The 56460-nt window shown below is 63.0% G+C and carries 55 protein-coding genes (1 of these 55 only partly in view); 29 read left to right on the forward strand and 26 right to left on the reverse strand.

Annotated features, from left to right (window positions below; translation table 11 throughout):
• The first annotated feature begins 213 nt into the window (after window positions 1–213).
• Window positions 214–1074 carry a branched-chain amino acid aminotransferase gene (locus ARC39_RS19495; protein ID WP_068116753.1) on the forward strand — a complete coding sequence of 287 codons (861 nt, stop codon included), beginning with the start codon at window positions 214–216 and terminating at the stop codon, window positions 1072–1074.
• On the opposite strand, the gene ARC39_RS19500 is transcribed toward ARC39_RS19495, so the two are convergent.
• A complete protein-coding gene (locus ARC39_RS19500; RefSeq protein WP_149866495.1) occupies window positions 1071–1652 on the reverse strand; it encodes a hypothetical protein in 582 nt (193 codons plus the stop codon). The two genes, ARC39_RS19495 and ARC39_RS19500, sit on opposite strands and share 4 nt — an antisense overlap.
• Before the next feature lie 394 nt (window positions 1653–2046).
• Between ARC39_RS19500 and ARC39_RS19505 the strand changes: the two genes are divergently transcribed.
• The 10 genes from ARC39_RS19505 (at window position 2047) to ARC39_RS19550 (ending at window position 11052) form a co-directional block, all read left to right on the forward strand.
• A complete protein-coding gene (locus tag ARC39_RS19505) occupies window positions 2047–2502 on the forward strand; it encodes a universal stress protein (protein ID WP_068116756.1) in 456 nt (151 codons plus the stop codon).
• A 166-nt stretch (window positions 2503–2668) separates the two neighbouring features.
• Window positions 2669–3235: a NifU family protein gene (locus ARC39_RS19510; RefSeq protein ID WP_068116759.1), complete on the forward strand. Its 567-nt coding sequence runs from the start codon at window positions 2669–2671 to the stop codon at window positions 3233–3235.
• Window positions 3225–3884 (forward strand): tRNA (adenosine(37)-N6)-threonylcarbamoyltransferase complex dimerization subunit type 1 TsaB, encoded by a 660-nt coding sequence (gene tsaB, locus ARC39_RS19515; protein WP_068116761.1) that lies wholly within the window; start codon window positions 3225–3227, stop codon window positions 3882–3884. The genes ARC39_RS19510 and tsaB overlap by 11 nt, the downstream gene beginning before the upstream one ends.
• The gene (gene rimI / locus ARC39_RS19520; protein WP_068116763.1) at window positions 3881–4300 is read left to right on the forward strand and encodes a ribosomal protein S18-alanine N-acetyltransferase; all 420 of its coding nucleotides are present in this window, start codon (window positions 3881–3883) and stop codon (window positions 4298–4300) included. The genes tsaB and rimI overlap by 4 nt, the downstream gene beginning before the upstream one ends.
• A gap of 165 nt (window positions 4301–4465) precedes the next feature.
• Window positions 4466–5464 (forward strand): BMP family lipoprotein, encoded by a 999-nt coding sequence (locus ARC39_RS19525; protein WP_068116767.1) that lies wholly within the window; start codon window positions 4466–4468, stop codon window positions 5462–5464.
• 125 nt (window positions 5465–5589) lie between these two features.
• The gene (locus ARC39_RS19530) at window positions 5590–7131 is read left to right on the forward strand and encodes an ABC transporter ATP-binding protein (RefSeq protein ID WP_068117165.1); all 1542 of its coding nucleotides are present in this window, start codon (window positions 5590–5592) and stop codon (window positions 7129–7131) included.
• A complete protein-coding gene (locus ARC39_RS19535) occupies window positions 7131–8234 on the forward strand; it encodes an ABC transporter permease (RefSeq protein ID WP_068116769.1) in 1104 nt (367 codons plus the stop codon). The genes ARC39_RS19530 and ARC39_RS19535 overlap by 1 nt, the downstream gene beginning before the upstream one ends.
• A gap of 2 nt (window positions 8235–8236) precedes the next feature.
• Window positions 8237–9205 carry an ABC transporter permease gene (locus ARC39_RS19540; protein ID WP_068116771.1) on the forward strand — a complete coding sequence of 323 codons (969 nt, stop codon included), beginning with the start codon at window positions 8237–8239 and terminating at the stop codon, window positions 9203–9205.
• A 159-nt stretch (window positions 9206–9364) separates the two neighbouring features.
• A complete protein-coding gene (locus tag ARC39_RS19545) occupies window positions 9365–10291 on the forward strand; it encodes a sulfite exporter TauE/SafE family protein (protein WP_068116772.1) in 927 nt (308 codons plus the stop codon).
• Window positions 10288–11052, forward strand: a complete 765-nt coding sequence (locus tag ARC39_RS19550) for a TIGR02186 family protein (RefSeq protein ID WP_068116773.1) — start codon at window positions 10288–10290, stop codon at window positions 11050–11052. Before ARC39_RS19545 ends, ARC39_RS19550 begins: the two co-directional genes overlap by 4 nt.
• A gap of 229 nt (window positions 11053–11281) precedes the next feature.
• Here the strand turns inward: ARC39_RS19550 and ARC39_RS19555 are convergent, their stop codons facing one another.
• Window positions 11282–11782: an Lrp/AsnC family transcriptional regulator gene (locus tag ARC39_RS19555; protein ID WP_068116774.1), complete on the reverse strand. Its 501-nt coding sequence runs from the start codon at window positions 11780–11782 to the stop codon at window positions 11282–11284.
• A 195-nt stretch (window positions 11783–11977) separates the two neighbouring features.
• Between ARC39_RS19555 and trxB the strand changes: the two genes are divergently transcribed.
• Window positions 11978–12919: a thioredoxin-disulfide reductase gene (gene trxB / locus ARC39_RS19560; RefSeq protein ID WP_068116776.1), complete on the forward strand. Its 942-nt coding sequence runs from the start codon at window positions 11978–11980 to the stop codon at window positions 12917–12919.
• A gap of 133 nt (window positions 12920–13052) precedes the next feature.
• On the opposite strand, the gene ARC39_RS19565 is transcribed toward trxB, so the two are convergent.
• Together ARC39_RS19565 and hemA are read right to left on the reverse strand one after the other, a co-directional pair.
• A complete protein-coding gene (locus ARC39_RS19565) occupies window positions 13053–13436 on the reverse strand; it encodes a c-type cytochrome (protein WP_068116778.1) in 384 nt (127 codons plus the stop codon).
• 92 nt (window positions 13437–13528) lie between these two features.
• A complete protein-coding gene (gene hemA, locus ARC39_RS19570; RefSeq protein WP_068116780.1) occupies window positions 13529–14752 on the reverse strand; it encodes a 5-aminolevulinate synthase in 1224 nt (407 codons plus the stop codon).
• Window positions 14753–14954: 202 nt separating this feature from the next.
• On the opposite strand from hemA, the gene ARC39_RS19575 reads away from it, so the two are divergent.
• The gene (locus ARC39_RS19575; RefSeq protein WP_068116782.1) at window positions 14955–15662 is read left to right on the forward strand and encodes a Crp/Fnr family transcriptional regulator; all 708 of its coding nucleotides are present in this window, start codon (window positions 14955–14957) and stop codon (window positions 15660–15662) included.
• A 194-nt stretch (window positions 15663–15856) separates the two neighbouring features.
• Here ARC39_RS19575 and ARC39_RS19580 read toward each other — a convergent pair whose 3' ends face one another.
• The 9 genes from ARC39_RS19580 to ARC39_RS19620 form a co-directional block, all read right to left on the reverse strand.
• On the reverse strand, window positions 15857–16129 hold the full coding sequence (locus tag ARC39_RS19580; RefSeq protein WP_068116794.1) for a hypothetical protein: 273 nt from the start codon (window positions 16127–16129) through the stop codon (window positions 15857–15859).
• A gap of 4 nt (window positions 16130–16133) precedes the next feature.
• Window positions 16134–16694 carry a cytochrome c oxidase subunit 3 gene (locus tag ARC39_RS19585; RefSeq protein ID WP_236545315.1) on the reverse strand — a complete coding sequence of 187 codons (561 nt, stop codon included), beginning with the start codon at window positions 16692–16694 and terminating at the stop codon, window positions 16134–16136.
• 2 nt (window positions 16695–16696) lie between these two features.
• A complete protein-coding gene (locus tag ARC39_RS19590; protein ID WP_068116796.1) occupies window positions 16697–18634 on the reverse strand; it encodes a nitric oxide reductase activation protein NorD in 1938 nt (645 codons plus the stop codon).
• Window positions 18635–18643: 9 nt separating this feature from the next.
• The gene (locus ARC39_RS19595; protein WP_068116798.1) at window positions 18644–19456 is read right to left on the reverse strand and encodes a CbbQ/NirQ/NorQ/GpvN family protein; all 813 of its coding nucleotides are present in this window, start codon (window positions 19454–19456) and stop codon (window positions 18644–18646) included.
• 5 nt (window positions 19457–19461) lie between these two features.
• Window positions 19462–20826 (reverse strand): cbb3-type cytochrome c oxidase subunit I, encoded by a 1365-nt coding sequence (locus tag ARC39_RS19600; protein ID WP_068116800.1) that lies wholly within the window; start codon window positions 20824–20826, stop codon window positions 19462–19464.
• Between the two features lie 22 nt (window positions 20827–20848).
• Window positions 20849–21301 (reverse strand): c-type cytochrome, encoded by a 453-nt coding sequence (locus tag ARC39_RS19605; protein ID WP_068116802.1) that lies wholly within the window; start codon window positions 21299–21301, stop codon window positions 20849–20851.
• A gap of 147 nt (window positions 21302–21448) precedes the next feature.
• The gene (locus ARC39_RS19610; protein ID WP_068116804.1) at window positions 21449–21928 is read right to left on the reverse strand and encodes a hypothetical protein; all 480 of its coding nucleotides are present in this window, start codon (window positions 21926–21928) and stop codon (window positions 21449–21451) included.
• Window positions 21929–21963: 35 nt separating this feature from the next.
• A complete protein-coding gene (locus ARC39_RS19615) occupies window positions 21964–23166 on the reverse strand; it encodes an NnrS family protein (RefSeq protein ID WP_068116806.1) in 1203 nt (400 codons plus the stop codon).
• Window positions 23163–25286: a NosR/NirI family protein gene (locus ARC39_RS19620; protein ID WP_078059368.1), complete on the reverse strand. Its 2124-nt coding sequence runs from the start codon at window positions 25284–25286 to the stop codon at window positions 23163–23165. The genes ARC39_RS19615 and ARC39_RS19620 overlap by 4 nt, the downstream gene beginning before the upstream one ends.
• 110 nt (window positions 25287–25396) lie before the next feature.
• On the opposite strand from ARC39_RS19620, the gene ARC39_RS19625 reads away from it, so the two are divergent.
• From ARC39_RS19625 to ARC39_RS19675, 11 genes are all read left to right on the forward strand, one after another.
• Window positions 25397–27151: a nitrite reductase gene (locus tag ARC39_RS19625; RefSeq protein ID WP_068116808.1), complete on the forward strand. Its 1755-nt coding sequence runs from the start codon at window positions 25397–25399 to the stop codon at window positions 27149–27151.
• Between the two features lie 76 nt (window positions 27152–27227).
• Window positions 27228–28031: a uroporphyrinogen-III C-methyltransferase gene (gene cobA, locus ARC39_RS19630; protein ID WP_068116810.1), complete on the forward strand. Its 804-nt coding sequence runs from the start codon at window positions 27228–27230 to the stop codon at window positions 28029–28031.
• The gene (locus ARC39_RS19635) at window positions 28024–28326 is read left to right on the forward strand and encodes a c-type cytochrome (RefSeq protein WP_068116811.1); all 303 of its coding nucleotides are present in this window, start codon (window positions 28024–28026) and stop codon (window positions 28324–28326) included. The genes cobA and ARC39_RS19635 overlap by 8 nt, the downstream gene beginning before the upstream one ends.
• Window positions 28323–29471: a cytochrome D1 domain-containing protein gene (locus ARC39_RS19640; RefSeq protein WP_068116812.1), complete on the forward strand. Its 1149-nt coding sequence runs from the start codon at window positions 28323–28325 to the stop codon at window positions 29469–29471. Before ARC39_RS19635 ends, ARC39_RS19640 begins: the two co-directional genes overlap by 4 nt.
• Before the next feature lie 3 nt (window positions 29472–29474).
• Complete coding sequence (gene ahbB / locus ARC39_RS19645) at window positions 29475–30473, forward strand: siroheme decarboxylase subunit beta (protein WP_068116813.1); 999 nt, start codon at window positions 29475–29477, stop codon at window positions 30471–30473.
• Window positions 30470–30925, forward strand: a complete 456-nt coding sequence (locus ARC39_RS19650) for an Lrp/AsnC family transcriptional regulator (RefSeq protein WP_068116814.1) — start codon at window positions 30470–30472, stop codon at window positions 30923–30925. The genes ahbB (ARC39_RS19645) and ARC39_RS19650 overlap by 4 nt, the downstream gene beginning before the upstream one ends.
• Window positions 30922–31410 (forward strand): siroheme decarboxylase subunit beta, encoded by a 489-nt coding sequence (gene ahbB, locus ARC39_RS19655; RefSeq protein WP_068116815.1) that lies wholly within the window; start codon window positions 30922–30924, stop codon window positions 31408–31410. The genes ARC39_RS19650 and ahbB (ARC39_RS19655) overlap by 4 nt, the downstream gene beginning before the upstream one ends.
• 1 nt (window position 31411) lies before the next feature.
• Window positions 31412–32623, forward strand: coding sequence for a heme d1 biosynthesis radical SAM protein NirJ (gene nirJ / locus ARC39_RS19660; protein ID WP_068116816.1), 1212 nt, complete (start codon window positions 31412–31414; stop codon window positions 32621–32623).
• A 37-nt stretch (window positions 32624–32660) separates the two neighbouring features.
• Entirely contained in the window at window positions 32661–34178 is a 1518-nt protein-coding gene (locus ARC39_RS19665; protein WP_068116822.1) for a nitrite reductase, read from the forward strand.
• Window positions 34135–34875 (forward strand): CbiX/SirB N-terminal domain-containing protein, encoded by a 741-nt coding sequence (locus tag ARC39_RS19670; RefSeq protein WP_068116824.1) that lies wholly within the window; start codon window positions 34135–34137, stop codon window positions 34873–34875. The genes ARC39_RS19665 and ARC39_RS19670 overlap by 44 nt, the downstream gene beginning before the upstream one ends.
• Complete coding sequence (locus tag ARC39_RS19675; RefSeq protein WP_068116826.1) at window positions 34872–35108, forward strand: hypothetical protein; 237 nt, start codon at window positions 34872–34874, stop codon at window positions 35106–35108. The genes ARC39_RS19670 and ARC39_RS19675 overlap by 4 nt, the downstream gene beginning before the upstream one ends.
• A gap of 70 nt (window positions 35109–35178) precedes the next feature.
• Here ARC39_RS19675 and ARC39_RS19680 read toward each other — a convergent pair whose 3' ends face one another.
• The 9 genes from ARC39_RS19680 to ARC39_RS19720 all read right to left on the reverse strand — a co-directional run bounded on the left by ARC39_RS19680 (window position 35179) and on the right by ARC39_RS19720 (window position 45486).
• Window positions 35179–36108 (reverse strand): FAD:protein FMN transferase, encoded by a 930-nt coding sequence (locus tag ARC39_RS19680; protein WP_068116827.1) that lies wholly within the window; start codon window positions 36106–36108, stop codon window positions 35179–35181.
• Entirely contained in the window at window positions 36105–36620 is a 516-nt protein-coding gene (locus ARC39_RS19685) for a nitrous oxide reductase accessory protein NosL (protein WP_068116828.1), read from the reverse strand. Before ARC39_RS19685 ends, ARC39_RS19680 begins: the two co-directional genes overlap by 4 nt.
• Window positions 36617–37438, reverse strand: coding sequence for an ABC transporter permease (locus ARC39_RS19690; RefSeq protein WP_078059377.1), 822 nt, complete (start codon window positions 37436–37438; stop codon window positions 36617–36619). The genes ARC39_RS19685 and ARC39_RS19690 overlap by 4 nt, the downstream gene beginning before the upstream one ends.
• A complete protein-coding gene (locus ARC39_RS19695; RefSeq protein WP_068116832.1) occupies window positions 37438–38334 on the reverse strand; it encodes an ABC transporter ATP-binding protein in 897 nt (298 codons plus the stop codon). The genes ARC39_RS19690 and ARC39_RS19695 overlap by 1 nt, the downstream gene beginning before the upstream one ends.
• A complete protein-coding gene (locus tag ARC39_RS19700) occupies window positions 38327–39583 on the reverse strand; it encodes a nitrous oxide reductase family maturation protein NosD (RefSeq protein WP_068116834.1) in 1257 nt (418 codons plus the stop codon). The genes ARC39_RS19695 and ARC39_RS19700 overlap by 8 nt, the downstream gene beginning before the upstream one ends.
• A gap of 3 nt (window positions 39584–39586) precedes the next feature.
• Window positions 39587–41497 (reverse strand): TAT-dependent nitrous-oxide reductase, encoded by a 1911-nt coding sequence (gene nosZ, locus ARC39_RS19705; RefSeq protein ID WP_068116838.1) that lies wholly within the window; start codon window positions 41495–41497, stop codon window positions 39587–39589.
• Between the two features lie 14 nt (window positions 41498–41511).
• Complete coding sequence (locus ARC39_RS19710) at window positions 41512–43686, reverse strand: NosR/NirI family protein (RefSeq protein ID WP_068116839.1); 2175 nt, start codon at window positions 43684–43686, stop codon at window positions 41512–41514.
• A complete protein-coding gene (locus ARC39_RS19715; RefSeq protein ID WP_068116840.1) occupies window positions 43677–44156 on the reverse strand; it encodes a DUF2946 family protein in 480 nt (159 codons plus the stop codon). Before ARC39_RS19715 ends, ARC39_RS19710 begins: the two co-directional genes overlap by 10 nt.
• A gap of 400 nt (window positions 44157–44556) precedes the next feature.
• On the reverse strand, window positions 44557–45486 hold the full coding sequence (locus ARC39_RS19720) for a LysR family transcriptional regulator (RefSeq protein ID WP_161470994.1): 930 nt from the start codon (window positions 45484–45486) through the stop codon (window positions 44557–44559).
• Window positions 45487–45623: 137 nt separating this feature from the next.
• Between ARC39_RS19720 and ARC39_RS19725 the strand changes: the two genes are divergently transcribed.
• From ARC39_RS19725 to ARC39_RS19735, 3 genes are read left to right on the forward strand one after another with little or no spacing between them, the layout of a single operon-like run.
• Window positions 45624–46019 (forward strand): (R)-mandelonitrile lyase, encoded by a 396-nt coding sequence (locus tag ARC39_RS19725; RefSeq protein WP_068116841.1) that lies wholly within the window; start codon window positions 45624–45626, stop codon window positions 46017–46019.
• On the forward strand, window positions 46012–47436 hold the full coding sequence (locus ARC39_RS19730) for an MFS transporter (protein WP_236545316.1): 1425 nt from the start codon (window positions 46012–46014) through the stop codon (window positions 47434–47436). Before ARC39_RS19725 ends, ARC39_RS19730 begins: the two co-directional genes overlap by 8 nt.
• 18 nt (window positions 47437–47454) lie before the next feature.
• On the forward strand, window positions 47455–48471 hold the full coding sequence (locus tag ARC39_RS19735) for a zinc-dependent alcohol dehydrogenase family protein (protein WP_068116843.1): 1017 nt from the start codon (window positions 47455–47457) through the stop codon (window positions 48469–48471).
• An 802-nt stretch (window positions 48472–49273) separates the two neighbouring features.
• Here ARC39_RS19735 and glmS read toward each other — a convergent pair.
• On the reverse strand, window positions 49274–51091 hold the full coding sequence (glmS, locus tag ARC39_RS19740) for a glutamine--fructose-6-phosphate transaminase (isomerizing) (RefSeq protein ID WP_068116844.1): 1818 nt from the start codon (window positions 51089–51091) through the stop codon (window positions 49274–49276).
• Window positions 51091–52446: a bifunctional UDP-N-acetylglucosamine diphosphorylase/glucosamine-1-phosphate N-acetyltransferase GlmU gene (gene glmU / locus ARC39_RS19745; RefSeq protein WP_068116846.1), complete on the reverse strand. Its 1356-nt coding sequence runs from the start codon at window positions 52444–52446 to the stop codon at window positions 51091–51093. The genes glmS and glmU overlap by 1 nt, the downstream gene beginning before the upstream one ends.
• Window positions 52447–52573: 127 nt before the next feature.
• Between glmU and ARC39_RS19750 the strand changes: the two genes are divergently transcribed.
• The gene (locus tag ARC39_RS19750; RefSeq protein WP_068116850.1) at window positions 52574–53239 is read left to right on the forward strand and encodes an HAD-IA family hydrolase; all 666 of its coding nucleotides are present in this window, start codon (window positions 52574–52576) and stop codon (window positions 53237–53239) included.
• 58 nt (window positions 53240–53297) lie between these two features.
• Here ARC39_RS19750 and ARC39_RS19755 read toward each other — a convergent pair whose 3' ends face one another.
• Window positions 53298–53840 carry an RSP_2648 family PIN domain-containing protein gene (locus ARC39_RS19755; RefSeq protein ID WP_068116856.1) on the reverse strand — a complete coding sequence of 181 codons (543 nt, stop codon included), beginning with the start codon at window positions 53838–53840 and terminating at the stop codon, window positions 53298–53300.
• Window positions 53840–55048: an RSP_2647 family RNA methyltransferase gene (locus ARC39_RS19760; RefSeq protein WP_068116857.1), complete on the reverse strand. Its 1209-nt coding sequence runs from the start codon at window positions 55046–55048 to the stop codon at window positions 53840–53842. The genes ARC39_RS19755 and ARC39_RS19760 overlap by 1 nt, the downstream gene beginning before the upstream one ends.
• Before the next feature lie 194 nt (window positions 55049–55242).
• Here ARC39_RS19760 and edd point away from each other — a divergent pair, with 194 nt between their 5' ends.
• On the forward strand, window positions 55243–56460 hold the 5' portion of the coding sequence (edd, locus tag ARC39_RS19765; RefSeq protein ID WP_068116858.1) for a phosphogluconate dehydratase. Its footprint extends 588 nt past the window's final position; the window shows 1218 of its 1806 coding nt (coding positions 1–1218); its start codon is at window positions 55243–55245; its stop codon lies beyond the right edge, outside the window.

A 56460-nucleotide genomic window follows, 5' to 3' on the forward strand; every position in this document is an offset into this window, starting at 1 on the left:
TTCGATTCCCCTACGGACTGCCACCTTCGCCCCAATAGCGTAGTACTGGTGGAACACTCACCACAGATCCGGCTGAGCTTCGGCTGCGCTGCCAATGGCTCGCCTTTCAACGGCAAAGCCAGTTCTGACACCAAGCACATAGGTGACGGCAGATCGAGGCTGGACCCCACCCAGTTGGGCTCCTAGTGTGCGCGCGCTGAGATGGAGGCATTCATGGCGGTCGGCACCAATATCCGAACCTATTTCGAGGGCACTTGGCACAACGGCGATGTACCTATCATGCGGGCGGCCGACCACGGGTCGTGGCTTGGCAGTTCCGTTTTCGACGGCGCACGCATGTTCGAGGGAGTAACGCCGGATCTCGACGCGCATTGCGCACGGGTGAACCGCTCAGCCGAAGCGCTGATGATCACGCCGACGCTGACGACCGGAGAAATGGTGGAGATTGCCCGAGAGGGGCTGGCGGCCTATGCACCGGGCGCGGCTGTGTACATCCGGCCAATGTACTGGGCACTGGAGGGCAATGAACTTGGCGTGCTGCCTATGCCCGGCGCGACTGGCTTCGCGATGTGCCTGGAAGAGATCCCGATGCCGCCCGCCGACAAGGCGACGACGTTAACGCGCACCCGATTCCGCCGTCCTGTCCTGGAATCGAGCGTGTGCAATGCCAAGGCCGGTTGCCTCTATCCCAACAACGCCAGGATGCTGGCGGAGGCGCAGGCGAAAGGGTTTGGAAACGCGCTGGTCGCGGACGCGCTCGGGAATGTTGCCGAAACGGCAACGGCGAACGTTTTCATGGTGAAGGACGGGGTCGTGTTCACACCCATCGCCAACGGCACGTTCTTGTCGGGCATCACCCGGGCGCGGCACATCGCCAACCTGCGGGCGGACGGTATCGACGTCGTCGAAACGGTTCTGAGCTTCGAGGATTTTGAGGCCGCAGACGAGGTATTCCTGTCGGGCAATCTGTCCAAGGTCACGCCGGTCTTCGCGTTCGACGACATCTCGTACCAGATTGGCCCGGTCACGCGGCGCACACGGAATCTCTATTGGGACTGGGCGCTGTCGGCCTAGACCGGCGACCGGGTTCGGGCTTTTCCAAGAGCCTGGACTGCGAAGAGAAAGAATCCGAACCCCAGCATCAGCTCAAAAGGCTCCTGTTCCTTGCCTGAGACGAACCGCGGCTCCAGAAACTCCGGCACCGTCATGCCTTGTGGAACGTCGTGCAGCACTGGTACGAGCTCGTAGTATATGTAGAGTAACGCTGGCAGCAGGAAGAAATGGGCAAGCGACCTTGGTGCGGTCAGAAGTTCCAGCGCCCGCGGAGCCCTTTCGCCCAGTAACGGTGTCAGAAGAATACGACCGAACGCCCCGTACAAGCCGACGGAAATGAACGCCAGATGGAGGGGAAAGCCACTCACGTTGTGGAAGTTGAACTCGTCCTTCTCGTTAATCGCCGAAACGGCCTCCGGCGTCGCGTAGTCAAAAACTCGCTGTCCCCAGCTCGCTTCTTCCCCCGCAATAACAAATAGACCCCCGGCGAAAACGAGATAGAGAACGGCGTAGACACGCTCGTTCCTCCACAGGCGCCCCGACGCAACGACCGCGAGCGCCGCTGCCGCGAGATACAGCACAGCTGTCAGCCACTCCACGGGCCCATCCTCACGGATGATCCAAGCATATTTTTGGGCATTTTCGGCCTTTGCGGCGAAAATGACGACCGCCGCAGCAACCGGAAGCAGCAATAGGATCGCCGACATGGCAGATCGGTGATCTTGTGAACGAACAGTCGAAAATACGGGTATTGTCATTCAGAACTCCCCCAAAACACGAACCAACTACGAATTACGCGCTCCCCCCGAGCGCAATTGGCGGGGACGAACCTTACGCTTCGTCACCCCCATCCAGTCAACTCATTTTTGTCACAAAAACGTCATATCACTGTTACTTTTCGAGAATGTTAGCGAGGGTTTGGCTCTCGGGGAGGATATGAGTTGATCCCGCGAGGCTGGTCGTACAGGATCCCGCTGCTGGAGGACCTGACCCATGCGCAAGTTCCTTGTCGTTCTCGACGACACCCGCGAATGCCTTAACGCGATGCGATTTGCCGCGATGCGAGCGGCGCACACGGGCGGCGGGGTGGAGATTCTCTCGATTATCCCACCGGAGGAGTTCCAGCACTGGATCGGCGTGGCCGACATTATGCGCGCAGAGGCACGAGAACGAATCGAGGTCCATTTCGAAGTCTTCGCGAAATGGATGCGCGATCGGCAGGGAGTAGACCCGAACCTCGTGATCCGCGAGGGCGAGCCGGTCCCGGAACTCCTGGCGCAGATTCGGGAAGATCCGGACATTGGCGTTTTGGTGCTTGGTGCGGGCACTGGCAAGGGAGGCCCTGGCCCGCTGGTGACGCAACTCACACGAAATGCCGGCACTTTGCCGGTTCCGGTCACCATCGTCCCCGGCTCGCTTTCGAAAGAGCGACTGGAAATGGTGAGCTGACAAGCCGACGGAACGCCGACCCGCCTGTCGTGCGCGTCAAGCAACACGACCACACGTCCACAGAGCCGGGTTCGCGCACTCATCATACTTTAGAATAATTCTAGGTGGATTGACACGGCCACGCGCAGGGCGCATATACTGACCACCCCTCCAGAGAGGCATACTCATGTTTATTCAAACCGAATCCACGCCGAACCCCGCGACACTGAAGTTCCTTCCTGGCCAGACAGTGCTCGAGGCTGGAACCGCGGATTTCCCGTCTGCTGAAGCGGCCGGAACCTCGCCGCTTGCCAGTCGCGTCTTCGCCGTGAGCGGCGTGACGGGTGTGTTTTTCGGCACTGATTTCATCACTGTGACGAAGGCCGAAACTGTCGATTGGGAGCATGTCAAACCGGCAATCCTTGGCGCGATCATGGAGCATTTCCAATCGGGCCAACCTGCAATTGCTGATGGCGAGGCAGCTGTGGGTAGCGGTCACGCCGAACATCATGGCGAAGATGCGGAGTTGGTAAGCCAGATCAAGGAGTTGCTGGACACTCGTGTGCGCCCAGCCGTGGCTCAGGATGGTGGCGACATCACATTCCACGGCTTCGACCGCGGGGTTGTCTACCTCCACATGCAAGGCGCCTGTGCCGGTTGCCCCTCTTCCACGCTGACGCTGAAAATGGGGATCGAAAACCTTTTGCGGCATTACATCCCGGAGGTCGTCGAGGTTCGCCCGGTTGCGGTCTGAGCCAACCATACTCGCATTCGACACATCGGCCGCGCATTGCGCGGCCGCTTTGTTGTCTGAGGACCGTGTTCTCGCCAGACGATCTGAGACGATGTCGAAGGGTCAGGCGGAACGGCTGATGCCATTGCTTCAAAAGGTCCTGGACGAGGGGCGTACGCGCCTGGAAGATCTCGACGCGATCGGCGTCGGCATCGGCCCGGGGAACTTCACCGGCACGCGGCTCTCCGTCGCAGCGGCGCGCGGGCTGGCGTTGTCGCTGGGCATCCCGGCAATTGGCGTAGGTACCCTGGAGGCGATGGCCCTGGGCACTGACGGCCCCGTGCTGTGCAGTCTCGATGGACGAAGGGAAAAGTTCTACGTTCAGGTCTTCCACGACGAAACACGGACAGCACCCGGGCTGTTTTCCTTTGACGAGATACCCTGGCCCGCGTCGGAGACGAACGTCGCCGTAATCGGCCACCGGGCCGAAGAGCTGGCGAACGCGTCAGGGAGCGCGGTTTGCACACCCAGCTATCCACTTGCAGAGGCCATCGCGCGGATCGCGGCGGCGCGGATGCAGGAAGGAACGCAACCCCGCCCCGCCCCGCTCTATATCCGCCCCGCAGACGCCGCCCCGCCCGCAGACCCGCCTCCCATGATCTTGCCGTGACGCCTGAGGCGCTTGCAGCCTTGCACCACCGGTGTTTCGAGACGCCGCGGCCTTGGAGTGCGGCGGAGTTTTCCGGGCTTCTCGAAGGCTCCGGCGTCTTCCTGACCGCCGACGAGGACAATCGCGGCTTCGCCCTCGGCCGGGTGATCATCGATGAAGTGGAATTGCTGACATTGGCGGTCGCTCCCACGGCGCGGCGGCAAGGGATTGGACGCCGGTTGCTCGCGGCCTTCGAGCGAGATGCGGCCAGTCGCGGCGCACGCCTGGCAATTCTCGAAGTCAGCGCGGCAAATGCACCTGCCATCGCGCTCTACGGAGCCACCGGGTACCGACAAACGGGCCGCCGACCGGGCTATTACCGCGCTCAAAACGGCTCCTGCGAGGACGCGTTGATCTACTGCAAGGCGCTTTCCTGACAGGCTGCCCCAACGTCGCGCACCACTGACAGGATGAAAAACCGGTTGACCCCCCTTTGCTGCTGCGGCCTTAATTCTCCTGTGATCCGAAAGAGATCGTGACTCATTCGTATGTCGAGCCACCCGGCCCGGCGCCATAAACAAAATCCAACCGGGAGATACCCAATGACATTCATGCGGAGCATTCTCGGCGCTGCGGCAACACTGGCGCTGGTCGCCGGCACGGCTGCAGCCGACCCCGCCATCATCTTCGATCTCGGCGGCAAGTTCGACAAGTCGTTCAACGAATCCGCCTATACCGGCGCGAAACGCTGGGCCGAAGCCAACGGCGGCGAGTTCCGCGAAATCGAGATGCAATCCGAAGCACAGCGCGAGCAGGCCCTGCGTCGCCTGGCTGAAGCCGGGTCCAACCCGATCGTCATGACCGGCTTTGCCTTCGGCAATGTGCTGGGCGAGGTTGCCCCAGATTATCCCGACACCTCCTTTGCCATCATCGACGCGGTCGTCGAACAACCCAACGTGCGGTCGGTGGTCTTCTCGGAGCATGAAGGCTCCTACCTCGTGGGCATGTTGGCCGCGAAGGCCTCCGCCTCGGGCACCGTGGGCTTCATCGGCGGCATGGACATTCCGCTGATCCGCAAGTTTGCCTGTGGTTACGCCGAGGGCGTTCTAGCGGTGAACCCAGATGCAACGGTTCTTTCCAACATGACCGGCACCACACCGGCGGCATGGAACGACCCGGTGAAGGGCTCCGAACTGACCAAGGCGCAAATCGCACAGGGCGCTGACGTCATCTATGCCGCAGCCGGCGGCACTGGCGTGGGCGTGCTTCAAGCCGCGGCGGATGCCGACAGCGTGCTCTCCATCGGCGTGGACAGCAACCAGAACCACCTGCACCCGGGCAAGGTTCTGACCTCCATGGTCAAGCGCGTGGACAACGCGGTGGAGAAGGCCTTCAACGATGGTCCCGGTTTCGAGACCGGCGTGATGGTCATGGGCCTCGCCAATGACGGTGTCGGCTTCGCCCTGGACGACAACAACGCCGAACTGGTCTCCGACGAGATGGCTGCCGAGGTGAATGCTGCCGCGGAGAAAATCGCCTCGGGCGAATTGTCGGTGCATGACTACTACTCCGACAACGCCTGCCCGCATCTGCAATTCTGATCCTGGCAGGATCCAGCGTTAGATGAAGAGGGCCGCGTAGCGCGTTGCGGCGCGGCCCTTTTTCCAAAAATCGGGGGTGGTGGATGAAGGATCTCGCGGACAATTCCGGCCAGCCGTCGGGCGCCATGCCGGACGCGCCACCGGCTATTGAGCTACGCGGCATCTCCAAGGCTTTCGGGCCGGTGCAGGCCAACAAGGACATCTCGCTCAGCGTCGCCAAGGGAGCAATCCACGGCATTATCGGCGAGAATGGCGCAGGCAAGTCCACGCTGATGTCGATCCTCTACGGCTTCTACAAGGCCGACGCGGGGGAAATCCTGATCAACGGCGCCCCCACCGATATCCCAGACAGCCAGGCCGCGATCGCTGCCGGTATTGGGATGGTATTCCAGCATTTCAAACTCGTGGAGAATTTCTCCGTTCTGGAAAACGTGGTGCTCGGCGCGGAGGATGGGGCGCTGCTGCGCACGACGATGTCCAAAGCGCGCAAACACCTCACCGAGATCGCCGAAGAATACGAAATGAACGTCGATCCCGACGCGCTGATCGAGGAAATCGGCGTGGGTATGCAGCAGCGGGTGGAGATCCTGAAGTCACTCTACCGCCACGCCGACATCCTGATCCTCGACGAGCCCACGGGCGTGCTGACCCCGGCGGAAGCAGACCACCTGTTCCGCATTCTGCGCGGACTGAAGGACGAGGGAAAGACGATCATCCTGATCACCCACAAGCTCCGGGAGATCATGGAAGTGACCGACACGGTTTCGGTGATGCGCCGCGGAGAGATGACCGCGACGGTGAAAACCGCCGAAACCAGCCCCGAAGAGCTTGCCGAACTGATGGTCGGGCGCAAGGTGCTGCTGCGCGTGGACAAGAAACCGGCACAACCGGGCGAGACGATCCTGAAGGTTTCTGACCTTCGGGTCGTGGACGACGACAACGTGGAGCGGCTCAAGGGTGTCTCGCTTCAGGTTCGCGCGGGCGAGATCCTCGGCATCGCGGGCGTGGCCGGCAACGGCCAGTCGGAGTTGCTGAACGTGTTGGGCGGCATCACGCGCGCCACCGGGTCTGTGCAGGTCAACGGTCAGGAGATCGACCTCACCGGCAAGCACTCCGATGGCCGCTCGCGGCGCGAACGCGGGATCAGCCACGTGCCCGAAGACCGCCAGCGGGCGGGCCTGATCATGGATTTCTCCGCCTGGGAGAACATCGTCTTCGGGTATCAGTGGGACCCGGCGTGCAACAACGGCATGTTGATGGACAACGACGGCATCCGCCGCGAAACCGCTGGAAAGATGGAGCGTTTCGACGTGCGTCCGCCGGATTGCTACTTGGCAGCCAAGAGTTTCTCTGGCGGCAACCAGCAGAAAATCGTGCTGGCTCGCGAGATCGAGCGGAACCCCGATCTGCTGCTGGTCGGCCAACCGACCCGCGGCGTGGATATCGGCGCCATCGAGTTCATCCATCAGCGGATCATCGAACTCAGGGACGCGGGCAAGGCGATCCTGCTTGTGTCGGTGGAACTAGATGAGATCATGGGGCTTTCGGACCGCATTGCCGTGATGTTCGACGGCCGCATCATGGGCGAGCGCTTGCCGGGTGAAACCGACGAGCGCGAGCTGGGCCTCCTCATGGCCGGTGTGACGAGCGGCGAAGGAGCGGCGTGATGGATGTGATGCCCAAATGGGCCGATGTAGTGCTGGTGCCACTCATTAGCCTTCTGCTCGCCTTCGCGATCTCCGCCCTTGTCATCCTCGGGATCGGCAAAGACCCGGTGGAAGCGGTGAAGCTCATGGTCACCGGGGCTTTCGGATCCACCTATGGCTGGGGCTACACGCTCTTCTATGCCACAAACTTCATCTTCACCGGGCTTGCGTTCGCCGTGGCCTCGCACGCGAGCCTGTTCAACATCGGGTCGGAGGGACAGGCGACGCTGGGTGGGCTCGGCGTGGCGCTCGTTTGTCTTGCCCTGCCCTGGCCCCACTGGGCGCTGGCCCTGCCGGCGGCGATGATCGGCGGCGCCCTCTTCGGGGCCGCCTGGGCTTTCCTGCCTGCGTGGCTTCAGGCCAAACGCGGCAGCCATATCGTGATCACCACGATCATGTTCAACTTCATCGGCGCGGCGGTGTTGAACTACATGCTGGTGAACGTCTTGCGTCCCGAGGGCTCGCAGGATCCCGCCTCGGCCAATTTCCCGCCCGGCACCAACCTGCCCACATTGCATGAAATCCTCGGCGTGTTCGGAATTCCCTTTTCCAAGGCCGCACCGGTCAACGTCAGTTTCCTCATCGCGTTGCTCGCCTGCGTGCTGGTCTGGCTTCTGATCTGGCGTACCCGCTTCGGTTTCGAATTGCGGGCTTTCGGAAAATCGGAATCGGCGGCGGTCTACGCGGGGATCTCCCCGGCCAGGATCATCATCGTGGCGATGCTGATCTCGGGCGGGCTCTCGGGGTTGATGGCGATCAACAACGTGATGGGCGAGGCAGAGCGCCTCGTACTGAACTCGGTGGAAGGCGCGGGTTTCATCGGCATCGCGGTGGCGCTGATGGGGCGCAATCATCCCGTGGGTGTCGCTCTGGCGGCGCTGCTCTTCGGCTTCCTCTATCAGGGCGGCGCTGAACTGGCGCTTTGGATGTCAATTCCTCGGGAGTTGATCGTGGTAATCCAGGGGCTTGTGATCCTCTTCACGGGCGCGCTCGACAACATGGTGCGCATGCCGATTGAGAAGCTGTTCCTGGCCATGCGGCGCAGTGCGAAGGCGGGAGAATAGAAATGGATTTCTCCACCCTCATCCAGATCCTCGATTCCACGCTGCGGATGGCCACGCCATTGCTGCTTGCATGCCTCGCGGGGCTCTTCTCCGAACGGTCGGGCATTTTCGACATCGGGCTCGAAGCCAAGATGCTGATCTCCGCCTTCTTCTCGGCGGCGGTCGCTTACGAAACGGGTTCGGTCTGGCTCGGTCTGCTGGCCGGGATCGGCAGCTCCTTGGTCTTTGCCGCCATTCACGGGGTCGCCTCGATCACGTTTCGCGGCAACCAGCTGATCTCCGGGGTTGCGCTCAACTTTCTCGCCGCCGGCATGACGGTGCTTATCGCACAGAACTGGTTCCAGCAGGGCGGACGCACGCCGTCTCTCATGGGCGGTGCCCGGTTCGAGCCTCTCACCCTGCCCTTCGCCGATAGCTTGGCGGCCGTCCCGATCTTCGGCCCGCTCTACGCGGAGCTGCTCTCCGGTCACTCCATCCTGGTCTATGTGGCGTTGCTGGCGGTACCGGCCTCATGGTGGGTGTTGTTTCGCACCCGCTTCGGGCTCCGCCTGCGCGCGGTGGGTGAAAACCCCGCGGCGGTGGACACCGCCGGCGTTTCGGTCGTTGCCCTGCGCTATTCGGCCGTGGCCATCGCCGGGCTGCTCTGCGGCATTGCCGGCGCCTACATGTCCACCGGTCTCGGCGCCGGATTCGTGAAGGATATGACAGCGGGCCGCGGCTATATCGCGTTGGCGGCGCTGATCTTCGCCAAGTGGCGCCCGTGGTATGCCCTTTCGGCCTGTCTGCTCTTCGGGCTGTTGCAGGCGCTGGCGCTCCGCACGGACGTGGTGGCGCGGATCTTCCCGTTCGAGATGCCGGTGCAGCTGCTCGACAGCCTGCCCTATATCCTGACGGTCGTGATCCTCGCCGGCTTCGTGGGCAAGGCCATCCCGCCAAGAGCCGGCGGCACGCCTTACGTGAAGGAACGTTGATGGCCATTCGGGGACGGCCTCGGTGCGGCCGTCCCGAACTCGGCAATGCGCGGCAACCGCGGCCCCAACCTCACATCTCAGCCGCCAAACTGCGGGAATGTCTCAACCGCACCGGCTTCGCCGTTGCCGTACCAAGGCGCACGGCCTAAAGAAAAAAGTATGCAGATCTACCTCCCGATCGCCGAAGTGTCCGTCAACGCCTTCATGCTTCTGGGCTTGGGCGGGATGGTCGGAGTGCTGTCAGGCATGTTCGGCGTCGGCGGCGGCTTCCTCATGACCCCCTTGCTGTTCTTCATCGGGATACCGCCGGCAGTGGCGGTCGCCACCGAGGCCAACCAGATTGTCGCATCGTCGTTCTCGGGTGTGCTTGCGCACTGGCGCCGCAAGACGGTCGACATTCGGATGGGCATGGTGCTGCAGGTTGGTGGTCTGATCGGTGCCGCTCTCGGCGTATTGGTTTTCAATTTCCTGAAATCCATGGGCCAAGTCGACCTGTTGATCCGGCTTAGCTACGTGGTTTTTCTCGGTATCGTCGGGTCCTTGATGTTCGTGGAATCGCTCGGTGCACTTCGCCGCTCAAGAGCAGCTGCGGGGCCTCGCAAACCGGTTCGACGTCAGCGGAACTGGGTCCATACCTGGCCGCTCAAGATGCGCTTTCGCACCTCGGGCCTGTATATCTCGGTCATTCCACCGATCCTCGTGGGAATGGCTGTCGGTGTATTGGCGGCGATCATGGGCGTTGGCGGCGGATTCATCATGGTGCCGGCGATGATTTATATTCTCGGCATGCCAACCAAGGTCGTCGTCGGGACATCGCTGTTCCAGATCATCCTGGTTACAGCCTTCACGACGATGCTGCATGCCACAACCAACCATACCGTTGATATGGCGCTTGCGGTGCTTCTGCTGGTGGGTGGCGTCGTGGGGGCGCAGATCGGCACCCAGATCGGCACGAAACTCAAGGCAGAGCAACTGCGTGTCCTGTTGGCGGCACTCGTGTTGCTGGTCTGCGGCAAGCTCGCCGGTGACCTGCTGCTGGAACCGACCGAGCTCTACTCGATCGGAACATCCGGAGGCCACGGATGATCCGGTGGATTGCTACCCTCGTGATCGCACTGTCGACCGCGAACGCGGCCCAAGCGCAGCAAATGGTTGCCGATCTGAGCCAAAGCCGGGTGTCGATCACCGCGAGTTTCGCCGGCTCGCATATCCTCGTTTTTGGCGCCGTGCGCGAGACTGCCGTTGGGCCACAGGAACCTTTCGATGTGATCATCACCGTGTCCGGGCCACTGCAGCCCGTCACCGTCCGAAAGAAGGATCGGGTAGCCGGTATCTGGGTGAACACGGAGGAAGCGCGCATCGACGCCGCCCCAACCTTCTACAATATCTCCACAACTGGCCCGATGGCGGACATCCTGTCCGAGACAGCCGACCTGCGGCACTCGATCTCCACTCCGAACGCGATCCGTGCGGTGGGATTGACAGAGGATGTTTCCGAAGCGGACGCCTTCACCGAAGCCCTGATACGCATTCGACGCGCGGATGGGACCTATACCGAGGACGAGGGTGGCGTGACGCTGATTGGTCAGACGCTGTTTCGCACCGATATCGAGCTTCCGTCCAATATCGTCGAGGGAACATACCTGGCGCGGATCTTCATGATCCGGGACCAGCGGGTCGTGGCCACTTTTACGGACGTTCTCGGTGTGCAGAAAGTTGGGCTCGAACGGTGGATCTATACCCTCGCCCAGGAGCAAGCGGCGCTTTACGGATTGCTCTCGCTAACCATCGCCATTGCCGCCGGCTGGGGAGCATCGGCAACCTTCCGCTACATCCGCGGCAGCTAGCGACGAGCCTATCGGCAGGTGAATAAGGCCCCGGCTTGGCGCTGCGCGATGTAGCCTCAATTCGGTGCTAAGGGACACCTTCATGCACCTGCGCCGTTCTGCGACGGCCTATCCAGACGCTTTCGGAGCCGGAGCGACAACACGGCACGGCCATGGAAACCCGCTTCCATCTCGCGGAACCTGGCATGATCGTTGAAGCAAACGGGATCCAGGCACGTTGCTGCCACGGTCAGGCGGTGCGGTTCAGTCGTTCCTCCAGCACCTCGAAGGGCACGGCCGGGTCGTTCTTTGCGTCACGGATCACAAGAGAGGTCTTCACGCTGGCCACGTTATCGGCAGCGGTGAGCTGCCCGGTCAGGAAGGACTGAAAGGTCGAGAGGTCGGGGGCGACGCATTTCAGAATGAAATCGATCTCGCCGTTCAGCATGTGGCATTCACGCACAAGTGGCCAGTCGCGACAGCGTTGCTCGAACGCACTAAGATCGGCTTCCGCCTGGCTGTTGAGCCCAACCATTGCGAACACCTGTACCTCGAACCCGAGCGCGCGGGGATCGACCTCGGCATGATAGCCGCGAATGTACCCGGCTTCCTCCAAGGTGCGCACACGTCGCAAACAAGGTGGCGCCGAGATCCCGACCCGGCGTGCAAGTTCGACATTGGTCATCCGACCGTCGGCTTGAAGCTCGGCCAAGATGTGACGGTCGATGGGGTCTAGTTTGCCACCCGACATGCGGCCCTCCTGAATTTTCCGAACCTTAGCGAGGCCACCGAAAGAGCGCAACATTGTTTCAATCCCGCGCAACTTTTGTCCGCATTGTGCTTGCTGCATGGCTCTGCACACCCAGGCCTTCCAGAAGCCGCGGGCTTTGCCTATATGGTCCAAGCCGTCGCACGCCAGTGCACAAGGTTCAACGAGAGGCTCACGATGTCCAGCACCCGCCACACCCGCGTTCTAATTATCGGCTCCGGCCCGGCCGGCTACACTGCCGGCGTCTATGCCAGCCGGGCGATGCTGGAGCCGCTTCTGGTGCAGGGAATTCAGCCAGGCGGGCAGCTCACCATTACCACGGAAGTGGAGAATTGGCCCGGCGAGACGGAGATCCAGGGGCCTGACCTAATGCAGAACATGGAGGCGCATGCCCGCGCCGTGGGCACCGAGATCGTCTCGGACATCATTACCTCGGTCGACCTGTCGAAACGGCCCTTCGTGGCACAAAGCGACGGCGGCACCACCTACACGGCCGATGCACTGATCCTGGCCACTGGCGCACAGGCGCGCTGGCTTGGGCTGCCAACTGAAGAGAAGTTCAAGGGCTTCGGCGTCTCCGCATGCGCCACCTGCGACGGCTTCTTCTATCGCGGCAAGGAGGTCGTCGTGATCGGCGGCGGCAACACGGCCGTCGAAGAAGCACTGTTCCTGACCAAGTTTGCCACAAAAGTCACGCTGATCCATCGCCGCGACGAGTTGCGTGCGGAGAAGATCCTGCAGAACAGGCTCTTCAAGAACCCGAAAATCGAGGTCTTGTGGGATCACACGGTCGAAGAAGTGCTGGGCAACGACGCCCCCCTAAGCGTCACCGGCGTGAAGGCGAAGCACGTCAAGAGTGGCGAAGAGACGGTTGTCCCTTGCGACGGGTTCTTCGTGGCGATCGGCCATGCGCCGGCCTCCGAACTGGTGAAGGACCAGTTGGAGACCCACATGGGCGGCTACGTGGTGACCGCGCCGGATTCGACGGCCACCTCGACCCCAGGTGTTTTCGCCGCGGGCGATCTGACGGACCACAAGTACCGCCAGGCGGTGACGTCTGCCGGCATGGGCTGCATGGCGGCCCTTGAGGCGGAGCACTTCCTGGCCGAACAGGAGTGATTGGCCGGTCGGAAGTGTTGTCCGAGCCGGATTTGGCGACGCCTCCCCGCCCCGGACCCGGCGGAGCTGCGTTGAAAGGCCATATCGTCTCTGCCCAATGGCGGGGACGGTCATTACGGCGCGGTTTTTCCGATTACTGGAAGGTTCGCAAATAGGCGACGACGTTCACGATGTCGGCCTCTTTCTTCAGACCGGCAAACGACATCTTGCCCTTGGGGATCAAGTCCTTCGGCTTTGTCAGATAGGTCGCCAACGCGGCATCGTCCCAGACCAATCCGCCTTCGGCAAGCTCCAGCAGGTTGTCCGAATACTTGAACCCCTCGACCTGTCCGGCCGGAGAATCCACGATGCCGTTCAGCAGCGGGCCGACCTTGTTCTTCGCCCCGTCCCCAACGGCGTGGCACGCCTTGCACTTCTTGAACACCTTTTCACCTGCTGCTGCATCGCCATCGGCGAACGCCGGCACGGCAAGCACCAAACCAAGCGCGGTCGCGAGGCAGGACATTGTAACCTTCATATCGTTTCCTTTTCTTGCATTGCTTGATTCCACGGACGAGAATCTGACTTTGTCGTCCCCGGCGGTGATCACCGGACACGACCGGACCGTCGCTATTGCGCGGCGACGGGCAGCCTTGCGAGCTGGCACCTCCCCCAAAGCACCTGAAGCGCATCCACAAGATGATCGATGTCGCGTGGCCCGTGAACGGGCGACGGTGTGATCCGCAAGCGCTCTGTTCCTTTCGGCACCGTCGGGTAGTTGATCGGCTGGATATAGATCCCGAACTGGTCGAGAAGCATATCCGACAGGAACTTGCATTTGACCGGATCGCCGACGATCACCGGGATGATGTGGCTGGGATTGCGGACATGCGGAATGCCCAACGCGTCGAGCCTCCGGCGCACCTCGGCGACGACCTCCCTGTGGCGAGCGCGTTCCAGCCCACTCTTCTTGAGATGACGGACCGAGGCGGCCGCCCCTGCAGCGATGGCCGGCGGCAGCGCGGTGGTGAAGATGAACCCGCTCGCGAAGCTGCGCACGAAGTCGCAAAGCTCCGCCGAGGCCGCAATGTACCCCCCCACCACACCGAATGCCTTGCCGAGCGTGCCCTCGATCACCGTGAGCCGATCCATCACCCCCTCGCGCTCCGCGATTCCGCCACCCCGTGGGCCATAGAGACCGACCGCATGAACCTCATCAAGGTAGGTCATGGCGCCGTACCGATCCGCAAGGTCGCAAATCGCGGCAATCGGCGCGATGTCACCGTCCATCGAGTAGACACTCTCAAAGGCGATGAGCTTTGGCGCACGTGGGTCGGCCTCCGCGAGTTTCTGTTCCAGATCGGACAGATCGTTGTGTTTCCAGATCTCTTTTTGTGCCCGCGAGTGGCGGATACCTTCGATCATGGACGCGTGATTGAGGCTGTCGGAGAACACGATGCACCCCGGAATCTGCGCCGCCAGCGTCCCGAGCGCGGCCCAGTTCGAGACATAGCCGGATGTGAACAGAAGTGCGGCTTCCTTGCCGTGCAGGTCGGCCAGTTCCCTTTCCAGGTCGACATGCGCATGCGTCGTGCCGGAGATGTTCCGCGTGCCGCCGGCGCCGGCACCGCAGTGGTCGATTGCTTCGTGCATCGCTGCGATCACGTCAGGATGCTGGCCCATGCCGAGATAGTCGTTGGAGCACCAGACGGTCACTTCGTCCGTGCCGGCGTCGCGGGTGCGGGTCGCGGCAGGAAATTCTCCGCGCCGGCGTTGCAGGTCGATGAACACGCGATAGTTGCCGTCATCCTTCAAGTCGCTCAGCCGATGCCGAAAGAATGCCTGGTAATCCATCTGGTCCCCGCTGCGTTGTTCGCAACGATGCTAGGGCGAGGCGCTCCGGCCATAAATGACAATAGTCAAGCGATTGCCAGGCACGCGGTTCGCCGCCCGGCGATCTTTCGACTTGCCTTTATTGTCGTTTCGAAGGAGCGTCGCCCCGGAGTTGGCGGACCCATCGCGTATCTGCATAGGTCGGCACCGGGAGGAGAGAGGAATGTCCGAAGAACCCAATAGGGAAATCGCGCGCAATTCGCTCCTGTTGAAGAGTTTTCCGAAGTCCTATGTCGATACCCTGCTCGCCAGGTCGACATGGCATAGCTACGACCGTGGCGAAACACTCTTCCTGCACGGTGAGACGGCCCGATCCATCCACATCGTGATAGACGGATGGATCAAGCTCTACCGGATCGCCGCCAACGGTGGAGAAACCGTGGTGTCAGTCTTCACCAAAGGCGAGAGTTTCGGCGAGGCCGTCGCGTTCAAGAACAGAAAGTACCCCGTCTCGGCCGAAGCCGTGACCGCGAGCCAGGTCATCCAGATTCCCTCGAACGTCCTGCTCGACATGATGCGAAAGGACCTCGACGTCAGCGTTGAGATACTCGCCTCGACCTTCACCCATCTCCATTCGCTGGTCTCTCAGCTGGAGCAGCTTAAGGCACAGACCGGTGCGCAGCGCGTCGCGGAGTTTCTGCTTGAGTTCTGCGACGAAGAGGCTGGCAGCAGCATGGTGACGCTGCCGTACGACAAGGTCCTGATCGCCGGACGCCTGGGAATGAAACCCGAAAGCCTGTCGCGCGCCTTCGCCAAGCTGAAACCGTTGGGGGTACGGATTTCCCGCAACCACGCCTCGATCGACGATATCGAGAGGCTTCGGGAGTACACCGAGGAAGATCCGGCGACGTCCTGGAACAAGGTGCTCTGACGCGACGGCGCAATGCCGCGACCGAATACAGAGAGCAAGATCGGCCAACCTGGCGCCTGCGAGCATGTCCGATTGTGCCTTGAGACAGGCGAGCAGTACGTAATGCGGAAGCCACTGATCCGTGGCAAGCCCACGGCCGCCGTCACATCGTCGGTTTCTCAGCCACACTGCGCACGTCACCGCGAGCCCGACCGCTAGGAGACGACGGTCGGAACGAAGTATAGCGCAAGCAACAACAGGCAATAGAACCCCAGAACCCAGTTGAACCCGGCGCGCCAACCCGGGGCTTTCCAAAGACCGAGGTAGCGCGAGAGGATGACCCGCGCTTTCAACCAGGCCAGAACCAGGATGGCCCCTCCGACAGCAACCGGCGCGAGCCCGCGCGTCACCAGCGATGCGATGACGGTGGAAAGGCCGCTGAGGAGGAGAAGCGCCGACCAGGCGCGGGTGAGCGGACAGACGCGCATCGGCTTACGCGAGCAGATAGACGACTGGGAAGAGAAGCACCCACATGAGATCGACCATGTGCCAGAACGCGCCCGCGACTTTGATGTGATGTGCCTCGTCCCAGACTGCGACAAGCCCGAGGATAAGGATTCCGGCGGCGACATGCGCGGCGTGGAATCCGGTCAGCAGATAGTAGAACATGAAAAACGGATGGGTTTCGAAACCTATCCCCTGTGCCGCCTTGTCGGCGTACTCGATGCCCTTGATCCAAAGGAACACCACTCCAAGCGCCATCGCTCCACCCAGGTGCAGACGGCTGGCAGCCCGACGCCCCGCCTCGCGCAAGTGCAACGCCCGCGCGGCTAGGAAGCCGCTGGTGACCAGAACCACGGTGTTCAGTGCCGCAGCGGTCCGGTGCAAGTGATCCTGCGCTTCGGCGAAGCCGGAAGGGTCCGTAATCCGGACGCCGAGAAATGCTGCTAGCCCCGCTCCGAAAACGAGCAACTCGCTGACGATGAGTACCCACATCAAAAGCTCGCCCGGCAGTTCTTCGACCGACCCGGGTCGCGGCATCGGCTCGGCCATGCTCACGCCCCCACCAGGTGTCGGTAAATCTGGGGCAGTGCCTGCGTAAGCTTGTCGGGGTCCGGGATCACCTCGAACCCACCCTGCCCGAACAGCCGCGGGAACCACGTTTTGGCGGTGCGGTCCACAGTCACACCAAACACGGATTGCCCGGCCCGGCGGGCTTCTCTCACCGCCATGCGCGTATCTTCGATGCCGTGTCGGCCCTCGTAATGGTCAAGGTCGTTGGGCTTTCCGTCGGTGATGACAAGCAGCAGCTTCCGCTTGCGGGCCTGCGTCGCGAGTTCCGCGCTCGCATGGCGCATGGCGGCACCCAGCCTTGTGTAGAAGCCCGGGCGCAACCCGCCGATCCGCTCCTCGACGACCCGGCTCATCGGTTCGTCGAAGCGTTTGCAGTTCTGTACGTAAACGCGATGCCGCTTGAGCGAGGAAAACGCGTTGATCGCAAATTCGTCGCCACAGGCGTCCAACCCCCAGGCGAAGGCATCCAGCGCCTCGCGCTCGATATCGATCACGGCGCGGCCCGAAACCGCACTCTCGGTGGAACGCGAGACATCGAGCAAAATCGAAACCGCCAGATCGCGCGCTTCGGGGCGGGTCTGGGTCCAGATCCGCTGCGTGCCTTGTCCGGTGGCCTTCCAGTCGACCTGCGCCCGGACCGTGGCGTCAAGATCGAGCGCATCGCCGTCGAGGTGTCCGCGCGTCGTCACCCGCCCCGGTCGCAACGCCTCGAATTGCCGTTTCACGGAACGGATGCGGCGCGCTGTTCGCGGGTCCTTCGCGTAGTCTTCGTATTCCTCCCGCGCCTCCGCCGTACTGGCCAGAACGCAGACATGGTCTGGAAGGTAGGTGCCCGTCCGGGCGTCCCACTCCGGGTAGGTCAGCTTTGCCGAAAGCCTTTCGCGGTCAACATCTTCGGGCGCGAGGTCGAGATGCAGCTTCAAGCGCGTTGCGGGGGCCTTGGAGATTTGCCCGAGCCCGATCTCGTCCTGATCGTCGGCCGCCTTTTTCGCGCTGTCATCGTCGTCGTCATCCACGCGACGATTGAGGTTCAGGAACTCGGCCCAACTCAGGATCGCTTCGAACTTGTGCAGGATCAGACTGTCCTGCCGCTCCGCCTGATCCGCTTGCCGTCGGCGCGCGCGCAGCATCTTGTCCCCAGCCTCCTCCGGAGCACCGCTGGTTTCGCGCGTTTCCACCTCGTCACCGGCCGAGAAGACAACCTCGCGCAGGTCCGGCCACAGCGGCACTGGGCGAAACGGGCGATACCCGCGCGGCGCCTCTATGTCAGACAGGTCGCCGGCAGACATCGCGTCCACGAGCGTCTCCGCGTCGGGCGCAAGTGCCGACGTCGCGCCGAGCATGTTTCGCAACACCGCCTCAACGCGGGCCTCGGCGGGTGGCAGCGCGGAATTTGGCCTTTGATGGAGCGTGCCGTCGCAAAGCGCCGCATACAGGTCGCGCAAACCCGGCGCATCCTGTAGCGCGGCCTCGACCATTGCGCGCGCCGCCATAAGTGCCCGAAGATCCGAGCGCAGCGGATCCCCATCGGCGACACGGTCGGGCGCATGGGCCGCCGCCGCCGTGAGCCAAAGGTAGAGCGCCGCATTGGCATCGCGCGTGGGAAAGACCGCCAATCGGGCCGGCAGGCGCAGCACCTCGCCATCGAAACTCGCCTTGGGCGTCGTCTCGACCTCGGTGCCGAGACGTCGCAAGAAGCTCAACCGGTGGCGTGAGATTTCGTCGGAGACCGGACGCAGCTCAACAGCATGGCTGCCTCCCAGCCCCCGGTAAAAGACTGCCAGCCGCCCCACGACCTCGGAAAGGTCGACCGCGGCTCCGTGATGCACCTCGGGCGCATCCAGGCGGCTGGCAAAGGAGTGCCACAGTTTCCCGACGCTTTCCTCGGGCTCCCATGGCTCGAAGTCGATCCTGGTCATCGACCGGCCTCACCCAAAGACGGCCGTGACAAGATCGAGGAGGCCGCGTTTCACATCCTCGTCGTCGCTGAGCGGTTCGATCATCGCTGCCTGCACGGCGCGTTCGACGCCCATGCCCTGCGCGATCAGCGTCGCGGCGTAGACCACGAGCCTCGTCGAGACGCCTTCCTCGATATCCTGCCCCTTGAGCGCCCGCAGCTTGCCCGCGAGGCGGACGAGCGAATGCACACGGCCCTCGTCGAGCCCGCTTTCCTGCGCGACGACCCGCACTTCCAGGTCGGGCTTGGGAAAATCGAACTCGACGGAGAGGAACCGCTGACGGGTCGAGGGTTTCAGGGTTTTCAGGATATTCTGGTACCCGGGGTTGTAGGAAGCCACGAGCATGAACCCCGGAGCCGCCTCCAACTCTTCCCCCGTGCGATCGACAGGAAGGATACGGCGGTCGTCCGTGAGTGGGTGCAGAACCACCGTGACATCCTTGCGGGCCTCCACCACCTCGTCGAGGTAGCAGATCGCGCCTTCCCGGACCGCACGGGTGAGCGGGCCGTCTACCCAGACCGTCTCGCCGCCCTTGAGCAGGTAGCGTCCGATCAGGTCTGCCGCCGCGAGGTCGTCATGGCACGCGACGGTGTAGAGCTTGCGCCCGAGCTTTGCAGCCATATGGGCCACGAAGCGGGTCTTGCCGCAGCCTGTCGGCCCCTTGAGAATCAACGGCAGGCCATTTGCGTGAGCTGCCGAGAAGACGGCGCATTCGTCGTCCTGCGGCAGATAGAAGGGGGCGTCGACCGCACCCGTCACAGTCTGGGACATCGAACCATCCATCCTGTTCACTCCGCAGGCTGGCCGGCGTCGGTCGAGATCACCTCACGGCGCGGCACCCAGATGGCGTAGATGAAGAGCAAAGCGCCGATGACGAACGCAACCCCGGCACCGAACCGCATCCAGTAGAATACGGCGAGCTGGTCCTGCACATCCATGTAGTATTCGCCGTTCACCCGCTGCAGGTGGGTTTGTACAGTTCCGGCAAACGTCAGCACGAAGGTCATGAATGCCATGCCGCCCGACATCAGCCAGAAGGAGGCCATGTTGAGAACCTGGTTGTAGGGATCACGGCCCAGCAAAACCGGCATCGCGTAGGTGAAGATGGCAAGGTTCAGCGACACATAGGCGCCAAAGAAGGCCAGGTGACCGTGTGCGGCGGTAATCTGGGTGCCGTGAGTGTAGAAGTTCACCCCGTGCAGCGTGTGCAGGAAGCCCCAGACACCCGCACCGAAGAAGGCCAGCGTGGCGCAACCGAGCGACCACAGCAGTGCGGCCTTGTTGGGGTGATCCCGCCGGCCTTTCCAGACCATCACGAATGCAAAGGCCATCATGGCGAAGAAGGGAACGACCTCCAGCGAGGAGAAGATCGAGCCGATCCACTGCCAGTAACCGGGTGTTCCGATCCAATAATAGTGGTGGCCGGTGCCGAGGATGCCGGAGAAGAGCGCGGCCGCGACGATCACGTAGAGCCATTTCTCGACCACCTCGCGGTCGACACCGGTCAGCTTCAGCATCAGGTAGGCAAGGATCGAAGCCATGATGAGCTCCCACACGCCTTCCACCCAGAGGTGAACGATGTACCACCAGTATTGCTTGTCGAGGCTGAGATTGCCCGGGTTGTAGAAGCTGAAGAGGAAGAGCAGCGCCAGGCCCCAGAGCCCGAGAAGCAGGATGTTCGTGATCGCGGTCTTCTTGCCCTTCAGAACCGTCATCGTGACGTTGTAGAGGAACATCAGCGCCGCAACGACGATGCCTGCCTTGACCCAGCGAGGCTGTTCGATGAACTCCCGGCCTTCCTTGCCGAGCAGCCAATTGCCCTCGAACAGGTTGAAGACATACGTCAAGACGACGCCGAGAGTCCCCACCACGAGGATAATCAGCTGCAGGTAGGCGAGCATCGGCGAGTGGATCTCGCGCTCCGCCTCTTCCGGGATCAGGAAATAGGCAGCACCGAAGAAGCCGCAGAGCAGCCAGACAATCAGGCTGTTGGTGTGCAGCATCCGGATAATGTTGAACGGCAGAATCTCCGATAGCGTGTTGGGCGCAACGTAGACCCAGCCGGCGAGCAACCCGCCAAGCACCTGCACGGCGAAGAGCGCCATGGCGACGGCGAAATAGGCAAGGGCGATTTTCTGGGTTTGATATTTCATGTGTCTGTCCTCTCGTCCCTCATCAGCCGGCGTCGTTCGGCGGCCAGTCCTGGGCGTCGATCCTGTCGGTCCAGATCAGGAAGTTGGTGAGGTCGCGGATTTCTTCGTCCGTGAGATTGAACTGCGGCATCTGGCGGCGGCCCTCGATGCCCGTCGGCATGGCTTCCATCCAGCCCTTGAGCGTCTCGTAGGCGGCCTCAGGTTCATCGAGAACGCCCCAGCGGGTCATCACGTTGCCGACCTCCGGTGCGAAGTACGCCCCCTCGCCGAGGATCGTGTGACAATTGATGCAAGCGTTGTCTTCCCAGACCCGTTTTCCCGCGATCACGCTGTCGTCGAGCGTGTTCATGTCGGTTGAGGTACTGGTGATGTATAAGTGGCTGTGGACCGATAGGCCCACGAAGATGAGGATGAAGAACAATGACCCGCCGTAGAAGATGTTGCGGGCCATGCTCTTTGTCATGACTTCGCGCATAGCGCGCTCCTTTGCGAAGCTGTGTTGGTACCTCGACCATGAAAGCTGCAAGCCTGACTCGCCTTAACGAAAGTCAAGGGACGGCAGGTAGGCGAGGGTCAGATAGGTCGGAGCGCGCGGCGCGGGCGAGATTGGGCAGCCGGGACCTCAGCCCAGAAATCCTCCGTGGGTCCCGGCGACAGCCGCGATGACGGTCAGCAGGCTGACGGCAAGAAGGATCCTGTGCATACGCTGAATGAGTCGGAACGTGCCTTCCGGGTCGCGCTTCGATCGCGTGAGGAACCACCGGTGCAGGAAGAGCGGTTCGGCGACAAAGAGCATCACCGTGAATACCGCCCAAACGGCCACCATCGCGTGCATCCAGAAGTAAGACACCTGCGCGAACCGATCCCACAGGTCCCAGATCCCGACGAGGTAAAAACCGCTGAGACCGACCAGAAGCGTCGTACCCCGGGCCTGCCACGCGAAGGCGCGCTCGATCTCCTCGAAGAAGGCAACGCGGTCTTCGGGGTCTTTCATCCGGGCGACGGCAGGCAACAAGACCGTCGTGACGAAGGCAACGCCGCCAATCCACAGAACGACGCCCAGAACATGCAGCCCACGGGCGACAATCGCACCATCCAACATTCGCACTCCCTTTCGAATACTGTCCCTGCCCGGAGTCAGCCGCCACTCCGCACTGCGCGGGGCGCGGTCACGATTGGCCAAACCGCGATGACGTAAAGCACGAAGGCGAGGACCCACAGGCCACCGGAGGCGAGCACCATCGGGAAATACCAGTCGCCGGACAGTTCCGACCCGACCCACCGGACCGCGGCACTGACGGCAATCAGGAGGTATCCGGCCGCCACCGGCTCCGGAGCGATCAACTCCCGCCCGGTGTGACCCATAATGGCGCGGCTCATGACCGCCAGCGTCATGCCGCCAACCGCTCCAATTCCGAGAATGTGGAGCGCCGCGACTTCGCTGCCGATCCCCTCCAGGGCCAGGCCCCAGAGCAAGAGACCTATCCCGAGCATCGCCATTCCAAGATGCAGCGCCAGGAGGATCGGTTTGTCGACTGTCCAACGTCCACGCCAACCGGTCAGCCGCGCCAGCTGTACCATTCCGGCAAGAATGGCCAGTGCGCCGACCACGCGCTCTGGCAGAGAGACGAGGAGCGCCAGCGGCAACAGGATCGAGAGCCCCATTGCCATCCCCTCGAGCACATTGTTGGACTTCGGCCAGAGGCGTTCGGGCACCTCCGCGCGGTTCATGGCATTTCGCGTGAAGGCCGGCGTCACCCGCCCGCCAAGCACGCCAATCATCGCTGCCAATCCGATCAGTCCGACACGCATTCCGGTGTCGAGCGTGTCGTCTGCCAGCTCCATCCATTCCAGGTGCACGCACAGGTTGCCAAGCCAGACTATGGAAAGAAAGACGACGAACAGAACGTTCTGTGGCTTCGGCCGCTTGACCAGTTGGAGTGCTATCTTGGTGACGAGGATCGGTAGGAATGCGAGGTCGATCACCGCGACGACCCCCACCGGAAGGGACCCCGAGAACCACAGCGCAAAACGCCCGGCCAGCCAAACACCACCGGAAGCCGTTACGAACAGGCGTCGCGCGGCGGGAGTTCCGGTCCAGTTCGGAACGGCGGTCAGAAGGAAACCGCCAAGCGCCGCGCTCGCAAACCCGAAGATCATCTCGTGGGCATGCCATTGATGCGGCGGCACGTTGAAGGGCATCACGGTGACCATGCCGCCGCGATAATGGACACCGAGCCAGAGAAGCCAGACAAGCCCCGCGAAGACCGCAAAAACACCTGCAGCGAAGAAGAAGACCCGAAAGCCCTCCGAGAAAAACACGGACAGTCGGGAGGTCATTGGGATGGTTCCTTTACTTCGCGCGCGGCCCGCGCCTTCTCGATTGCGGCCTGGCGGGCGTCCGCGGCCCGCGCGCGCTTGATGAGAGTCGGGCATGTCGTGCTATCGTTGTAGATGACCTGGCACCGCAGACAGAGAACACATTCGTTGGGATTGATCCGCCCGACCCGGTCGATCGCCCCGACAGTGCATCGTTCCTCGCATAGCCTGCACTCGCGACCGCACTGGGGCCGGCGGTGCAGCCAGTCGAAGATCTTCAGCTTCGCCGGAATCGCCAACGCCGCGCCGAGCGGACAGATGTAGCGGCAGTAGAACCGTTCAATGAACAACCCCGCAGCCAGAATCGCCAGGACGAAAAGAACGAATGGCCACGCGCGCACCATTCGTAACGAAATTGCAGTCTTGAACGGTTCGGTCTCGGCCAGCGTGATCGCGGATTCCATGGAATAGAAGGACAGCGCGAGGATGGCGATGAAGAGCGTGTACTTGATCGTCCAAAGTCGCTCATGCAACGCCTGACGAAACGTGAGCTGCTGGACGCCGAAATGCCGGGCGACGACATTGGTCAGTTCCTGAAGGGCACCGAACGGGCAGAGCCAGCCGCAGTAGACCCCGCGCCCCCAAAATAGCAGGCCGAGCGCCACGAAACTCCAGAGCGTGAAGATGACCGGCTCGATCAGGAACGTCTCCCATCGGAAGCCCGAAAGGAGCGATTGGAGAAATGCCACGACCTGCACGACCGAAAGCTGCCCGTTCACGCCCCAACCGAGCCAGACCAGCGTGACTGCCAGGAACGCATAGCGGAAACCGCGCCAGAGCCCTGGCCGGGCGACCAGTGCTTCCTGCACGAACAGCATGAGTGTCAGAAGCCCGATCATCAGCCCGACGCCGGCCACTGTCAGTCGCTTTTCCCTCCACGTCGTCTGCCACAGGGGTTCCGGCGGTGCGGGCGGCTCCAACACGAACCGCGCCGGCAAGTGGTAGTCGGTTGCCGTGACGAACGTGAGATCAGCCCCCGTCTGGGCGGGACGCGTCGCGGTTACTTCGACACTGAATGGTTCCACCGGGTCAAAGCCGTCGCCGAGTTGGAAGATACTCCGCTCCTTCATCTCCGGCGCCTCCTTGAGCGCCAGCCGGTCCACGCGCGTGTATCCTTCGTCGGTCAGTTCATACCGCTTCTCACCCTGAACAACCGCGATCCGGTCGAAGACGTGGGATTTCTTCCAGTCCGTGCCACGGTGGGAGTGAAGCCCCTGCGAGCCGACGAACAACGCGACTTCGCCGGCGCCGAGTCCGCCGACGGCACGGGTGAACAGCTTCTGTCCGAGCAGGTTGCGCCCAATCGTGGGTGGATCGAGCAATGCGACCCACAGGTCCAGAAAGGCCCCCTGCCCCGGCGTGACGGGCACTCTTGCCCCGGTAAACGCGGCGGCTGCGTCTTCGCGTGTGCTCCGAACCTGCGCAATCGCACCCTCTGCAATGAGTGCTTCCCAACCGGACGGTTCATAGGAGACACGGTCGATGCGGCCGGCCTCCACCGCGCCGCGTGCTATCGCGAGCGTGCGGCCGGTACGCAGGATGCCATCGCGGATCACCCCGGTGGAAACGGTGGCACGTGAGATGATGTCCGGCGCTGACTGCTCGGCCGCGTCGGCCGATTCCCTGGGTGCGGCGAGGTCGACCCCCGCGAAGGCGCCGACAAACCTTGCGATGTCTTCATCAGACAGGCCGAGCGTCAGGATCGGCTCGGCATGGCGCACGAGTTCGGCAGCAACGATCGTTCCGCTGGGGGAAATGGCGACCAGCATCTCGATCGGCCGGCCAGAGTAGCCGACGGACCGGGCAATCTCCCAGGTCGAGCCCACATACCCCAACAGCGTGCCGTCATCCGTCCTGACCGTCCATCCCGGCACATCCCCCGCGTCTCGAACCACCTCGACAGGCTCCACCGCTCCGAAGAGCGCAGCAGCCGCGGCGGTCGTCAGTTCGGCGGCAATTGTCCGACGCTCGAGCGGAAGTACCCGCTCCGCCGCCCCCGGCGCCGCAAGCAAGAGACTTAGTACGCAGACCAGAAGTGAAGTCCGCCAGACGTGAAGGAGGAGACAGACAAGCGGGTTCATATCACAGAGGTACGAGTGCCGTCGTTCCGGCTCCTTAACGAAAGTCAAGGCGCTCGCGCGGTCGCGATTCCATCGTTCTCGTGCCTCACCAGCTCAACGGAGATACCGTTATGACTTCGACACGAGCCATCCGCAGTTCCGCGCTCATGCTCAGCGCGGCGATGGCCCTGGGGCTCACTGCCCTGGGAGCCGCTGCGCAGGACAAGCCAAAGGACCACGCCGACGGCCCCGCCGCCGCCTACGAACCCTCGATGACCACGCTCGGCCAGCTTCAGGTCGAGATTCCGGGCCGCAGGGAGGGCGACCCGGTGATGACACAAGACGAATACCAGAACGCCAACCAGATCTATTTCGAGCGTTGCGCGGGCTGCCACGGTGTTCTGCGCAAGGGCGCGACCGGCAAGCCGTTGACCACCGACATCACGCGTGAGAACGGCTACGAGTACCTCCGCGACTTCATCAACTACGGATCGCCCGCGGGCATGCCGAACTGGGGAACCTCGGGCGAGTTGACCGAGGAGCAGGTCGACATGATGGCGCGTTACATCCTGCTCGACCCGGCCGCCCCGCCCGAGTTCGGTATGGACAAGATGCGTGAGAGCTGGAAAGTGCTCGTCGCGCCGGAGGACCGGCCGACAGAAAAGCTCAACGATATCGACATCGACAACATCTTCTCGGTCACCTTGCGCGACTCGGGTCAGGTGGCGCTGATCGACGGCGAGAGCTACGAGATCCACGCCGTCATCGACACCGGATATGCCGTGCACATCTCGCGCATCTCGGCGTCTGGCCGGTACCTTTTCGTCATCGGCCGCGATGCCAAGGTCAACATGATCGACCTCTGGATGGAAACGCCCGCCACCGTCGCCGAAATCAAGGTCGGGACGGAGGCGCGTTCCATCGAGACATCCAAGATGGAGGGATACGAGGACAGGTACGCGATCGCGGGGTCCTACTGGCCGCCGCAATACGTGATCATGGACGGCGATACGCTCGAGCCACTGAAGATCAAGTCCACCCGCGGAATGATCTACGACGAACAGACCTTCCACCCCGAGCCGCGCGTCGCATCCATCGTCGCGTCGCACTACAACCCGGAGTTCATCGTCAACGTCAAGGAGACCGGAAAGATCCTCCTGGTCGACTATTCGGACATCAAGAACCTGAAGGTGACCGAGATCGAGGCCGAACGCTTCCTGCATGACGGCGGGTTCGACAGCACCAAGCGGTACTTCCTGGTGGCGGCGAACGCCCGTGGCAAGGTCGCGGTGGTGGACACCAAGGAAGGCAAACTCACCGCTTTGGTCGAGACCGAGGGCGAGACGCCGCATCCGGGGCGCGGGGCGAACATCATGCACCCGACCTACGGGCCGGTCTGGGTAACGTCCCACCTCGGCGACGAGACCGTGGCGTTGATCGGCACCGACCCCGAAGGGCATCCCGACAATGCCTGGAAGATGGTGCAGCAACTCTACGCCCTTGGCGGGGGGTCGCTCTTCGTGAAGTCGCACCCGACCTCGAACCACCTGTATGTCGATGCTCCGCTGAACCCGGACGCAGAGACCTCGGGCTCGATTGCAGTCTTCAAGATCGACGAACTGGACCAGGAAGAGCCGGAATACACCGTCCTTCCCATCGTCGAATGGGCCGAGATCGGCGAGGGTCAGCCCCGCGTCGTGCAGGGCGAGTTCGACCAGGCAGGCGAAGAAATCTGGTTCTCGGTCTGGAACGCCAAGGACAAGGAGAGCGCCATCGTCGTGGTCGACGACAAGACGCTCGACCTCAAGACGGTGATCAAGGACGAGCGGCTCATCACGCCGACCGGCAAGTTCAACGTCTTTAACACCCGGGCGGACGTCTACTGACGTTCCACCCGGGCCGGAGGGGCGCACGCCGCCCCTCCGGTTTCCCGGCAGCCACCGCAACGAACGGGAGCGAGAAATGTCCAGAACTGGGAAAGTCTGTCTGATTGGCGCCGGTCCCGGCGACCCGGAACTCCTGACCCTGCGCGCACTGCGGATGCTGCAGGAGGCTGACGCGGTCGTCTATGACCGACTCGTCTCTCCCGAGATCCTTGCTCTGGCGCCGGACACAGCGCGCAGGCTCTTTGTCGGAAAAGCGCCAAAGCATCATCCGGTCCCGCAGGACGAGATAAACGCGCTTCTCGCCGAGCTGGCTCTGAACGGCTATTCCGTCGCCCGGTTGAAAGGCGGCGATCCACTGATTTTCGGGCGCGGCTCCGAAGAGGCCGCGCACCTGACATCGCTCGGCATACCGGTCGAGTACGCCCCGGGTATTACCGCCGCACAGGGCGCCGCGGCCGCCACTGGCGTACCACTCACGCATCGCGGCCTCGCCAGCGGCGTTCGCTATGTCACCGGCCACAGGCAGGCGGATGGCGTGCTTGACCTCGACTGGGCCAGCCTCGCCGATCCTGATACCACACTCGTCGTATACATGGGCGTCGCGAATATCGCGCAGATCGCAATGTGCCTCATGGCCGAGGGTCTGCCCGGCAGTACGCCCGTCATGGCAATCGCCAATGCAACCACTCCACGAGAGACACGGCTCTTCTCCAGCCTCGAAAGAATCGCGCCCGACACCTGCGCCGCCAACCTCAGCGCACCGGTTCTTTTCGTCATTGGCCGCGTCGTCAAGCTCTGCGCCGACTGGCCCGCGGTCGAGTTCCTGTCCTCGGAAGAGACCGAAACCCGTACCGTTATCGCGCGCGCCGCTCATGCGTAGCGTCGCGGTTTTCCTTGCCAGCGCCACGCTCGCCCATGCCGATGAACCGCCGGATTCGTCCCGGCTGTCTCATCTCGTCCATCAGGATTGCGGTTCCTGCCACGGTCTGACCCTCAAGGGTGGGCTTGGGCCGGACATCCGCCCCGAAGCGCTTTCGCACTACGACGCCGAGATCCTCGCAGATGTGGTTCTTGACGGAATTCCCGGCACGGCGATGCCGCCGTGGCGGCCGTCGATGAGCGAAGCGGAAGCACGGTGGATCGCGGAATACCTCCTCACGGGATATGCGCCATGAAGACATTTCTCTCCCTGCTTCTTCTGACCCTCGGAACAGCAACCAACGCGGAAGAAATCCGTGCCACCGGCGACCTAGGCCTCGTGGTCGAACGCGCGCGCGGCAGCCTTCTGGTGATCGATCAGTCGGACCGGGCCGCGATCGGACGAATAGATGGCTTGGGCGATCTTTCCCACGCGAGCCTTGTCTATTCGCCAGACGAGCGTTTCGCCTATGTCTTCGGGCGCGACGGCGGCCTCTCAAAGGTCGATATTGTCGAGGGCAAGGTCTCCGCACGCGTGCTTCAGGCCGGGAACTCCATTGGCGGGGCAATCTCGGACGACGGCTCCCTTGTCGCGGTCTCGAACTACGAGCCAGGCGGCGTGCGGGTCTTCAACGCCGACACGCTGGAGATGCTCGCGGACATCCCGACCGCATCGAAAACGATCGGCCTTGTGGATGCCCCTGGCCGCCGTTTCGTTTTCACAACATGGGACGACGGGGAAACGTGGATTGCCGATTTCTCCAAGTCCGGCGCACCGGAAATCACGACGATTCCCGAGATGGGAGCAAATCCCTACGACGCGCTGATCACCGGAGATGGACGCACGTATATCACCGGCCTCTTCGGCGAAGACGGGCTGACCGCGCTCGATCTCTGGAACGAGGCGCCCCAACCGATCCGCATCCTGCAGGGCTACGGCCGCGGAAAGGAGGATCTACCCGTCTACAAGATGCCGCACCTGGAGGGATGGGCGAAGGCGGGCGACGAGTTCGTCCTGCCGGCGGTCGGCCACCACGAGGTGCTCTGGATTGACGCTGCGACGCTTGCGGAGACAGGGCGCACCGACACCTATGGCCAACCCGTCTTTGCCATGGCTCGGCCCGATGGACGGCATGTCTGGGTCAACTTCGCCCACCCGCTCAACGACACGATCCAGGTCATCGACACGATGACCAAAGAGGTGATCCACGAGTTCAAGCCCGGGCCGGCCGTGCTCCACATGGAGTTCACACCGCGCGGGCACGAAGTCTGGATCTCGGTCCGCGATGCCGGAAAGGTGATGATCTACGACACGCAGAGCTTCGAGAAGCTCCGCGAGATCGAAGCGGACAGTCCGTCCGGCATCTTTTTCACCGCTCGCGCACATCGGACGGGACTTTGAGCCATGGGCGTCGAACGCATCGCCGACGCACGGGACATCCGCCTTCTCGACGAATGGCAGCGCGACTTCCCATTGGAATCCCGGCCGTTCATCCGCATTGGCGCCGCGCTCGGTTGCAGCGAGGCCGAAGTTCTCAGACGCCTCGCAACGCATGTTGCAGACGGCCGGGTTTCCCGCGTTGGCGCAACATGCGCGCCCAACACGATCTCGGCCAGCACATTGGCAGCCGTCGCGGCCCCGGACTCCCGGATAGATGTCATCGCGGCCATCATCGGGGTTCAGCCGGGCGTCAACCATGTCTACCAGCGCGAGAACCGCTGGAACCTCTGGTTCGTGGCCACGGGCCCCGACCGTGCCCATGTCAATGCCTCGCTCGCGGCTATCGCGCGCGCCACCGGTTTGCGCGTGCTCAATGCGCCGCTAGTGCGACCCTTTAACGTGGACCTCGGATTCCGATTGGATGGCAGCGGCACACCGCTGCCTCCGAAAAGGGCCGTCGATGCGACAGCCATCGAACCCGGGGACAGGGAAATCCTCCAGGCACTAACCGCCGGCATGCCGATCGTTGCGCGCCCCTACCGTCAGATCGGTGCCCTGCTCGCAAGAAGCGAAAGGGAGGTGATCGCACGCGTCGCGGCGCTCACCCACGCCGGGATCATCTCGCGGCTCGGCGTGATCGTCCGGCACCGGGCTCTTGGCTGGAGTTCGAACGCGATGGTCGTTTGGGACATACCTGAAGAGCGCATCGAGTCTGCCGGCCCTGCGCTCGCCGCCTTTCCTGGCGTTACGCTTTGCTACGAGCGCCGTCCCGAGCCCGTCCTTTGGCCGTACCGGCTCTATTGCATGATCCACGCCAAGTCGCGCAGCCGTGCGATGGACGTTCTCGCCGGTGCGGCCGAATTGCCGGACTTGCGCGACGCTCCTCGGCGCGTCCTCTTTTCCAGCCGCTGTTTCAAACAAACCGGCGCAATGATTGCTCCGGCACCGGAGACTGTCACATGACGCATCAACTCGATGATACCGACCGGGCGTTGATCAACCGGCTGCAAGACGACCTTCCGCTTACCGACCGCCCCTTCGCAGCCATCGGAGAGGCATTGGATCTGCCGGAATCAGAGGTGCTTTCGCGTCTCACCCGGTTGCGGGAGGACGGCTTCATCACGCGGTTCGGCCCGTTCTTCGATGCCGCTGCACTCGGAGGGGCCTTTTGCCTCTGCGCGATGTCGGTACCGGAAGCGGATTTCGAGACGGTCGTGACCAAAGTCAATGCCCACCCCGAAGTCGCGCACAATTATGAACGCGAGCATGCGTTCAACATGTGGTTTGTGCTCGCGACAGAAAACGCGGAGGAGATCGAGACCGTGGCCCGTGAGATCGAGGCAGAGACCGGAATCGCGGTACGCCGTTTTCCGAAAGAGCGGGAGTTCTACATCGGTTTCCGGGTGGCGGCATGACGCTGGACGCCATCGACCGCCGGATTGTCGAGGCCACGCAGGCAGGCTTGCCGCTGTGTGCCACACCCTTCGCTGAGATTGGCGACAGTCTCGGACTGGAGGGGGCAGACGTGATCGCGCGCCTCGTCAAACTCAAGGAGCGCGGCGTGATCCGCCGGATTGGCGCGGCACCGAACCACTATCGCCTGGGGATGCTCGCGAACGGAATGAGCGTCTGGGATGTAGACGACGCTCAGGTGGACGCACTGGGCGCTCAGGTGGGCGCACTCACGTTTGTAACCCATTGCTACCGCCGCCCGCGCGCGCTTCCGGACTGGCCATACAATCTTTTCGCGATGGTTCACGGAAGCGACCGTGAAGAGGTACAGGAAAAACGCGCACAGATAGCAGTGCTATTGGGCCCTGCTTGCCGTGGCAGCGATATCCTTTTTTCCTCGCGGATCCTCAAGAAGACCGGCTTGCGACTGCGCCGGAAGGAGGGCTGAGATGTTTCGACTGTCGGGATACATGGAACAGCTTGTCAGGCCGACACCGGTGCGGCGCCGTGGCGCCGGACCGGTCCGGCCGGTGGTGATATGGAACCTGACCCGGCGTTGCAATCTGCGGTGCCGGCATTGCTACACGGTATCTGCCGATGTCGATTTCCCTGGCGAGCTGAGCCACGAGCAGGCCTTGGCCACGCTCGACGACCTTGGCACATTCGGCATTCCGGCACTGATCCTCTCGGGAGGCGAGCCGCTTGACCGAAAGGATTTCTTTCAGATTGCAGAAGCGGCACGACCAAGGGTCCGGATGCTGGCGCTCTCGACCAACGGGACCAAGGTCGACGGCGAAAACGCTGACCGTGTCGCCGGGATCGGTTTTGATTACGTCGGGATATCCATTGATGGCATCGGTGCCACGAACGACTGGTTCCGCGGGGTGGATGGCGCTTTCGACGCGGCCCTTCGCGGTGTGCGCGCATGCAAGGCACGCGACATCAAGGTCGGGCTACGTTTCACGCTTACCGAGGGCAACCATCGTCACTTGCCCGACCTCCTGAAGCTCTGCGACGACGAAGGGGTCGACAAGTTCTACCTGTCCCACCTCGTCTACGCCGGACGCGGCGACAAGAACCGCGGCGAGGATGCCGCGCACCGGCGCACGCGCGCGGCGATGGACCTGCTCATCGACCGGGCCTGGATAGCCGCCGCCGAAAATGCACCGCTCGACATCGTAACCGGCAACAACGACGCAGATGCCGTCTATTTCCTGAAATGGGCGGAGCGGCATTTCGACGAAGCGCGTGTAGCCCATCTTCGTAGTCATCTCGAGGCCTGGGGCGGCAATTCCTCGGGGCTCGGCGTGGCCAATATCGACACGCTGGGCCGGGTGCATCCTGACACCTACTGGTCCGACTACACGATCGGAAACGTGAAGACGGCGCGTTTCTCCGACCTCTGGACCGGCGGGGACCCGATGCTCTCGCAGCTGCGCACCCGCCCGCGGCCACTCAAGGGCCGCTGCGGTGCCTGCGCATTCCGGGATGTCTGCGGCGGCAATACCCGTATCCGGGCATTGCAACTCACCGGCGACCCGTGGGCCGAAGACCCGGCCTGCTACCTGTCCGACGCGGAGATCGGCGTGCGTGCCGGCCCGCGCCTTACCCTCACACCGTTCCGAGGCAAGAGCCGTGATCCAGAGCACAAGTTCCTCTAGCGTCCGGTCGACGCGCGCCCTTCTGGCAGCGGTCGCAATGGCCGCGATTTCCTCAGCCGTCCATGCCGATCCCGTCAGGGACTACCAGGACTATTGCGCGGAGTGCCACGGTCTCGGGCGGCTTGGAGCCCTTGGGCCGGCACTCATACCGGAAACGCTCGGGCGGATGCGCGGACCGAATCTCGCGGCGGTGATCGAGACCGGGCGGGACGCCACACAGATGCCGGCCTTCGGGGAGGAACTTGGCGCGGAAAGAATCGCGGAACTCGCGGCTTTCCTGAAAACACCGCTCGACGAAATCCCGCCCTGGGGCGCAGATGAAATCGCCGCCAGCCGAGAAACGAACGCCGACTACGCACCCGCCGCTTTTCCGGTCTGGCCGTCGGACCCGATGAATATCACTCTGGCCGTGGAGACCGGCGATCACCACGTCAGCGTGCTGGACGGGGACACATTCGACGTGTTGGACCGGTTCGAAACCCCCTTCGCCGTGCATGGCGGCCCGAAGTTCAGCCCTGACGGGCGGTTCGTCTTCATCATGTCGCGCGACGGCTGGATCCAGAAATACGATCTGTGGTCGCTTGCCGAAGTCGGCCGCGTGCGAGCCGGGTTGAACAGCCGCAATATCGCAATGAGCCATGACGGCAAGTGGCTGGCGGTGGCGAATTACCTTCCCATGACGCTTACGATCCTGGCCACCGATGATCTCTCAGTTGCGAGGGTGATGGACGTGACATCGCGCGACGGAACGCCAAGCCGTGTCTCGGCCGTCTATCAGGCGCCGCAGCGAAAGAGCTTCATCCTGGCGTTGAAGGACGCTGCCGAAATCTGGGAGATCGCCACGGATCCGGAGGCCGAACCGGTCTACGAGGGGTTCGTTCACAGCCGCGAGAAAGGCATGGTGGAAGCGCTGGCCTCCTCCGAAGGCCTCTTCGCGCGGCGGAGGATCGTCGTTGGCGAGCCGCTCGACGACTTCTTCTTCGATGACGCGTATCGCAACCTGGTCGGAGCTGCGCGCGACGGTTCGCGGGCAGTGGTGGTGAACCTGAATGTCGGACGCGAGATCGCCGAGTTGCCGCTCGACGGCATGCCGCATCTCGGCTCCGGAATAAGTTGGACACGCGACGGACGGCGCGTCATGGCGACCCCACATCTGAAGGAAGGCAAGCTCTCGGTGATTGATACGGAAACCTGGGAGCGCATTGCGGTGATCGAGACCGAGGGACCGGGCTTCTTCCTGCGGAGCCACGAGAACACCCCCTATTTCTGGGCCGATGTTTTCTTCGGCCCCAACAAGGACGCCATGCACGTCATCGACAAGCAAAGCCTCGAAATCGTCAGGACGCTGCGCCCGGTGCCGGGTGCGACCGTCGCCCATGTGGAATTCACCCGCGACGGGTCGCGGGCACTGGTGTCGGTCTGGGAGGAGGACGGTGCGGTCATCGTCTATGACGCGGCAACCCTCGAAGAACTGCAACGCCTGCCAATGCGCAAACCCTCGGGAAAATACAATGTCTGGAACAAGATCACCTTCTCCGAAGGCACCAGCCACTGAAGCGCTCATTGTCGCCCACGGCCAGCCATCCGATCCGGCACCTGCCGAGGAAGCGCTACGAAAGGTTGCGGGCCATGTTGCAAGGCTGCTGCCGCAGTGGCGCATCCGGTCCGCGACGATGGCGGCCGCCGGAAGGCTCGAGCGTGAACTGGCTCGGGCTTCGAGACCGCTCGTCTATCCGCTTTTCATGTCGGACGGTTGGTTTACCAGAACCGCCCTGCCGGCGCGGCTGGGCGCTGCCGAGGTCCGCATACTCGCACCTCTCGGGCTCGACCCGGCCCTCCCGGCCGTCGCATCGCGGACACTTCACCGCCTGGCCGGCGAAATGGGCTGGGAAATCGGCCGCACAGAAATCCTCGTTGCCGCGCACGGATCCGGTGCCGGCAGGGAGAACCCGGCGCGTTGCACGTATCGCTTCGCGCACGCGCTGTCGCTCCTTTCCGAATGGCACCGGGTGAGAATTGGCCTCCTCGAACAGGAACCGCGCCTGTCGACCGTTGCAGGCCATTGCGCCGGGCAAACGATCTGCCTTCCGTTTTTTGCCGCCGGGGGAGAACACGTCGTTCGCGACGTCCCCGAGGAGCTCGACGCAGGCCGCTTTGGCGGCATGTTGTGTGACTCACTTGGTGGCGCCGACGACATCCCGGCGTTGATCGCGGGCGCGCTACAGGCGGCGTCTCTGGAGATTGCGGCATGACAGACGCAAACGGCCGCTGGTCGATCCGGAAACTTGCCCTCCTGCTCTACCCGTTCACGGCAGCGGCAGTGGCGATCAACCTCTTCATGTTGAGCCTGATGGGACAAGCCATCGGCCTTCCGGCGATCTCACCCGTTCAGGCCATTGTCGCCAGTATCCCGCTCGGGGTGCCGGCTTGCTGGTGGGCGGGCAAGTGGGTGCGCGGGATGATGGACGAAGCCGACGAAACGTAACGACCGCGCCGCGCAGCTGCGCCTGTTTTCGGGTCTGTTCTGAGCCTCTGGCACAACCCGCCGGACGCAGTCAGATCATCGACTCCAGTTTCGCCGTGGGGAATGCCGCAATCGCCCGGAGCGCGTCGTTGATCGGCAAGAGACAGCAAGCCGTCGACAAGCCATCTGCAAGGGCGGCCTGTCCGGCACTCACCGAAACGAGTTGGTGCCGCGCAACCGGCAGGCCGTTTGCCGGATCAATGATATGCCCGACCTCCCCGCGTGCATCGAGAAGCGTACCGGTGGGCGCGGACGTGGCCAGCGCCCGATCCTTCAGGCGCACTCTTTGGACGATCCGGCCATCGGGCCGCGCAACGCCAGCGATCCAGGCAGATCCATCGGGGCGCGCACCTCTGGCCGCGATTTCCCCCATATCGATGAGCACATCCGTCAGCCCTTGGGCCTGCAAATGCGCCGCGATGCGATCGGTGATGTATCCCTGTGCGATCCCGTTGAGCGTCATCGCCATGCCGGGGCGGGAAAACACGATCTGACGGGTATCAAACCGCAGCTTCTCCCACCCCGTTCGCCGAATAGCGTCCGACACATCCACGCGTGCCGGCAACCTTCCGACCGCGGCACTTTGCGCGTGCAATACCCAGAGCGGCTGGACGGTCGGATCAAAGGCGCCGTCGGTGACGTCGTTTATCCGTCCCGCAAGGCCCAGGAGTTCAAGCATCTCGGCGGGAGGATGATCGAGCCGCCCGTCACGGTTCAGACGTGCGAGCGACGAGCCGGCATCATGGATGCTGAAGATCCCCTCCAACCGGCGCAGTTCCGCCTCGACGGCGGAAAAGACCGATGCCGCCCGGCCGTGCGCAACGCCCTCCAGCCGCATGCTCGCGCCGGCACCGAGCGCTGTTCCCTGCCAGTGCGCGGACTGCGACCCGGCCAGCGCCGGACTGGCCATGGCAGATGCCGCAATGGCAAGGAAACGTCGGCGGGACAGATGGTTTCTCATGCGGGGTGCTCCAGTTCCTGATCCAGATCGACCGCGCCAATGGCGGCGTCGTCGGGAATTGCGTCGAGCGACATTGCGGCACCGCCATACCGTTCAACGAAATCCTGCGCGGCGGCCGGCTGAGCAAACGGCACGATTTCCGGCGCGCCCATCCCGCCGGCCACACCTGCCCCCACGACAAATTGCGCCGTTTCGGCCGCTATCCAGTTCTCGGCTCCGGGCTCGGCCCAGGACGCCGCAACGCCCATGTCGCTGACATAGATTGCGAGGATGTCGGCATCGCGTTCGGGGCTCTTGAGATACGCCACCAGATCGCGGACCTGCGCAAAGAAGATCGGCGCCGGATAACCGTCGAGATGGACCTGCCCCTTCGGTCCACCATGCTCAGCAACGTTCATCTGGCAAAAATGGCTCAACGCTGTGTCGGTCATCGGCGTCGGATCCGGTATTTCCACGGCCTCCTCTTTGCAGGACGGAAGGAGCAGCAGAAGTACGACAGCGAGATACCTCATGGTTCCAACCTCCGAAATGCGGCCCGCGCGAGGACGAAGCCCGCGAGCGGCCAGAAGCAGAGCGACGCCGGCGCGACCCAGTTCGGAAGGCCGGCGGCCGCGCCGGCCATTCCGGTGGCCAGAGCGACATCCGGAGACGCGGCAACGTTCCACAGGCGAAAGGCGTCGGCCGGGTTCGCAGCAAGGACCCAGGGGAACACATGCTGAGTGAAGTAGCCGCCGGAATCCATGACCACGGCGCCGAGCAGGCCCAGATCGAACAGCACCACGAAGACCAGCCATACCGCCGCAGAGAGACCTGCGGCCGCAGCCGGGCTGCCCGCGAGCGCCGAAAGCATGTAACCGAACGCCAGAAAAACGCCACCAAGCAGGATCGACGTGCCGATCAATCTCAGCAGCGCCAACACGCTTTCGGAAGAAACCCCGTCCGTGATACCTGCGACCGTTCCGGCTGCGCCGAAGCCGACGAAGATGGCGAAAGCGAGTGCAGCCAAATGCGCGACGAACTTACCGCCCAAGATCTCGCCGCGACCTGCCGGGTAGGACAGAAGCAACGACAGGCTTCCGCGGTCGGCTTCACCCGCAATCGAGTCGAAGCTCATCATGAGCGCGAGCAAGGGTGCGAGATAGACCGAAAGGGTCGTCATGGAGGCCACGGCAACCGTGAGGCGATCAACGCCAAGCGTTCCGGTCGGTGCACTCCCGGCAAAGGTCAGCGCGAGGGCGAAAAGCAGCATGATGAGCGTGGCGAGAAACAGCCAGCGGTTGCGCAACGCGATGAGCAACTCGGTGCGCGCGATGGCCAGGGATCGTCCAATCATGCCCCGTCCTCCTGAGCGTAGTGGCGGTAGAGGTCTTCCAACCGCGGCGGCGTCATCTCGATGTCCTCGACGGCATCGGCCATCGCAGCGAAGCGGCGAAGCGCGGCCATCTTCCTTTCCGGCGCACAGCTCAGCTCGACCGAGGCACCGTTGATCCGACGCCCGCCGGTATCTGCGGCAATTCTGTCCGCCTGCCCGTTTCGGGCGCGAATGCGCAGCTTCGTCGGTAGGCCAGCACGCTGCGACAAGCTTGCCAGCGTGTCGTCGGCAACAAGCCTTCCCTTGCGAAGAATGGCAATGCGGTCGGTTCGGGCCTCGACCTCGGTCAGCGCATGGGACGCCACGAGTACGGCAGTACCCTGCTCCGCCAATTCGTCGATAATGGCATAGAGTTCCAGCCGCGATATCGGATCGAGACCGCTTGTCGGTTCGTCGAGAAGCGCCAAGGCGGGCTTTCCCAGCAGCACTTGCGCCAGACCGAGCCGTTGGCGCATGCCCTTGGAATAGGTACCGATCTTCCTGTCCGCGGCATCTGCCAGGCCGACGCGTTCCAGAAGACCGACCACCGGCGCCGTTCCGACGCCGGCAAGCCGCGCGAACAACGACAGCTGGTCGCGTCCCGTGAGTGACTTGTGAAAACTGACGGCCTCCGGAAGGAAGGCCGTTGCGAGACGCGCCGCGTTGGTTCCGGGCGCCGCACCGGCGACACTGATATGGCCGTTTGACAGTGGCGTCAGCCCAAGAACCAGTTTCATCAGAGTCGATTTCCCAGCGCCGTTGTGGCCCAGCAATGCCACGCGCTCGCCCGGCGCCAAGGCCAGCGACACGCCGTCCAGAGCGAGTTGCTTGCCACGCATCTTGGATGCGTTCTTGATCGAGAGAATTTCAGTCATTCAGTCCCTCCAGAGAGGTCACGTCGATGTCGTGTGGCTGCATCAGCGGATGGCTGTCTATCACGCCGCCCGGCAAGAGCGCCGGGAAGGCCGATTGCGACCAGCGGACAAGTTGTACTGCCGGCGAACCAAGCAGGAGTTTCGCCGCGGGCTGGGTCCAGAGCACGTGGTCTACGCTGTCATTGGGGCGATACGGCATGTCGGCGATCCCGTCGCCGTTCAGGTCATACGCGGCGAAATCGCTCCAGTAGTTCCCCTGCCCGTCCTCGGACCATTCCACCCAGCGAGTGGAGACGTACTTCACCTGCGTCCGGTTGCCGACGAAGGCGTTCCCAAGGATCCGGTTGCCGTCGGACCCGGCGGTGAAATGGATGCCGATCCCGCATCCCTCGAAATGGTTGCCGACGAAGGTGTTTTTGTTCGAGTTGTACAGGAACGCGCATTTCTGCTCCGTCCCCCGCACGTAGTTGCCGGTGATCTCGCTGTAGTTGGCGTAGTTCATCATCACGCCGTGCTCGCGGTCACCAATGGAAACGTTGTTCGCGACCTTCACCCGCTTGGAAAACATCACGGCGTAGCCAAGGTCGTTGCCAATGGAGACGTTGCCCGTCACCTCCGACTGGTTGGCGTACATGTAATGAACCGCGAAACGAAGATCCCGGAAGGTATTGTTCCGGAATATGTTCTTCTTGGACGAGTTCACGAAGATGCCGTCGCGGCCGAGGCGCATGTCGTTGCCGTCCACGATCGCGCCAGGCGCGTTCCAAACATAGACACCGTTGCCGCGGTCGTTCATTCGCCGGTCGGTTCGTCCGATGATCGTGTTGTCGGCAACCACAGCATCGCGTGCTCCGTGAATGTCGATCCCGTAAAGGTTCCCCTCCAGGATGTTGTCCTGCACCCGGGCGCGCGTCGCGCCCTTGGTGAGTTTTATTCCGGAATCGATCTCCTCGTGAGAGGAACCGGAACCGATGATCGTGAGCCCGGTCACGGTCACATCGGCGCCCGTAACCGTGACAACGCTCCCTGTCCCCTGCCCGTCGAGGATAGCCGTTCCGCCTCCGTCAAGCGTGACCGGAAAGGCCAGCTCGACGGTTTCCCGATAGTGGCCGGGCTGCAGGCGCAGGACATCGCCCTCCGTTGCCCGTGCCAGGGTGTCGGCAATCGCTCCGGGCCGCACCGGCACGTCCCACTCGGCCGCCCAGAGCGGCGCGGCAAGAAAGAGAGGTATGACCCAGAGCAACCGCATGGCTCAGGTCGCCCGAGGCTCGACGAACATCCGGCCGCGCATCTCCATGTGGAGCGCGTGGCAGAACCACTGGCAATAGTACCAGTGCACGCCCGGACGGTCGGCCACGAAGGTGATCGAGGCAGTGGCCTGCGGCGCAACCTCCATGGCAATGCCGAAGTTGGCGAGGCAGAAGCCGTGAGTCAGGTCGTCAATGTCATCCATGTTGGTGACGTAGATCGTCACCTCGTCGCCCTGTTTGACCGTGAATTTCTCCATTGAGAACTCCGGCGCCACGGAGGACATGTAGACCCGCACCTTGTTGCCGTCGCGGATTATTTCCTCGTGACCCCAGTCCAGGTCCACGCCGTCGGCCTCGGCCTGCATGCGGGCTTCTTCCCACATGGGGTCGTCGCGTTCCCAATTGTTGGCCGGGTTCACGATGTCACGGCGGACGATGATCGAGTCGTGCGGCTCGGCAAAGGTCGGTCCGTCGTGGACGAGCTTCATGGAACCGCCCGAGATGTCGATGAGCTGTTCGTTCTCCGGCTTGAGCGGGCCGGTATTCAGGAACCGGTCCTTGGAAAACTTGTTCATCGAGATCAGCCACTTGCCGTCAGCTTCCTTGGTCTCGCCCATCGAGGTCGAGTTGTGGCCCGGCTGGTAGTGCACGTCGATCTTCTCGATGATCGGGTCCACGTCGGCGCCGTTGTACTGCTCGATCGCCGTCTCGATGTTCCACTTCACTGCCTGGCTGTCGAGGAAGAGCGTCGTGAACGCGTTGCCCTGCCCGTCATAGGCGGTATGGAGCGGCCCGAGGCCCAGTTGCGGTTCCGCAACGATACAGGAACGCGGCTCCGCGCCATCGTAGAACACGGCATCCAGCTTCTCGACATCCATCACCGACACCGTGGGTGACAGCTTGCCGTTAATGCAAACATGCTTGCCATCGGGCGCGGTGTTGATCCCATGCGGCGAGTTCGGGATCGGGATGTAACGGGTGTAGTTCTTGTTCTGCCCCTTGCGGCCGTCGATCACCTTGACGCCATTGAGCTCCTGATAGTCGCCAGCGGCAATGCCGGCCTCGATCTCCTTGAGATTGAAGACGACGACGTGATCCATCTCGTTTGCCGTCATCTCGGCCAGGTTCATGCCCATTTCCGAGTTGTAAGAGGTCGAGAAGGCGTATTTGCCCTGGTAGTCGCAATCTGTGTTGTCGAGGTTGCCCGAAACAATCACCTGCCAGGCGATCTCCATCGTGTCGCCGTCGATGGCAGTGTAGATGTTCGTGTATTCCTCCGGTTTGTCGAGGATCGAGCCATCATTGACCAGCGGCGCCTCGTGCTCGCCGTTGGCGAAGACATAGCCTGTGCGCGGGTACTTCTGCGGACGCAGGCCGTGGATGTCATGCGCGTTCGGGATCTCGAGGATCTTGTCACACTTCATCACGTCGCAGCGCACGCGAGCCACGCGCGTATTGGCCTTGTCGTTCATGAACAGGTAGCGACCATCGTAGGTGCCGTCCGTGAAGGACATGTGCGGATGGTGCAGGTCCCCATTGTCATAGGTGACCTTTCCGTTGGCGGCGAGATACTTCTTGGTTTCTTCCGTCAGGCCCTCGGTCAGTACCTTGAGGCTTTCGTTGGTCTGACCCCAGCCGGTGGCCGAGCAGCGGTTGAAGACCGGCACTCGCATCAGCTCGCGCATGGACGGTACGCCAAGAATGCGCAACTCGCCCGTTTGCCCCGAGGACCAGAAGCCGTAGTAGTCGTCCAATTCGCCCGGTTCCAGGTGGACCGTGCCAGACTGGGCCCGGGCCGGCGTTGCTGTCCCGAGTGTCGCGCCGATCCCGGTCGAGGCCAGCACGGCACCGGTCGCAGTCGCTCCCAGCATTCCGCGGCGCGTCATCGCCAGTTGTTTCATCTTCTCGGACATGTGCGTCCCCTCCTTCAGGTTCCTGTGGTCTTGATTGCGTTGGGGTGGTTGGCCGGCGGCTGGGCGAGTGGCGTGCCGACCTTTTCGCGCCGCTTCATCTGTTTGATGACAACGGGGCATTTTACGCGTGACTGGTAGAGCACCTGGCAGTGCAGGCAGTTCACGCATTCGTTCGGGTTGATCTCACCAGTTGGATGGATCGCCTGAACCGGGCATTCGTTGGCGCAGGTCTGGCAGGGCGAACCGCATTCCTTGTAGCGCCGCAGCCAGTCGAACATCCGCATGCGCGCCGGGATCGCCAGCGCACCGCCCAGCGGGCAGAGATAGCGGCAATAGAAACGCTCGACGAAGAGACCAGCAACAAGCAGCGTTACGGCGAAGATCACGAAGGGCCAGTCGCGGACAAATTTCAGGATGATCACGGTCTTGAAGGGCTCTACCTCGGCAAGCTGCTCCGCCATCGGGATCGAGGCCAGCGACACCCCGAACAGGCCGAGGAAGATCATGTATTTGATCGGCCAAAGGCGCTCATGCAGCCCCCATGGCAGCTCCCATTGCGGCACCTTCAGGTAGCGGGCGATCTGATTGGTCAGTTCTTGCAGCGCGCCAAACGGGCAGAGCCAGCCGCAATAGGCGCCACGGCCCCAGAAGAGCAGCGCAGCGGCGACGGCGAACCACTGGATGAAGACCAGCGGGTCCATCAGGAAGGCGTCCCAGGTAAAGCCCTCCCTCATCTGCCCAGCCAGTGCCATCAGGTTGACCACCGAAAGCTGCGCATTCGCGTACCAGCCGATGAAGACCAGCGACATGGTCAGGAAACCGATGCGGAACCAGTAGAACACGCGGGCGTTCATCGTCGCCTGGAACTGGAAGAAGAAGGTCGCCGTGAGGACCAGCAGCATGGCGCCGAGCACAGCAATCTCGGGTATCTTGTCTTTCCAGATCCGCTGCCAGAGCGCCGATTTGGCAGATGCCTCGTCGTCCGCATTGTCGACGATCCGCGGCGTCGGCAACGGAACCAGAAACCGTTCCGGCAGCTTGTAGCCCAGATCGAATGTCAGGAAGGTTTTCTCTACCGCGCCCACGGCGCGCTGGACCAGCAATTGCAGCCGGAACGGTTCGGCGGGGTCGAAGCCGGCATCGGCCGGAATGCGAAAGATGTCCAGTTCCGTGAAGCTCGGCCCGTCCGGTGCCGCCAGATCTCCGAGACGCTTGTGCTGCTTGTCGAAGAAGCGCACCGACGTGTCGCCCTGAATCAGCTGGATCCGATCGAAGATTCCGCCCCGAACGTAGCCCGAACCCTTGAAAGAATAGCTGCCGCGCCCGAGCACGAGGATGGCATGTTCGCCTTCTTCCAACCATTCGGTCAGGTTGGCGAACTCGTTGTCGCCCAACAGGCTGCGGCCGATAGACGGCACCGACACCAGCGCCATGTGCATGTCGATGAACGTGTCGTCCGGCGCGCCCTTCTCGGGCCGTTTGATAGCGCGGGGATCGCCGGTCGCCTCGAACGCGGCATTCACCTGGCCGACATCGAGGGTCAACCGTCGGATGGACCCGTCCCCTGACAGGACCTTCCAGGAGGCTGTTTCCGTGAGCGAACGGTCCAGTTCCCGCCGCGGTCCCGTGACTTCTGGCGCCAGTCCGCCCAACCCGAGCGCCCGTGCGACCTTGATTCCGCCTCGGACGATGGAATCATCGATCACCATGATCGTGACGGTTGCACCCGAGATAATATCAAGGTCATGTGCCGAGCCACCGGCGGCGGCTTCGGCTTTCAGATTCAGACCGGCGTAGGAATGCGTGAGAGCCTTCACCTTGCTGTCGGGAATGCCGATCAGCACGATTGGCTCCGAATGCTTGACCAGCTGCACGCCGGTCAAGACCGCGTCGGCGTCGATGGCCGCGACGACATGGATGGGCTTTCCAGAGTATCCGGTGGTGCCGACAAAGTCCGACGTCAGGAACGCCCACGCCAGGGTTTCACCGTCTCGCAGGAGCGGCGCCACCGGAACGTCATCCCGGACTGGGCCGAAGGAATCGGCATCGGGATGAAACTCAGATGCGTCGAGTTGTGGCAGAAAGCTGGAGAGCGTTTCCGCATTTGCCCTGTCGGCGGCGAGGCAGACGACAGAGATCGTGAGTCCAAGGGCGAACACCCAGCCGGCAAAGATGCGCTTCACGTCCATGGTGTCCTCCCTTCAATCCAGGGCGACGCCATGAAAAGTTCCATTGCCGGGCCTATTTCGATTGGGGTGCGGACGGGAGGTCCACGGTTGTCCGCCCAGAACTGGGCCGGGTTTTCGGTATCCGAGGTGCGTACCCGCGCAGGTTCGATCGACGGCAGGTCGATAGGAGAGTGCAACGTGCCCGCATTCGGTGCAGCGCTTGCCACATCTGCACAGCACAAGGCGCAGTCCTCGCATTTCGGACAGGGTGTGCCACTGGTCTCAACGATGTTGCCTTCGGCGTCGACACGCACCTTGGCCACGCCGAATTCGCTGCAGATTTCGATCAACGTGCCGTCCTGTTGGGCTAGCCCACGAACCGGATTGATCGCTTGAAGCATCAAGGCGAGTAGAAATACCGCGATAATAGCCAACCGGACTCCACGCGTCGGCAGCGTATCAAGGGGTGCTTTTTCCTTTTGCGGCAGCATTCGGTTCCGGCGGCATTGGTTGCTTCTCGCATAGCTATGAAGCGCCGCCCGACTGCCCGCATTGACTTTTGTTAGGTGCGACCGCTCTGGTTGCTGTTTATCCCGCAACCCGATGAGAAACCTCGGGAGCGACCCACAAGGGGGGCTCCACGCGAACCAATGCGCACCCGGTTCGGTCGGGCAGAAGGGATCGTCGGTCGGAATTGGCCCCGCAGCACATCTTCATCCGTCGTGCTGTTTGTCACGTGTCGTTCTCACGTTACCGGAGGCGCGAACGCCGGATAGATCCCGGGGCCGCGTATCGAAAGAGCACGAACCTTTGGTCCGTCAGAGCGTTGTCCTCTTCTCATCTCGCGACGCGTTCCACACCGCACGGACGCTCCGTCCGGTCGAAACACGGTCAATCGGCATTCGTGCCTTCGACGGCGCCGCCACCCCGATACCGCAATGCGTCTGCCAACAATCGAAACGACGGCAGACGCTGGCGGCGGCTGGGGAAGTAAAGGTGATAGCCAGGAAACGGCGGGCACCAGTCTTCCAGACAAGCGACGAGCTGACCTCGCCCGACCAATTCTTGCAGGTGATCGTCGGGCAGGCAGACCAGCCCTTCCCCGGCCAGCGCTGTCGCGACCAGAAGATCGGGGTCATTGCAGGTGAACTGCCCTTCGACCCGAACATTCAATGGCCGACCGTCCATCTCGAACTCCCAGGCATAGAGGCCGCCCAACGTCGGCAAGCGCAGGTTTATGCAATTGTGCCCTGTCAGGTCGCGCGGCGTCTTCGGGATCGGGTGGCGTTCGAAATACGCCGGGCTGCCAGCAACAACCATTCGCAAATCCGGTCCGATACGGATTGCGACCATATCCTTCTCGACCTCCTCACCAAGGCGTACGCCGGCATCGAAACCTTCGCGCGCAATATCCACAAGCCGCTGCTCGACACTGATCTCGATGTTGAGGCTGGGATACTCAGCCATCAAGCCGATGACGGCCGGCATCAGGATTTCGCGCGCGGCATGTCGGCTCGTGGTAATCCGTATCGTTCCGCTGGGCTGGCTGCGCAGCGTGTCGAGTTCAGCCAGACGCGTTTCTATGGTTTCGAATGCCGGGGCGAGTGTTTCGGCCAGTTGCGCCCCCGCCTCCGTCGGTGCGACGTTCCGCGTAGTCCGCGTCAGAAGCCGGATCTCCAAGCGCTCCTCCAAGCGCCGCACGACATGGCTCAGCGCGCTTTGCGACGTTCCAAGTCGCGCGGCAGCGCGGGTGAAGCTTCTCTCCTCCGCAACGGCGAGAAACGCCATAAGGTCGCCCAGTTCGTCCCGACGCAGGGCCATTCGGCAGGTCTCCGGCTGATTTATGAATTCACGATATAGGCACGATAGGAAATTCATCTCTAATCCGGAAGGGAGTTGCATTCTATCTCTCTGGTGAGACGCAGAGGAACGCTGTGTCGGAGCTGAAAGGAAACACGATGAAGGTCCTGAGCGCGAGCGACCAACCTTCGGTGGCCGGATCGGACGCAACCTTCTCCGGTCAGGTGCGGATAGACAATTTATTCTCGATGCCGGAGCCATCCACCGCGACGGCGGCTCTCGTGAGCTTCGAACCGGGTGCCCGCACAGCGTGGCACACCCATCCGCGCGGACAACTCCTCATCGTGATTTCTGGTCAGGGATGGGTACAGGCCGAAGGCGCACCAAAACGCGTGATCCATGCCGGAGACACCATCTGGTTCGACCCTGGGGAGAAGCACTGGCACGGGGCCACCGCCAGTCACGCCATGAGCCACGTTGCCGTGCAGGAACGGGAGAACGGATCGCCGGTCGATTGGCTCCAGTTGGTCGCCGAAGAAGACTACCTTGCGTGAAAGCGTAAATACGGCAATGCGAGAGCCGAAAGCACCCAACCCGAATCTGGTCCTGACCGTCTTGCTGACGGGGTACCTGATGATCGTTCTTGACCTCTCGATCATCTTCACCGGGCTACCGGAAATCGGGCGCAGCATGGATCTTGGCCCAATCGCTCTTTCCTGGGTTCACAATGCCTACCTGCTTTGCTTTGGCGGGTTCCTCTTGGTGGCGGCGCGTCTGGGCGACCTGTTCGGGCGCAAATGTATGCTTCAGGCCGGGATCGCGACGTTCACCGTTGCATCGCTGGGCGTCGGTTGCGCACAGGGGCCGGCAATGCTGATCGGCGCCAGGGCGTTTCAGGGTCTTGGTGCGGCAATCCTGGCCCCCTCGGTGCTCGCCCTTCTCTCCACAACTTTCCCCGAAGGCCACGCCCGGTCGCGGGCGCTCGCCTGGTATTCGATGGTCGCAGGCGCAGGAGCTAGCCTGGGACTCGTGCTCGGAGGCCTTTTCGCCGGGCTTCTGACCTGGCGACTTGGCTTCCTGATAAACGTGCCGATCGGACTCCTGCTGTTGTGCGCGACCCACAACGGAATCGATGAGACCGCCCGTCGCCACGGGCGGGCGGACTTGGTTGGCGCCGTCACATCGACAATCGGTATGGGCGCGCTGATCTATGGCATTGTGCGGTCTGCAAAGGACGGCTGGGCGGATCCAGGCACGCTCGCGGCTATGGCTCTCGCAACTTGCCTGCTGGCTGGCTTTCTCTGGCACGAGGCACGCGCCGCCGCGCCGCTACTTCCGCTCGGCCTGTTCCGGAGCAAAACACGTGCGGCTGCCTATCTTGGTAGAATGCTGTTCATTGGCGCGGCTGTCGCGTTCTTCTACTTCGGTACGCAACTCATGCAGGGCGCGCTCGGGTTCAGCCCGGTTCAAGCCGGTCTCGGTTTTCTTCCAATGACGATGGTGACATTCGCGGCGGCCCTCATCCTGCCGTGGTTTACCGCGCGGCTCGGAAGCGCGCCCGTTCTGGCGGTTGCCTTCCTGTGCATGGGCTTGGGACTGCTCTGGCTCTCGGCTGCCGGCGCGCATGCCCGCTATCTGCCCGACCTCGCCCTGCCCATGATCCTGATCGGAATCGGCAACGGTGCCGGTCTTGGTCCGCTGACGCAGTTCGGCGTGCAGGATGTGCGCGACGAGGATCAGGGGGCCGCGTCGGGGCTGGTGAATGCAGCGCATCAACTCGGCGGCTCGCTCGGGCTGGGCATCCTCGTTGTCGTTTTCACCGGAGCGGCTCTCCCGGGCGTTCCGGCTGCGGAAGGGCTCGCCCACCAGATCGGTGCCGTCTTCGCCTGGGCCGGCGCCATGTGCGGCATCGGGCTGACCCTCACCGTTCTCTTCATCCATCCCGCAGAGCGCCAATTGCGCCTTGCCTGACCCATCAAGGAACACGAAATGTACGCAACCCTCATGCATGCCCCCGGCGATGTCCGCTACGAGCGCGTCGACGATCCGAAGATCCTTCACCCGACCGATGCGATCATTGCGCTCTCGGCCACTTGCATCTGCGGCTCCGACCTCTGGCCCTATCGCGGCGCCCAGCCTTTCGACGAGCCCATGCACATGGGGCACGAATATTGCGGCGTCGTCGTCGAGGTTGGACGCGAAGTGCGAAATATCCGGCCCGGCCAATTCGTCGTCGGGTCCTTCGTTCTCTCCGACAATACGTGCCCGCATTGCCGCTTTGGCTATCCGTCCTCCTGCGAGCAGCGCGAGTTTATGACCGGTGCTCAGGCGCCCTACGCGCGCGTGCCGCTGGCCGATGGCACGCTCGTGCCGACGGAAGAGATGCCGACGCCGGAGCAGATCCCGCACATGCTGGCGACTTCGGACGTGCTGGGCACGGGTTATTACGCCGCCGAGGCGGCGGGCGTGAAGGAAGGCTCCACTGCCGTGATCGTCGGCGACGGCGCCGTGGGCCTGATGGCGGTGCTTTCGGCGCGGTTGATGGGTGCAGAACGGATCATCGCCATGAGCCGCCACAAGTCCCGCCAGCAGCTCGCCCGCGACTACGGCGCAACCGATATCGTCGCGTCCCGTGGCGAGGAAGGGATTTCCGAGGTGCTGGAACTGACCGGCGGCATCGGTGCCGACGCAGTGCTCGAATGCGTTGGTCTCCAACAATCCATGGATCAGGCGCTCGGCGTCTGCCGCCCCGGTGGTTCGGTCGGCTTCGTGGGCGTGCCGCATGAGGTGACCTTTTCCGGCGAAGGGCTTTTCTTCGCCCAGAAACGCCTCTTCGGAGGTCCTGCACCGGTGCGTCGCTACCTGCCGGACCTGATGAACAAGGTGCTGAAGGCCGAGATCGAACCCGGACGCGTCTTCGACCTGAATCTGCCTCTGGCGCAAGTGGCGGAAGGCTACAAGGCAATGGACGAGCGCCGCGCAATCAAGACACTGCTGCGCGTCTGACGTTCAAACCTTCGTGGCGCTCCTCGCGTTGGCGCGACCCCGGACAGGACGACGCGCGCGGCCCAAGCGGTTGGAACCGTGCGTCAAAAACCCGAGCGGCGCAGAATGCTGCGCCGCCAACCGACCCTGCAACGGCCTCCAGTGCAGGGACGAGCACTTGTACCGCCTCGTTTTGGAAGTAACCGTGAACCCGCTGGTATCCGCGTTCGAAATCGGCGCTTCCGTCGCCGCGGCCACGGTGCGAACGCTGCATCGGAACGAAGGAACCCGATGTCGACCAATGGTCGCGCCGATCTCAAAGAAGAGATTGTCGAGGACAGTGTCACCCAGGGCACGGCATCGCAATTGGTGCCAACGGAGTAATCCGGGCGGCCTCCGATACCGCGACAGTCAGCCAATCAACCAGCGGAAGACGCTCCGCCGCAATTGGTGGCTTCGCCGCCCAACCGCAGCTCCGCGCGATCTCGCCGACGGATGTCCAACTGACGCGCTACATACGGTATCTCTAGGGACCGATTGGGTCGTGGCGCGCTGCTCCGGCACCGAATGGAATCTGCCCCGAAAAGACCTTGCAGGAGCTCAAGGAAAATTCTCTCGCGCCAAGTCCAGAACCCGCGCAAGACTCGCTGGTTGTGGAAGGTACACACAATACCATCGTGAAAACGCGCCTGAAGATGCTACGCTCCACACAAGGCCGAAAAACGACCGACAGCTTGGAAAGCGCCCCACTTGCATAGCGGTGAAGCGTGGCTCTTTCCCATACTCTTGGTCGCGCCGGATTCCGGGTGAATCAGGCGCCAAGTTACTCCACGGTCACCGATTTCGCCAGGTTCCGCGGCTGGTCGACATCCGTCCCCTTTGCCACGGCGGCGTGATAGGCCAGCAATTGCGCTGGTAGTGCATAAAGGATCGGCGCGAGCAGGGCCGCCACTTCCGGCATCACGAGGACCTTCCAGCAGTCCTCACCCGCCGCCTTCGCTCCCCTTGCATCGGTAATCAACAGCACCTTCCCGCCGCGCGCCATGACTTCCTGCATGTTGGAGACCGTCTTGTCGAACAGGTGATCCGAGGGCGCCATGACGATGACCGGCACAGTCTTGTCAACCAGCGCGATCGGCCCATGTTTCAGCTCACCCGACGCATAACCTTCCGCATGTATATAACTGATTTCCTTCAGTTTAAGCGCCCCCTCCATGGCCAGGGGAAACATCGCGCCACGCCCGAGGAAAAGCACGTCGCGCGCCTCCGAAACAGGCTTGGCAACCGTCGCAATCTGATCGGACTGCGCAAGGGCGGTGTTCAGCAAACCCGGGATGCGCCGCAGGGCGGTCAAGTGCGCGTCCAGTTCCTCGCCGTCCAGGCGCCCACGGTCATGTGCCGCCTTCAATGCCAACAGGAACAACACCGTGAGCTGGCATGTGAAGGCTTTCGTCGAGGCCACGCCGATCTCCGTGCCGGCCCGGATTGGCAACACCAGATCGCTTTCCCGCGCGATCGAGCTTTCGGTCACATTGACCACCGCTGCAATCCGTTGCGCTTTGCCCTCGCAATAACGCAAGGCCGCCAACGTATCGGCGGTCTCACCCGACTGACTGACAAAAAGCGCCAGGCTGCGCGGTGGGATCGGAGGTTCGCGGTAGCGGAACTCGCTGGCAATATCGACCTCCACCGATATGCCAGCAAGTTGCTCGAACCAGTATTTCGCGACGACGCAGGCATAATTCGCCGTGCCACAGGCCACCATGACGAGTCGGTCGAAATCATTGAAATCGAGCCCCGGACCGGGCAGTTCGATCCCCTCGCCGCGCAGGTAATGTGCCAGTGCATCCCCAAGCACTGTTGGTTGCTCGGCGATTTCCTTGGCCATGAAGTGCCGATGCCCGCCCTTTTCGACCTGCGCCAGGTCGATATTGACCGTCTGCACCGGGCGGTTCACCAGCGTTCCGGAAGCGTCGCGAATTTCCACGTGCTCTCGGGTCAGATAGGCCCAATCACCTTCTTCCAGGTACGTGATCTGGTCGGTCATCGGGGCCAGCGCCATGGCATCGGAGCCGACAAACACCTCGCCTTTCCCGTGACCAATGGCCAGCGGCGAACCCTTTCGCGCGGCGATCATCAGATCGTCCTCACCGTCGAACAAGAGAGCCAGCGCAAAGGCCCCCTCCAGCCGGCCTATCGCCGCCGACGCCGCGTCGCGGGGCGTCATGCCCTGGTTCAACATGTGCTGCACCAGAAGCGCGATGGTTTCGGTGTCCGTCTCCGTTTCGAAGTGCAGTCCGGCCCTTGCCAGTTCGGCGCGCAACTCACGGAAATTCTCGATAATGCCGTTGTGGACGACGGCGACCGGCCCGGCCCGGTGCGGATGCGCATTGGCCACGTTCGGCGCGCCGTGGGTGGCCCAGCGGGTGTGACCAATCCCGGCCTTGCCAGCCAGTGGCTCATGCACCAGCAGGTCAGAAAGGTTCACAAGCTTGCCCACCGCGCGCCGCCGGTCCAGCGCGCCGTCGTTCACGGTCGCAATCCCCGCACTGTCGTATCCACGGTATTCCAGCCGTTTCAGCGCCTCGACAAGCAACGGCGCCGCTTCGTGATTTCCCAGAACCCCGACGATTCCGCACATCAGCTTTTCCCCTCGGTGAGCTTTTTCTTTGCCGCCCACAGTCGCTCCATCATCCGGCGTGCCAAATCCGGCTTGTTCACCTGCCGCCCGCGGGCAACGGCCAGCGCACCCGCAGGAACATCGGAGGTCACAACGGACCCGGAAGCGGTCATCGCCTCGTCCCCAACCGAAACCGGCGCAACCAGCATCGTGTTGGACCCGATGAAAGCGCCCGCACCGATCTCCGTGTGATGCTTGAAAACCCCGTCGTAATTGCAGGTGATGGTTCCCGCGCCGATATTGGTGCCCGCCCCGATGGACGCGTCGCCGATATAGGTCAGGTGATTTACCTTCGCGCCCGTGTCGATCTGCGCGTTCTTCACCTCGCAGAAATTACCGACGCGAACGTGCTCCGCAAGTTCAGCGCCCGGGCGCAACCGCGCATAGGGGCCGACCACCGCTCCACGTGCGACGTGGCAACCCTCCAAATGGCAGAACGCGCGGATCACCGCGCCGGTTTCCACTGTGACGCCAGGGCCGAAGACCACGTTGGGCTCGATCACGGCATCGCGCCCCACAACGGTGTCGAAGGCAAAGAAAACGGTTTCGGGCGCTTGTAGCGTGACGCCGTCTTCCAACGCTGCATGGCGTGCACTGGCCTGAAACGCCGCCTCCGCAGCGGCGAGGTCGGCCCGGGAATTGACCCCCAGCGTTTCGGCTTCTTCACAGGCAACCGCCGTTACCGGCAACCCCCGCAGACGCGCTTGCTCCACCACATCGGTCAGGTAGTATTCACCGGAGGCGTTCTTGTTTCCAACTTCCGCGATCAGGTCAAAGAGCAAACCGACGTCTGCGCAAATAACGCCTGAATTGCAGAATGTTATGGATCGCTCTTCATCCGTCGCATCCTTGAACTCGACGATCCGCTCCAAAATGTCATCCGCCATCACGAGGCGCCCGTAGCGCCCCGGATTCGCCGCCTCGAACCCAAGCACCACGACCGCATGCGCGGCACGCGCTGCCACCATTGCCGATAAGGTCTCCGGCCTAATGAAGGGCGTGTCGCCGTAGAGGACGATGACATCGCCCGACATGCCGGCGAGCGCGTCGCGCGCCTGATCCACCGCGTGGGCGGTTCCGAGCTGTTCTTCCTGCAAAACGACCTCTGCATCGGGGTCGAATGCCCGCGCGGCGTCAGCCACCAAACCGGCCCCGTGTCCGGTCACCACCACCGTTCGCGCGGGTTCCAGCGCCGAACCGGCCCGCATCGCATGGTGCAGCAGCGGTGCGCCGGCGACCTTGTGAAGAACCTTGGGCAAATCGGATTTCATCCGGCTTCCCTGGCCGGCGGCGAGGATGACGAGACTGGTGGACATCTGCACTGCTCTTTGCTTCAACCTGCCCCCGTAATACGCGAGGCCCCGCGCGCCGCAAGGGGCGCGCGCGTCACAAGCCGTGACAGGGTGAAACATGGAGCGGCGAAGGCACGCCGAGAGGAGCGACATGCGCACGGTAATCTTCGATCTCGACGGTACATTGGCCGATACCAGCGGTGACTTGATCGCAGCAGCGAACGGCTGTTTCGAGGCGCTCGGGCACGGACCGCAACTCGACCCTCGAGCGGATGCGGCCACCGCGTTTCGCGGTGGTCGGGCAATGCTCCGTTTGGGGTTTGAAAGACTTGGGGCGGATGATCTTGAGGTGCGGGTGGACGCTCAGTACCAGCCGTTTCTTGAGCGCTACGGTGCACAGATCGACACCCACACGCGGCTTTATCCCGGTGCGATGGCAGCTGTCGAAACGCTCCGGCAGGCAGGCTTTGCAATTGGAATGTGCACGAACAAGCCAGAGGGTCTCGCCGAGGTGTTATTGCAACGGCTCGGTGTGCGTTCGGCATTTGCTTCCCTTGTGGGTGCGGACACGCTGCCGGTGCGCAAACCGGACCCGGCCCCCTATCGCGCCGCCGTCGACCGCGCGGGCGGTCAGGTGGCACGGTCGCTTCTCGTCGGCGATACCGTGACCGACCGCGACACCGCCCGCGCCTGTGGCGTGCCCTGCGTCATGGTCACGTTCGGTCCGGACGGGCGCAAGGTGGCAGCGCTAGAGCCAGACGCGCTGTTGGAGCATTTCGATGCCCTGCCCAGCGTGGTGGATCGCCTCATTCAATAGGCCGGAATGCCCCCTGTCGCGTCGCGGGCCGGGCATGAGCGTGACAGCCAGTGCGCAGTCAGGACGACAGTGCCTTGGCCAGCCGAGGCAGGCGCGCCTTCTTCAACAGCGGACGCATTTCGTGTGGCACATCATCCATTTGTTGCGCCTGCAAAAGCACCTCGCGCGCCGCCGCCGCGACCTTCTCGGGGTGCGCAAGCCAGAGATCATGCAGAAACCCGTCAGGGTCGCGCCTGTCGAGCCCCTCCTCGCGCAGCACATTGCGCGGGAAATCCTTGGCGTTGCTTGTCAGGATGAGGTCGGCGGAACCGGCGATGGCGGCGGCAAGCACATGGACATCGTTCGGGTCCGGTAGCCAGATCCGCGCCATATCGCCCGCGCGAGGGGTCACGCATGCCTCTGGCCAGGCGGCTCGAACCAACGCGACCTCTCCGCGCGCCTGCACCTCGTCGACCGGGCCGCGGCGGGCTGCGGCGCGCGCCCACTCCTCAAGCAGTCGCTCGGACCAGAGCGGTTGGAAAAGTCCCTGCCGCGCCGCGCCCAGCACCACCTCCCGCATCACCGTAGGATAGAGCACGCAGGCGTCGATCAAAACGCGCATTACGGAGCGAGCCGGAAGAACAACGCCTTGAGATAGCCGCTCTCGGCCAATTGCGGCAGCATCGGATGGTCCGGCCCGGCAAAGCCCGTGTGCAACAATTGCCCGCGCCGTCCGCCGCGCCCGATACCGCGTGCCGAGGCATTGCGGAACCGCGTGAGATCGGCCGCATGAGAACAGGAGCAGAGCCCGAGATACCCGCCAGGCGCCACCAGCGGCGCTGCAAGCCGGGCGACGCGCTCGTAGGCCCGGAGCCCAGCATCAAGCGCCTTCTTCGATGGGGCGAAGGCGGGTGGATCACAGACGACGAGGTCGAATTGCGCGCCGTCGTCCGCCAGGGCTTCCATCACCGCGAAGGCGTCGCCCTTCCGCGCGTCGAACCGCTCGATAGTGCCACTCGCGCGTGCTCCGTCCGCCGCGAGATCCAGCGCGGCCTGAGAACCATCCACGCAAAGCGCGCTCGCGGCACCGGCGGCTAGCGCGGCCAACCCGAAACCGCCCACATGTGAGAAGACATCGAGCACTCGAGCCCCCTCTGCCAATCGCGCGGCGAAGGCGTGGTTCGGGCGCTGATCGTAGAAGAGCCCGGTTTTCTGCCCGCCAAGCAGATCCGCCAGATATGTTGCCCCGTTCATCGGAACAGGAACGGGGCCGTCAAGCGCACCGGCAAGCAGACGGGTCTCCTCTGGCAACCCTTCAAGGCCACGGGCCCGCCCCGTACCGTTTTTGATAACGGTCGTGACACCGGTGATGCGCATCAATGCTGCTGCGATGTCGTCAAGGCGTTCCTCCGCCCATGCGGCATTCGGCTGAATCACCGCGGCATCGCCGAAACGGTCCACCACGACGCCTGGCAATCCGTCCGCTTCCGCGTGGATCAGCCGGTAATAGGGTGCATCGAAGAGCCGCTCTCGCAATTCCAAAGCGCGGGAGAGACGCGCATCGAACCATGCCGGGCCAATGTCGGCCTCCGCGTCCCTGTCCAGCATGCGCGCGATGATCCGCGACCCGGTGTTCATCGCCACAAGGCCCAGGGCCCGCCGTTCGGCATCTTCCAGCCGCGCAATCGTACCCGCCCGGAGCGCACGCGTTCGGCGATCCGTGACGAGTTCATCGGAATAAACCCACGGAAATCCGTGGCGGATCGCGCGCGCCTCCGCTTTGGGCCGTAAGCGGACGGTGGGCAACTCGGTGGTTTTGGCGTCTGTCATGGCGAGAGACCTACCTGCTCACAACGACCGGGGGAAGCCCGAGCGCGCACCGATTCCCCAATCCACTGCCGCGTTTTCGCAGGACAATCGGCACCGAAGCGTGCATGCTGACCACGACAAGCCGGACGTGCGGCAGATTTGATCTGTTAGCGCTAACCTGCTATGTCGCCGGCATCAGCGAAGGAGAGAGTCCCATGGCACTCAACCCCACGGTCGCCCGCGTCACCGACCGCATTGCGGAGCGAAGCCGCGACAGCCGCCAATCCTATCTGGATCGAATGCGCGCCGCCGCCGAAGCAGGCCCGGCGCGGGCCCATCTGACCTGTGGCAACCAGGCTCACGCCTATGCCGCGATGGGCGAGGACAAGGCCGCGCTCGCGGGTGGACGCGCCCCCAATATCGGCATCGTGACCGCCTACAATGACATGCTCTCGGCGCATCAACCCTTCGAGCGCTACCCCGATATCATCCGCGCCGCCGCACGGGAGGCGGGCGCAACCGCACAGGTCGCGGGCGGCGTGCCAGCGATGTGCGATGGCGTCACCCAGGGCCAAACCGGCATGGAACTGAGCCTCTTCTCCCGCGACGTGATCGCCATGAGCGCCGCCGTGGCGCTCAGCCACAATACGTTTGACAGCGCGCTCTTTCTCGGCGTCTGCGACAAGATCGTGCCGGGCTTGATCATGGCCGCGGCCAGTTTCTCGCACCTGCCCGCGGTGTTCGTGCCGGCTGGCCCGATGACCAGCGGCCTGCCGAACGACGAGAAGGCCAAGGTGCGCCAGCAATTCGCCACCGGAGAGGTCGGTCGTGACAAGTTGATGGAAGCCGAGATGGCCTCCTACCACGGTCCCGGGACCTGTACGTTCTACGGCACCGCGAATACCAACCAGATGCTGATGGAGTTCATGGGGCTTCACCTTCCGGGCGCAAGCTTTGTCACACCAAACACGCCCCTTCGCGACGCCCTGACAACTGCCGGGACCAAGCGCGCCGCCGAGATCACCGCGCTCGGCAACGCCTTCACCCCTGTGGGCGAGGTGCTGGACGAGCGCGCGTTCGTCAACGGCATCGTCGGACTGATGGCGACCGGAGGTTCTACGAACCTCGTTCTGCACCTGCCAGCGATGGCGCGCGCCGCGGGCATCCGGCTGGCGCTGGAGGATTTCGCAGACCTGTCGGAGGTCACACCGCTGCTGGCAAAGGTCTATCCAAACGGTTTGGCAGACGTGAACCACTTCCACGCGGCGGGCGGCCTGGGGTTCATGATCGGCGAGCTTCTCGGCGCGGGCCTGCTGCATCCGGACACCCGCACCGTGGCCGGCGACGGTATGGAACTCTACACGCAAGAGCCCAAGCTGCGCGATGGAGCGTTGGTTTGGGAACCGGGCACCGGCATCAGCCAGAACGAGAAG

The sequence above is a fragment of the Tropicimonas marinistellae genome, from assembly GCF_001509585.1.
GTDB classification, from domain to species: Bacteria; Pseudomonadota; Alphaproteobacteria; order Rhodobacterales; family Rhodobacteraceae; genus Tropicimonas; species Tropicimonas marinistellae.

Coding starts and splice junctions, on each gene's coding strand:
- glmS (WP_068116844.1), bottom strand. CDS start 51,091: ATGTGCGGAATCGTCGGGGTTCTGGGAAATCACGAAGCGGCGCCGTTG.
- ARC39_RS19625 (WP_068116808.1), top strand. CDS start 25,397: ATGACTTCGACACGAGCCATCCGCAGTTCCGCGCTCATGCTCAGCGCG.
- ARC39_RS19495 (WP_068116753.1), top strand. CDS start 214: ATGGCGGTCGGCACCAATATCCGAACCTATTTCGAGGGCACTTGGCAC.
- cobA (WP_068116810.1), top strand. CDS start 27,228: ATGTCCAGAACTGGGAAAGTCTGTCTGATTGGCGCCGGTCCCGGCGAC.
- ARC39_RS19565 (WP_068116778.1), bottom strand. CDS start 13,436: ATGAAGGTTACAATGTCCTGCCTCGCGACCGCGCTTGGTTTGGTGCTT.
- ARC39_RS19535 (WP_068116769.1), top strand. CDS start 7,131: ATGGATGTGATGCCCAAATGGGCCGATGTAGTGCTGGTGCCACTCATT.
- ARC39_RS19600 (WP_068116800.1), bottom strand. CDS start 20,826: ATGAAATATCAAACCCAGAAAATCGCCCTTGCCTATTTCGCCGTCGCC.
- ARC39_RS19680 (WP_068116827.1), bottom strand. CDS start 36,108: ATGAGAAACCATCTGTCCCGCCGACGTTTCCTTGCCATTGCGGCATCT.
- trxB (WP_068116776.1), top strand. CDS start 11,978: ATGTCCAGCACCCGCCACACCCGCGTTCTAATTATCGGCTCCGGCCCG.
- ARC39_RS19525 (WP_068116767.1), top strand. CDS start 4,466: ATGACATTCATGCGGAGCATTCTCGGCGCTGCGGCAACACTGGCGCTG.
- ARC39_RS19595 (WP_068116798.1), bottom strand. CDS start 19,456: ATGGATGGTTCGATGTCCCAGACTGTGACGGGTGCGGTCGACGCCCCC.
- ARC39_RS19635 (WP_068116811.1), top strand. CDS start 28,024: ATGCGTAGCGTCGCGGTTTTCCTTGCCAGCGCCACGCTCGCCCATGCC.
- ARC39_RS19580 (WP_068116794.1), bottom strand. CDS start 16,129: ATGCGCGTCTGTCCGCTCACCCGCGCCTGGTCGGCGCTTCTCCTCCTC.
- ARC39_RS19710 (WP_068116839.1), bottom strand. CDS start 43,686: ATGGACGTGAAGCGCATCTTTGCCGGCTGGGTGTTCGCCCTTGGACTC.
- ARC39_RS19615 (WP_068116806.1), bottom strand. CDS start 23,166: ATGACCTCCCGACTGTCCGTGTTTTTCTCGGAGGGCTTTCGGGTCTTC.
- nirJ (WP_068116816.1), top strand. CDS start 31,412: ATGTTTCGACTGTCGGGATACATGGAACAGCTTGTCAGGCCGACACCG.
- ARC39_RS19640 (WP_068116812.1), top strand. CDS start 28,323: ATGAAGACATTTCTCTCCCTGCTTCTTCTGACCCTCGGAACAGCAACC.
- ARC39_RS19725 (WP_068116841.1), top strand. CDS start 45,624: ATGAAGGTCCTGAGCGCGAGCGACCAACCTTCGGTGGCCGGATCGGAC.
- ARC39_RS19650 (WP_068116814.1), top strand. CDS start 30,470: ATGACGCATCAACTCGATGATACCGACCGGGCGTTGATCAACCGGCTG.
- hemA (WP_068116780.1), bottom strand. CDS start 14,752: ATGGATTACCAGGCATTCTTTCGGCATCGGCTGAGCGACTTGAAGGAT.
- ARC39_RS19590 (WP_068116796.1), bottom strand. CDS start 18,634: ATGACCAGGATCGACTTCGAGCCATGGGAGCCCGAGGAAAGCGTCGGG.
- ARC39_RS19585 (WP_236545315.1), bottom strand. CDS start 16,694: ATGGCCGAGCCGATGCCGCGACCCGGGTCGGTCGAAGAACTGCCGGGC.
- ARC39_RS19700 (WP_068116834.1), bottom strand. CDS start 39,583: ATGCGGTTGCTCTGGGTCATACCTCTCTTTCTTGCCGCGCCGCTCTGG.
- ARC39_RS19550 (WP_068116773.1), top strand. CDS start 10,288: ATGATCCGGTGGATTGCTACCCTCGTGATCGCACTGTCGACCGCGAAC.
- ARC39_RS19760 (WP_068116857.1), bottom strand. CDS start 55,048: ATGACAGACGCCAAAACCACCGAGTTGCCCACCGTCCGCTTACGGCCC.
- ARC39_RS19720 (WP_161470994.1), bottom strand. CDS start 45,486: ATGGCCCTGCGTCGGGACGAACTGGGCGACCTTATGGCGTTTCTCGCC.
- ahbB (WP_068116813.1), top strand. CDS start 29,475: ATGGGCGTCGAACGCATCGCCGACGCACGGGACATCCGCCTTCTCGAC.
- ARC39_RS19530 (WP_068117165.1), top strand. CDS start 5,590: ATGCCGGACGCGCCACCGGCTATTGAGCTACGCGGCATCTCCAAGGCT.
- ARC39_RS19545 (WP_068116772.1), top strand. CDS start 9,365: ATGCAGATCTACCTCCCGATCGCCGAAGTGTCCGTCAACGCCTTCATG.
- ARC39_RS19695 (WP_068116832.1), bottom strand. CDS start 38,334: ATGACTGAAATTCTCTCGATCAAGAACGCATCCAAGATGCGTGGCAAG.
- ARC39_RS19750 (WP_068116850.1), top strand. CDS start 52,574: ATGCGCACGGTAATCTTCGATCTCGACGGTACATTGGCCGATACCAGC.
- ARC39_RS19715 (WP_068116840.1), bottom strand. CDS start 44,156: ATGCTGCCGCAAAAGGAAAAAGCACCCCTTGATACGCTGCCGACGCGT.
- ARC39_RS19575 (WP_068116782.1), top strand. CDS start 14,955: ATGTCCGAAGAACCCAATAGGGAAATCGCGCGCAATTCGCTCCTGTTG.
- ARC39_RS19685 (WP_068116828.1), bottom strand. CDS start 36,620: ATGAGGTATCTCGCTGTCGTACTTCTGCTGCTCCTTCCGTCCTGCAAA.
- ARC39_RS19675 (WP_068116826.1), top strand. CDS start 34,872: ATGACAGACGCAAACGGCCGCTGGTCGATCCGGAAACTTGCCCTCCTG.
- ARC39_RS19755 (WP_068116856.1), bottom strand. CDS start 53,840: ATGCGCGTTTTGATCGACGCCTGCGTGCTCTATCCTACGGTGATGCGG.
- ARC39_RS19555 (WP_068116774.1), bottom strand. CDS start 11,782: ATGTCGGGTGGCAAACTAGACCCCATCGACCGTCACATCTTGGCCGAG.
- glmU (WP_068116846.1), bottom strand. CDS start 52,446: ATGTCCACCAGTCTCGTCATCCTCGCCGCCGGCCAGGGAAGCCGGATG.
- ahbB (WP_068116815.1), top strand. CDS start 30,922: ATGACGCTGGACGCCATCGACCGCCGGATTGTCGAGGCCACGCAGGCA.
- ARC39_RS19620 (WP_078059368.1), bottom strand. CDS start 25,286: ATGAACCCGCTTGTCTGTCTCCTCCTTCACGTCTGGCGGACTTCACTT.
- ARC39_RS19605 (WP_068116802.1), bottom strand. CDS start 21,301: ATGCGCGAAGTCATGACAAAGAGCATGGCCCGCAACATCTTCTACGGC.
- ARC39_RS19665 (WP_068116822.1), top strand. CDS start 32,661: ATGGCCGCGATTTCCTCAGCCGTCCATGCCGATCCCGTCAGGGACTAC.
- ARC39_RS19610 (WP_068116804.1), bottom strand. CDS start 21,928: ATGTTGGATGGTGCGATTGTCGCCCGTGGGCTGCATGTTCTGGGCGTC.
- ARC39_RS19735 (WP_068116843.1), top strand. CDS start 47,455: ATGTACGCAACCCTCATGCATGCCCCCGGCGATGTCCGCTACGAGCGC.
- ARC39_RS19670 (WP_068116824.1), top strand. CDS start 34,135: ATGTCTGGAACAAGATCACCTTCTCCGAAGGCACCAGCCACTGAAGCG.
- ARC39_RS19505 (WP_068116756.1), top strand. CDS start 2,047: ATGCGCAAGTTCCTTGTCGTTCTCGACGACACCCGCGAATGCCTTAAC.
- ARC39_RS19540 (WP_068116771.1), top strand. CDS start 8,237: ATGGATTTCTCCACCCTCATCCAGATCCTCGATTCCACGCTGCGGATG.
- nosZ (WP_068116838.1), bottom strand. CDS start 41,497: ATGTCCGAGAAGATGAAACAACTGGCGATGACGCGCCGCGGAATGCTG.
- ARC39_RS19510 (WP_068116759.1), top strand. CDS start 2,669: ATGTTTATTCAAACCGAATCCACGCCGAACCCCGCGACACTGAAGTTC.